The sequence below is a fragment of the Microbispora sp. ATCC PTA-5024 genome (assembly GCF_000511135.2).
Classification (GTDB): Bacteria; Actinomycetota; Actinomycetes; order Streptosporangiales; family Streptosporangiaceae; genus Microbispora; species Microbispora corallina.
Window position 1 is genome coordinate 1,880,667 of sequence record NZ_KI866522.1, and the last position, 55,481, is coordinate 1,936,147.

The following is a 55,481-nucleotide window of genomic DNA, read 5'->3' on the forward strand; positions in this document are numbered from 1 at the left end:
GGACGAGCCGCACCGGGAGCCGGCCGTACGGGTGCCGCGGCCGCGGCGAACCCCCGCGACGGCTCCCGCCTTCCCCTCGGCGGCCCGCGCGGGCGGCGCGGCGACAGTCGGCATGCTGCACGTGGCCGGGCCGCGGTTCGGCCGCGGGCTCGCCGAGGCCGACGAGCCCATCGACGCGGGCGAGCTGCAGGCGAGCATCTGGGCCGACCTGACCCGGCTGGCGGACGCCGGGGTGCCCCGGCCCGACCTGCTGGTCGTCACCGGCGACCTCACCGAGTCGGGCAGCATCCGGGAGTGCGAGCAGGCGCTGACGTTCCTGACGGGGCTGCGCGTGCTGCTGGGCCTGGAGCCGGGCCGCCTGGTCGTCGTCCCCGGGCCGCGCGACGTCACCAGGGCCGCCTGCCGCGCCTACTTCGCCACCTGCGAGGCCGACGACGTGGCCCCCCAGCCGCCGTACTGGCCGAAGTGGCGCCACTTCTCCACCCTCTTCAAGGAGATCTACCAGGGCCTCGACGGGCCGGCGTTCGACAGCGCGCAGCCGTGGACGCTGTTCGAGCTGCCCGAGCTGCGGACCGTGGTGGCCGGGCTCAACTCCACGATCGCGATGAGCCACCGCGAGGAGGACGACCACGGGTTCGTCGGCGAGGCCCAGGCGGCCTGGTTCGCCGAGCGGCTCCGGCAGTACGACGGCTGGCTGAAGGTGGGGGCCGTCGCGCACCCGCCGCCGGGCCTGCGCGACGCCGGCACGCTGGAGCGCCTGCTCGGCTCCCGCCTCGACCTCCTCCTGCACGGCCGCGACCCCCGCCGCGGCCCCGAGGACCTGTGGGAGCTCGACGGGCTGCCGTGCCTGCCCGCCCTGGCGCCGGGCCGCCACCAGATCGTCGAGCTCACCCCGGAGGGGCTGCGCCGGTGGCCGCGCGACCGGGCCGAGCTGGGCGAGCCCGAGGTCGTCCCGTACGTCTGGCGGCTGTGGCGGCCGCAGAGCCCGCCCGCCCCGGCCGAGCCCGGGCCGCCGGCCGAGCCCGACACCCAGGCCGGGCCGACCGACCTGCTGCTCGACCGGATCGTCGAGGTGTGCGAGACGCGGTTCGAACGGGCCAAGATCCGCCGGGTCGCGGGCGACCCGCCGCATCTGCTCGTCACCCACCCCGAGGACGGCTTCGTCCGGCAGTTCCTCATCGGCGCCCACGCCGGGCCGCTCACCCGCGACCGGGTCGAGGCGTTCCTCGCCCACGTGCACGCCGCGGGGCTGGAGCACGGCTCGGAGCTGGTGTACCAGGGGCCGACCCCGGCCCAGGCGCTGCGGGACGACGCGCTGCGGCGCGGGCTGCGGCTGCGCAGCTTCACCGAGTTCCAGGGGCTGCTCGACCTGTCCGACCACGTGGCCGGGCAGACGGCCCGGCTGCGGAGCGACCGGCGCTACCCGCCCGACCTGTACGTGCCGCAGCGGTTCCGGGAGCTCGACCGGGCCGGGGAGGGCGTCCGCGACGACCTGGCCGGGGAGCTGATGCGGCTGCTGGCCGCCGACCACGGCCGGTTCGTGCTCGTGCTCGGCGACTTCGGGCGGGGCAAGACCTTCGCCCTGCACGAGGTGGCCCGGCGCATCCCGTCCGAGCTGCCGCACCTCACGCCGATCCTGATCGAGCTGCGCGCCCTCGACAAGGCGCACTCGGTCGACGGGCTGGTCGCCGCCCACCTGGCCAACCACGGCGAGGAGCTGATCGACCTCAAGGCCTTCCACTACATGCTGCGCCAGGGCCGGATCGTGCTGCTGTTCGACGGCTTCGACGAGCTCGTCACCCGGGTCACGTACGAACGGGCGGCCGACCACCTCGACACCCTCCTGCAGGCCGCGGAGGACAAGGCGAAGATCGTGGTGGCCGGCCGCACCCAGCACTTCAAGTCGCGCAGCCAGGTGATGACCGCGCTCGGCGAGAAGGTCGGGCTGCTGCCCAACCGCCGGGTGCTGAGCATCGAGGAGTTCACCCAAGATCAGATCAGGGCGTACCTGGTCAACCGGTACGGCTCGCAGCGGGCGGCGGACGACCGCATGGACCTGCTGCGGGGCGTCGGCGACCTGCTCGGCCTCGCGCAGAACCCCCGCATGCTCAGCTTCATCGCCGACCTGCCCGAGGAGCGGCTGCGCGCCGTGGCGCAGGCGGGGGAGGCGATCAGCGCCGCCGGCCTGTACCAGGAGATCCTCGACACCTGGCTGGCGTTCGAGGAGAACCGTACCCGCGGCGTCGCCGGCTCGCCCGGCGGGCTGACCCGCGACGAGCTGTGGCGTGCCGCGACGACGCTCGCCCTGCGCCTGTGGGAGACCGGCGAGACCTACCTGCGCCCGTCGGAGCTCTCCGAGGTCGCCGACACGCTGACCGGCCTGACCGGTTCCGCTGACCGGCCGGGCGGGGACGAGACCGAGCAGGAGGGCGCCGGGCGCGCCGCGGCGTCCGGCGACCGGCTGTCGCCCGGCCAGGCGGCGCACGCGGTGGGGGCCGGGAGCCTGCTGGTCCGCACCGACGAGGGGCTGTTCGGCTTCATCCACGCGTCGGTCGTGGAGTGGCTGGTCGCGCGCCACCTGTCGGGCTCGCTCGACGACCTGGCGCTGCGCCCGCTGTCCGCTCTCACCGTCGACTTCCTGTGCGACCTGGCCGACGCCTCCCGCCTGCAGTCGTGGGCCGCCCGCACGCTCGCCTCCCCGGCCTCCGGCGACGCGGCCAGGGCCAACGCGATCAAGGTGACGACCCGGCTGCGCACACCGGCGCGGACCGACCTGCGGGGCGCCCGCCTCAGCGGGGAGGACCTGTCGTACCGGGAGCTGTCGGGGGTGGACCTCACCGGCGCGGACCTCACCGACGCCCGGCTGGTCGGCGCCAACCTGGCGCACGCCGTGCTGCGCGACGCCAGGCTCGCGGGCGCCCGGCTGGACGAGGCCGTGCTGGCGGGCGCCGACCTGCGCGGCGCCGACCTGTCGCGGGCCCGGCTCGCCCGGGCCGACCTGCGCGACGCGGCCGTCGAGGGCGGCACCTGGGACCGGGCCGCGCTGATCGACGCCGTGGGCGTCCCGGCCGACGCCCCCGAGCTTCGCGGCGCCGCCGTCGCGCCCGGCCGGCCCGTGACCGCCGAACTCGCGCCCGCCCTCGTCGGCGTGCCGTACGGCTACCACTTCGAGAGCAGCCGGCTGCCCGAGCCCGTCGCGTACAGCCCCGACGGCGGGATGCTCGCGGTGGGCAGCGAGGACGGCGGCGTGCTCGTGTGCGACAGCGTGACCGGCTCCGCCCTGCGGACGCTCCAGGGCCACCGCGGCCGGGTCTACAAGGCCGTGTACGGCGCGACGGGACTGGTGACCGGCGCCGCCGACGGGACCGTCCGCGTCTGGGACACGGCGACCGGCGCCGCTCTCCACGTCCTGCAGGGCCACCCCCAGGGCGTCTGGCCGGTCGTGACGTCCGGCGACCTGATCGCCGCGGGCGGAGCCGACGGGGTGGTGCGGGTGTGGTCGGGCGGCGAGCCGCTGCTGGAGCTGCCCGGGCACGCCGCGCCCGTCTACACGGCCGTCTTCCTGCCGGGCCTGCTCGTCACCGGCGACTCCGCGGGCGCGATCCGCGTGTGGGACCTCGCCACCGGCCGGGTCCGCCATCACCTCCACGGCCACAGCGGCGCCGTCTACCGGCTCGTCCTCAGCCCCGGCGGCACGCTGCTCGCCGCGGGCGACGGACAGGGCGTGCTGCGGATCTGGGACCCCCGCACGGGAGAGCCGATCCACGAGCTGACCGGCCACCCCGGCCGCATCTACGCGCTGGCGTTCCACCCGGGAGGCCGCCTGCTCGCGTCCGGCGACACGACGGGAGCCGTACGGCTATGGGACCCGGTCGCGGGTACCCCGGCGGGCGACGTCCCCGGCCACCGGGGCGCGGTGTACCAGGTGCTGTTCAGCCCGTCCGGGGAGCTGCTGGCCACCGGCGACAGCGACGGCGTCGTACGGACCTGGGACACGGCGACGGCCCGGCCCCGGGCCGAGCTGACCGGGCACCGCGGCTCGGTGTGGCCGTTCGCGTTCCGCCCGGACGGTCGGCAGCTCGTGACCAGCAGCAACGACGGCACCACCCGCCTGTGGGACCCGCTCACCGGGCAGTGCAGGCAGACGCTGCGCGGGCACGGCCGCCGGATCACCTCCGTGCGGTTCTCCGCCGACGGCAGCATGCTCGCCACCTGCGGCAACGACGGCTACGTGCGGCTGTGGGACCCCCGGACCGGCCGCCGGCTCCGGTCCCTCACCGGCGCGGCCGACCGGCTGGTCTCGGCCGTCTTCAGCCCTGCCGGTCCGCTGCTGGCGACCGCCAGCAACGACGGCGGCGTCTACCTGTGGAACCCGGCCGCCGGGACGTACGAGCGCGAGCTCAACGTCGAGACCGACCACGTCTGGGCCGAGGCGCTCAGCCCGGACGGCGAGCTCCTCGCGACCGCGAACGACGACGACAGCGTCCGGCTGTGGTTCCGCACCACCGGACGGCAGGTGGTCAACCTGGCCGGCCACCGGGGGCGGGTGCGCTCGATCGCGTTCAGCCCGGACGGCCGCCTGCTCGCCACCGGCTGCGACGACCGCAAGGTCCGGCTGTGGGAGGTGCCCTCCGGGGCGTACGTCGCCACCCTGGACGGCCACGAGGACCGCGTGTACTCCGTGGTGTTCCACCCGGACGGCCGGCTGCTGGCGAGCGCGAGCAACGACGGCACCGCCCGGCTGTGGGACGTCACGAGCGGACAATGCCGGCACGTGCTCGAACGCGGAGCCGGCCGGCTCTGGACCGCCGCGTTCAGCCCGTCCGGCGACCTGCTGGCCACGGCCGGCGACGACCTGACCGTGCGGCTGTGGGACCCGGTGTCGGGGGCGCACGTCCAGTCGCTGACCGGGCACACCCGCAGGGTCTGGTCGGTGGCGTTCCACCCCTCCGGCGACCTGCTCGCGAGCGCCGGGGACGACGGCGTGGTGATCCTCTGGGATGTGCCGGCCTGGACCCGGCGGGCCACCCTGCTCGGCCTGCCCGAGGGCTGGGCGGCGTTCGCGCCGGGCGGCCACTACAAGCTGGAGGGCGACGTGTCCGGCCAGTTCTGGTACGTCATCGGCATGTGCCGCTTCGAGCCGGGCGAGCTCGACGAGTACCTCCCCGAGGTGCGCCGCCTGGCCCTCGACGAACCCTTCTGAGCGCCTTTACGCTGTAGATCAGCGGCGGGTGGTCAGATCGAGCCAGACCTTGTCGGCCTGGGCGTCGAGCGACTCCAGCGTGCCGCCGTTGTCGATCACGATGTCGGCGACGGCCAGCCGGTCCTCCCGGGTGGCCTGCGCCGCGATCCTGGCCCGCGCGTCGGCCTCGGCCATCCCGCGGAACGTGCGCAGCCGCTCGATCCTGACGTCGTCGGGCGCGTCGACCACGATCACGACGTCGTACAGGGGGGCGAGGCCGTTCTCGGCCAGGAGAGGGACGTCGTAGACGACGACGGCGTCCTCGGGGGCGGCCCGCTGGAGCTCCTCGACGCGGGCGCCGACCTTCGGGTGGACGATGCCGTTGAGGATCTTCAGCCGGGCGGGGTCGGCGAACACGATCGACCCGAGTTTCTCGCGGTCGAGCGTCCCGTCGGGGCGGAGCACGCCCTCGCCGAACGCCTCGACCACTTCCGCCAGCCCCGGGGTTCCCGGTTCGACCACCTCTCGCGCGATCATGTCGGCGTCGATCACGACCGCGCCGTGGGCCGCGAGCCTGCGCGACACCTCGCTCTTGCCCGACCCGATGCCGCCCGTGAGCCCGACCTTCAGCACGCCCGAAGCCTACCGGCCGCGGGGCCGCGCGCGGGAGGCCGGCGTCGGGCGCCGGTCGCCGGTCGCCGGTCGCCTCAGCCGAGGGCGCGACGGAGGTGGATGAGGGTCAGATGGTCCTGGAGTCGTTCGCGGTGGGTCTCGCGGTAGCCGAGGCGGCGGTACAGACGCAGGTTCCCCTCGGACAGGTGCCCGGTGAACAGGTCGAACGCGGTCGCCTCGGGGACGGCCTCGTGCAGGGCGGCCAGCAGGGCGCCGCCGATCCCCTGGCCCTGCCGGTCGGGCGCCACCACGAGGCGGCCGACGAGGCAGGTCGTGCCGGACATCCGGCCGCGGACCGACCCGACGATCCGCCCGGCGTCGACGGCCTTGAGCACCACGCCGTTCTCGACCACGGCGCGGACCTGCTCGAAGGACTCGACGAGCGGGCCGATGAACGGGTCGCCGTACATCTGGGCCTCGGTGACATAGGCCGCCCGCTGGAGCGTGAGGATCTCCCCCGCGTCCCCGGGCCGCGCCCGCTCGATCTCCACCACGCGATCACCCTACCGGTGGCCGCCCCCGCCGCACGGCGAGGCCGGGACACGGGAGGCGCCACCGCCAGGAGTCGCCCGTCCGGCCGCTTGGCGAGGGCTGGGGACGCGGGAGGCGCCACGCGCCAGGAGTTGCCTGTCCGGCCGCATGGCGAGGGCTGGGGACGCGGAAAGGCCCCGCCCGGAAGGGGCGGGGCCTTTCGCTCGGTCTTACCGCCGGCTGGGCCGGTGGGCGATCAGCTCTGGCCGCCGGCCAGCTTCTCGCGCAGGGCCGCGAGGGCCTCGTCGGAGGCGAGGGCGCCGCCGGTCTGGGCGTTGCTCTCGCCGCCGCCGCTGTAGGACGAGGGAGCGGCCTCGCTAGCCGCCGCCTCCTCCTGGCGGGCCTTCTCGATCTGCGAGCGGTGCGCCTCGAAGCGGGCCTGGGCCTCGGCGTACTGCCGCTCCCACTCCTCGCGCTGCTTGTCGAAGCCCTCGAGCCACTCGCCGGTCTCGGCGTCGAAGCCCTCGGGGTAGATGTAGTTGCCGGCGTCGTCGTAGGTCGCCGCCATGCCGTACAGCGTGGGGTCGAACTCGACCTCGGTGCCGACGCCCTCGTTGGCCTGCTTCAGCGACAGCGAGATCCGGCGGCGGTCCAGGTCGATGTCGATGATCTTGACGAAGATCTCGTCGCCGACCTGCACGACCTGCTCCGGGATCTCCACGTGGCGCTCGGCCAGCTCGGAGATGTGGACCAGGCCCTCGATGCCCTCCTCGACCCGGACGAACGCGCCGAACGGCACCAGCTTGGTGACCCGGCCGGGGACGACCTGGCCGATCTGGTGGGTCCGGGCGAACTGCTGCCACGGGTCCTCCTGCGTCGCCTTCAGCGACAGCGAGACCCGCTCGCGCTCCATGTCGACGTCGAGGACCTCGACCGTGACCTCCTGGCCGACCTCGACGACCTCGGACGGGTGGTCGATGTGCTTCCAGGACAGCTCGGACACGTGGACCAGGCCGTCGACGCCGCCGAGGTCCACGAACGCGCCGAAGTTGACGATCGAGGAGACGACGCCCTTGCGGACCTGACCCTTCTGCAGGGTGTTGAGGAAGGTCTGGCGGACCTCCGACTGCGTCTGCTCGAGCCAGGCGCGGCGGGACAGAACCACGTTGTTGCGGTTCTTGTCCAGCTCTATGATCTTGGCCTCGAGCTCGCGGCCGACGTACGGCTGGAGGTCGCGGACGCGGCGCATCTCGACCAGGGACGCCGGGAGGAAGCCGCGCAGGCCGATGTCGAGGATCAGACCGCCCTTGACGACCTCGATGACGGTGCCCGTGACGATGCCGTCCTCGTCCTTGATCTTCTCGATCGTGCCCCAGGCGCGCTCGTACTGGGCGCGCTTCTTGGACAGGATCAGGCGGCCTTCCTTGTCCTCCTTCTGGAGGACCAGGGCCTCGACGTGCTCTCCGACCTCGACGACCTCGGCCGGGTCGACATCGTGCTTGATCGAGAGCTCGCGGGACGGGATGACGCCCTCGGTCTTGTAGCCAATGTCGAGCAAGACCTCGTCTCGATCGACCTTGACAACGGTGCCTTCAACGATGTCTCCGTCGTTGAAGTACTTGATGGTCTCGTCGATCGCGGCGAGGAAGGCCTCCTCGGAACCGATGTCGTTGACCGCTACCTGCGGGGTGCTCGAGGTGGCCTCAGTGCTGCTCGTCATGTGTGGAATTGCTCCGAACCGGACAGATGTCGTTGTGACAGAAGCGCGGCGGGCCTGTTTTCGTTCACCGAAGTCTGATCTTTCCTGAACCTACGGATGACCGAGCGCGAGCCCGCTCCGTCCGTGACGCGCGCGAGCCCACAGCGCAGCGATCAGCATATGAGACCTGACGGGCGGGGTCAATCCGGACCGGCCACAGAACCGCTCGCCCGCGCCTCTAGTACGCGATGACCGCTTTGGCATCACTTGACCGGACCTGACCCTTCAGTTTCCGAGGAACGGACACATGGCTGGGGTCCCCATCGGACGTATAGCGCTCCTGTGGGTGTTTGTCCAGCCAATCGAGCCAGTAGGTCGTGCACCAGCGGCTGCATTCACCGTGTTTTCCGTTGCTCTGGATCCTCGGTATCGCGTACCGCTGGAAACTTTTCGCGTTGGGCGAAACCGCGGGCTCGGCCCCCGCGAGGAACACGCCGTCGAAGTGGTACTTCGTCCCGTCCCAGGAGCCGTCGTGCGCCGTGCCCGCCTTCTTCGGCTGCGACCCGTACGGCAGGGCGAACGTGGTGGACGAGATCACCCCGAGCGTCCTGAGGAGCCGTTCCTGGCGGGCGATCTGCTCGCGCACCTTCGCGGTGGACAGGCGGTGCAGGTCGGGGTGGGAGTAGGTGTGGTTGGCCACCTCGAAGCCGTGGCCGAGCAGCCACGTCACCGCCTGCGCCTCGCTGGCCTTGTTCCGGACGCCGAACGGCTCCCGGTTGACGTAGAACGTGGCCACCGGCCGGAAGTCGGGGTGGCGGGCGGCGACCTCGTAGATGATCCCCACGGCCGTGTCGTTCCTCGGCATGCCGTTGGCGTCGACGGCGAAGTGCGAGGGGCTGCCGTCGTCGAACGTGAGGACGACCGGGTGCGACCCCGCGGGGATGTCGATCTTCCGGGAGACGAACTCGGCGGCGGTGACGGGGACGTAGTTGTCCTTGGCCAGCCGTTCGAGCTCGCCCCGCAGCTCGGCGGGTGTCCGGTCGATGGACGCGACGCGCCGGCGCAGCAGCCGGTGGTACATGATCACGGGCACCAGCCCGACCTCGTTCGCGCGCACCTTCTTCGCCGACTCCGCGGTCGCCTGGACGGGCTCCGCCGTCCTCGTGGGGGGCAGCGCGGCCTTCGGCGGCAGCGCCGCCCGTTCGGGCTCGGCACGCTCCAAGGGAGGCAGCAGCACGAGCACGGCCAGACCGACGACGACCACGACGACGTTGGCGATGGCGGTCATCTGGGCAAGGCTTCGCACAGTTATTTGACCTTAGTGCCCGTCCTCACCCGATTCACATGTGTTGTGATTTCCCTGTGGACTGGAGTCTTCGCGCCTGCGGCCGGCACGGCCACGTCACGTATTCGCCGGACGAGGAGGCGCTGCGCTCGCGGCTGAGGGCCGAGACCGTTCTCGGAGAGGCGTGGCGCTGCCTGCGCTGCGGCGACTTCACGCTCGGGCCGCCGCGCGGGTCGGGCCCGGCGCGCGACGCCCCCGTCGTGCTGCGCGGGAACGCGCTCCGCGACGCCACGGTCCTGCGGCTGATCGCGGTCTTCCGCTGGATGAAGGGCGTGCTGGTGCTCGCCGGCGCGTACGGCGTGTGGCGCTTCCGCGCGGAGCGGGACGCGGTGCAGCGGGCGTTCGACCAGGACCTGCCGCTGGTCAAGCCGATCACCGATCAGCTGGGCTGGAACCTCGAGGACTCGGGCGTGGTCCACACGCTGCGGTCGGTGCTGGCGGCCAAGACCACGACGCTGACCGGGATCTCCGTCGGCCTCGTGGCCCTGGCGACCCTCATGATCGTCGAGGGCGTCGGCCTGTGGCTGCTCAAGCGGTGGGGTGAGTACTTCTCGGTGGTGGTGACCTCGGCCTTCATCCCCGTGGAGATCTACGAGATCACCGAGAAGGTCACCGCGCTGCGGATCGTCGTCCTGCTGATCAACATCGCGGCGGCGCTCTACATCGCCCTGAGCAAGCGGCTGTTCGGTCTGCGCGGCGGCCGGGCCGCCTACGACGCCGAACGGCACGAGGCGAGCATCCTGGAGGTGGAGGCGGCCGGCCTGGCCCCCTCCCGCCGCCCCTGACACCGCCCCTCAAGCCGCCCGGGGTCAGTGGCCGGCGTCCTCCCAGGTGGGCCCGACGCCCACACTCACCTCGAGCGGGACGCGCAGCTCGTACGCGGCGCACATCTGCCGCCGCACGACGTCGGTGAGCTCCTCCAGCTCCCCGGGGGCCACCTCGAACACCAGCTCGTCGTGGACCTGCAGGAGCATCCGCGAGCGCATGCCCTCGACGGCCTTCTGGACGTCGAGCATGGCGACCTTGATGATGTCGGCGGCCGAGCCCTGGATCGGGGCGTTGAGCGCCATCCGCTCGGCCATCTCCCGCCGCTGCCGGTTGTCGCTGGTCAGGTCGGGCAGGTAACGCCGGCGGCCGAGGATCGTCTCGGTGTACCCGTCGGTGCGGGCCTGCGCGACGATGGCCTCCAGGTAGTCGCGGACGCCGCCGAACTCCTCGAAGTACTCCTCCTTGAGCGCCCGCGCCTCGGCGACCGGGATGTTGAGCTGCCCGGAGAGCCCGAAGTCGGACAGCCCGTAGGCCAGGCCGTAGTTCATGGCCTTGATCCGGGCCCGAAGGTCGCCGTCGACCTTCTCGGGCGGCAGGTCGAAGACGCGGGACGCGGTCGCCTGGTGGAAGTCGTGGCCGGACTCGAACGCCGCGATCAGCGACGCGTCCTGCGAGAGGTGGGCCATGATCCGCAGCTCGATCTGGCTGTAGTCGGCCGTGAGCAGGGTCTCGTAGCCCTTGCCCACGACGAAGCCCTTGCGGATGCGGCGGCCCTCGACCGTGCGGATCGGGATGTTCTGCAGGTTGGGCTTCTCGCTCGACAGCCGGCCGGTCGCGGCGACGATCTGGTTGAACGTGGTGTGGATCCGCCCGTCGTCGCCGATCTCCTTGATCAGCCCCTCGACGGTGGTGCGCAGCTTGGTCTGGTCGCGGTGGCGCAGCAGGATCGTCGGCAGCTCGTTGTCGGTCTGCAGGGCCAGCCAGGCGAGGGCGTCGGCGTCGGTCGTGTAGCCGGTCTTGATCCTCTTGGTCTTGGGCAGGCCGAGCTTGACGAACAGGATCTCCTGGAGCTGCTTGGGCGAGCCGAGGTTGAACTGCTCCCCCACGGCCTGGTGGGCGGCCTCCGTCGCCTGCTTCACGGCGGCGCCGAACTCCGCCTCCAGGGCCGCGAAGTACTGCCGGTCGGCGGCGATGCCGGCCCGCTCCATCTCGGCGAGCACCCGGACCAGCGGCAGCTCCACCTCGGTGACCAGGCGGGTGCCGCCCCGCTCGGACAGGTGCCCCTCCAGGGCGTCGGCCAGGTCGCGCACGGCCTGGGCCCGCAGCGCCAGGTCGCGGGCGGCGCTCACGTCGGCGTCGTCGAACAGCGAGCCCTGCCCGTCGGGCGCGGACTCGGCCCGCAGCTCGCGGTGCAGGTAGCGCAGGACCAGGTCGTCGAGCGGGAACGAGCGCTGCCCCGGCATGGCGAGGTAGGCCGCCAGGGCCGTGTCGCAGGTGAGGCCGCGCAGGTCGTGGCCGTGCGCCCACAGCGCCAGCAGCGCACCCTTGGCGTCGTGGACGGCCTTGGGCCGGGTCTCGTCGGCCAGCCAGGCACCCAGGGCCGCCTCGTCCTCCTCCGTGAGCCGGGAGGGGTCGAGGTAGGCCGCGCCGTCCGGCCCGGCCACGGCGACGCCGTCGAGCCTGCCGGTGCCGCTGCCGTACACGCCCTGGAACGCCAGGCCCGCCCTGCCCTCGGGGAGGGCGGCGAGCCAGGCGGCCACCTGGCCGGGCTCCAGCACGGCGACCTCCAGCTCGAAGCCCTCCTCGGCCTCAGGCTCTGTCGTGCCGAGGGTCTTGAACAGCCGCTCGCGCAGCTCGCCGCGGATCTGGAGGGCGTCGAGGAGCTTGTTGACCTCCTCGCGGTCCCACAGGCCCATCCGCAGGTCGGCCGTCTCGGCGTCGATCGCGACGTCGCGCTTCAGCTCGGTGAGCATGCGGTTGTGGATCACCTGGCCGAGGTGCTCGCGGAGCTTGTCGCCGACCTTGCCCTTCACCTCGTCGGCCCGGCGGACCAGCTCGTCGAGCGAGCCGAACTCGGCGATCCACTTCGTGGCGGTCTTCTCGCCCACGCTGGGGATGCTGGGCAGGTTGTCGCTCGGGTCGCCGCGCAGCGCCGCGAAGTCGGGGTACTGCGCCGGGGTGAGGCCGTACTTCTCGGCGACGGCCTCGGGCGTGAAGCGGGTCATGTCGCTGATGCCGCGCCGGGTCATGAGCACGGTGACGCTGTCGTCGACCAGCTGGAGCGCGTCGCGGTCGCCGGTGACGATGAGCACGTTCATCCCGTCGGCGGCCGCCCGGGTGGCGAGAGTGGCGATGAGGTCGTCGGCCTCGAACCCGGCCACCGACAGCCGGGGGACGCGCAGGGCGTCGAGCAGCTCGAAGATGAGCTGCATCTGGCCGCGGAAGTCCTCCGGGGTCTCCGCGCGGTTGGCCTTGTAGCCGTCGTAGGCCTCGTGCCGGAACGTGGGCTCGCTGCGGTCGAAGCAGACGGCGATGTGGCTCGGCTGCTCGTCCCGCAGGATGTTGGCCAGCATCGAGGTGAAGCCGTAGACCGCCTCCGTGTGCTGCCCGTCCGTCGTCATGAGGTTCGCGTCCTTCAGTGCGTAGAAGGCGCGATAGGCGAGGGAATGCCCGTCCAGCAGCAGCAGGCACGGACGGGTGGGGGTCGCTTCACTCTTCGGCACACCCGCAGCCTAGTCTCCCTCTACGACAGAAACCCCAGGCTCTTCCCACAGGAGGCGTCCCCTTGACCTTGACGAATCCGGAGGACCTCGTCGCGTCCATGAACGAGGCCGGGAAGGGCCACCTGCACGAGCGCATGGGCATCGAGATCCTCGAGGCGAGCGCCGAGAGGGTCGTGGCCCGCATGCCCGTGAAGGGCAACACCCAGCCGTACGGGCTGCTGCACGGCGGGGCGTCCTGCGTCCTGGCCGAGACGATCGGGTCGACCGGCGCCGCCCTGCACGCCGGCCCGGGGAAGATGGTGGTCGGCATCGAGATCAACGCCACCCACCACCGCTCCGCCACCTCCGGGGACGTGACCGCCGTCGCCACCCGGGTGCACGGCGGCCGCACGCTCGCGACGTACGTCATCGAGATCGCCGACGAGGTGGGGCGCGCGGTCTGCACGGCGCGGCTGACCTGCCTCATCAGGGACGCGTCCTGACGCCGCGGCGAACCCGCGGGGCGGTGAACACCGCATTCACGGCCATAACGGAAAGCCTTCCGACTCTCTTTGCACGGGAGCCCCAGGGGTCGCTACCGTTGTGGCTCCAGAGCCCGTGGGAGACCGAGTAGACAACGTGCGGAGCCGGGGAAGCTGTGTACGGTCCCAAAGGTCCACCGCGGGCTCGCCGCTGTCCGGAATCGGAAGTCACCGGACGCGCCGCCCGCAGCCGTCCTGACCTGGGAAGCTTGCTCACGCCAGTGACACACCCTGGTCACCGATTGGTGACGAACAGCCCTGAAACGGGCGACACGGGCTTATGCTCCGGCCACAACGTCGCAGACCCGTTGCGATGTTGCGCGTCCGAATGGGGGGACACCACCCCGCCATGACCTATAGAGGGAGCACCATTGCGCAGAGCCGTGATCGCGTTCACGGCCTTCCTGGGTGGACTCGTCTTTCTGCTCGCCTCCCCCGCCTGGGCGGACGGCGAGGCGCTGAAGGGCACACTCCAAAACCAAGGCCAGCCGGTGAACGGCGTCAAGATCAGCGTGGTGACGGAGGACGGACAACCCGTCAAGGAGGTCACCACGGGGGCCGACGGCAAGTGGGAGGTCCCGGTCCCGAAGGCCGGTAAGTACAAGGTCACTCTGGACCAGAAGACGCTCCCCAAGGGGGTGGCCCTCAAGTTCGCCAACCGCGCCACCCTCGACGTCCAGGTCTACGAGGAGAGCCAGCGCAACGTGCTGTTCGCCCTCGTCCCGGCCGGCGCTTCGGGCGCTCCCGCCCCCTCGTCCTCCTCGGAGTCCTCGTTCTGGGACCGGGTGGCGCAGCTCACGTTCGAGGGCTTCAACCTCGGCCTCATCATCGCGCTCGCGGCCATGGGCCTGTCCCTGGTGTTCGGGACGACGGGCCTGACCAACTTCGCGCACGGCGAGCTCCTCACGCTCGGCGCCATGTCCGCGTACTTCTTCAACGTCGTCGTCGGCATCCCGCTCATCTGGGCCGCGGTGGCCGCGGTGGTCGTCGGCGGCGCGTTCGGCTGGCTGCAGGACGCGTTCTTCTGGAACAAGCTCCGCCGCAGGGGCAGCAGCCTGATCGCCATGATGATCATCTCGATCGGCCTGGCGCTGCTGATGCGCTACATCTTCCTCTTCGTGTTCGGCGGCGAGAGCTCGGCCTACCTCGACTACAACGCCCAGCCGGGCATCCAGGTCGGCCCGATCTCCGCGGCCCCCAAGAACTTCATCGCGATGGGCATCGAGCTCGTCGTCCTGGTGATCGTCGGGCTCGCCCTGCTCCGGACCCGCGTCGGCAAGGCGGCCCGCGCCGTCGCCGACAACCCCGCGCTCGCCGCCTCGTCCGGCATCAACGTCGAGCAGGTCATCCGCATCATCTGGACCGTCGGCGGCGCCGTGGCGGCCCTGGCCGGCGTGATGCTCGGCCTCGCGCAGAACGTCAACTACCAGATGGGCTTCCAGATCCTGCTGCTCGTCTTCGCGGGCGTCACCCTCGGCGGCCTCGGCACCGCGTTCGGCGCCCTGGTCGGATCCATCGTCGTCGGCCTGTTCATCCAGCTCTCCACCCTCGTGGTGCCCACCGAGCTGAAGACCGTCGGCGCGCTGATGGTGCTCATCCTCGTCATGCTCTTCCGGCCGCAGGGCATCCTGGGCCGCCGCGAGCGCATCGGCTGATCGGAGACCCTCGTGGACTGGTACGCGATCTTCGTCACCACGGTCAAGGCGTCAATCGGCCTGGAGACCGTCGTCTACGCGCTCGCCGCCATCGGCGTCAACGTCCAGTTCGGCTACGCCGGGCTGCTCAACTTCGGCCAGGCGGCCTTCCTCGGCGTCGCGGCGTACGGCATGGCCGTCACCGTGGCCACCTTCCACCTGCCCTTCTGGCTCGGCATCGCGATCGGGCTGGTCGCCACGGTCATCCTGGCGTTCCTGCTCGGCATCCCGACACTGCGGCTGAGGGCCGACTACCTCGCGATCGTCACCATCGCCGCCGCCGAGATCGTCCGGCTGATCTTCCGATCGGTGAAGTTCAGCAGCGTCTTCGGCGGCTCGGACGGCCGGCAGAACTTCTCCGGCGACTTCTTCGCGATGAACCCCTACGCCCCAGGCACGTACGGCATCGGCCCGATCAGCTTCAACGAGCGGGTCAGCTGGGTGCTGACCGTCGGCTGGGTCCTCGTCGCGCTGTCCTGCGCGCTGGTGTACCTGCTCATGAAGAGCCCATGGGGCCGCGTCCTCAAGGCCATCCGTGAGGACGAGGACGCGGTGCGCAGCCTCGGCAAGAACGTCTTCTCCTACAAGATGCAGGCCCTCGTCCTCGGCGGCGTCATCGGCTGCCTCGGCGGCTTCGTCTTCGCGCTCGGGCAGGCGTCGGTGCAGCCCGACCTGTTCAGCACCGAGTTCACGTTCTACGCGTACACGATCGTGATCCTCGGCGGCGCCGCCCGGGTCTTCAGCCCCGTCGTCGGAGCCGCGATCTTCTGGGTTCTGCTGGTCTTCGTCGGGAACACCTTGAGCGAGGCCGTCGGCGCCGGAGTCATCCCCGCTTCGATCATGACCGTCAACCAGGTCGGCGCGGTGCGCTTCATGCTCGTCGGACTCGGGCTGATGCTCCTGCTCATCTTCCGTCCCCAGGGCATCTTCGGCGACAAGAGGGAGATCGCGCTCGATGCACGCTGACACCACCACGACGCGGAAGGCGGCCGCGGCGGCCGTCTTCGAAGGACTCCCCACCGAACCCGGCGTCCCCAAGCCCGACCCGATCCTCGTCGTCGACAAGGTCGTGCGCAGGTTCGGCGGCCTCACCGCCGTCGACGTCGACCACCTGGAGATCCAGCGCGGCTCGATCACCGCCCTGATCGGCCCGAACGGCGCCGGCAAGACCACGTTCTTCAACCAGCTCACCGGCTTCGACACCGCCGACGCCGGCTCCTGGACCTTCAACGGCAACCAGCTCAAGGGCGTGCCGGCGCACCGCGTGGCGCGGCAGGGCATGGTGCGGACCTTCCAGCTCACCAAGGCCCTGTCGAAGCTCACCGTCATGGAGAACATGCGGCTCGGCGCCCAGAACCAGCGCGGCGAGAACTTCTTCCGCGCCCTCATCCCGGGCAGCTGGCGCCGCCAGGAGGACGAGATCACCGAGCGCGCCGAGGAGCTCCTCGAGCGCTTCAAGCTGGACGCCAAGCGCGACGACTTCGCCGGCTCCCTGTCCGGCGGCCAGCGCAAGCTGCTGGAGATGGCCCGCGCGCTGATGGTCGGCCCCGAGCTCGTCATGCTCGACGAGCCGATGGCCGGCGTGAACCCCGCCCTCACCCAGTCGCTGCTCGGCCACGTCAAGGCCCTGCGCGAGGAGGGCATGACCGTCCTGTTCGTCGAGCACGACATGGACATGGTCCGCGACATCAGCGACTGGGTCGTCGTCATGGCACAGGGCAACGTCATCGCCGAGGGCCCGCCGGACACCATCATGTCCGACTCCCGGGTCGTCGACGCCTACCTCGGCGCCCACCACGACGCGCCGATGTCCGTCGAGGAGGCCGAGGAGCAGCTGCAGGAAGCCGAGGCCGAGCTGGAGATCGAGGAGAAGGCATGACCGCCGCCGAGCCGGACCCCACCCCGGCCGTGACCGACGAGGAGTCCGCGGAGACCGCGCCGGAGACCTCCGGCGCCGCCGTCACCGACCGGTCCGACCACCTCGCCGGCGCCGAGGACGCGCTGCTGCGGGCCGACGAGCTGTACGCCGGGTACATCCCGGGCGTCAACATCCTCAACGGCGCCGACCTGTACGTGAAGAAGGGCGAGCTGATCGGCATCATCGGCCCCAACGGCGCCGGCAAGTCGACCCTGCTCAAGAGCCTTTTCGGCCTGGTCACCATCCGCACCGGAACCGTGACCCTGAACGGCGAGGACATCACCAACCTCAAGGCCCACTCCCTCGTGGCCCGCGGGGTCGGCTACGTCCCCCAGACGAACAACGTCTTCCCCAGCCTCACCATCGAGGAGAACCTGGAGATGGGCGCCTTCCAGGTGCCCGGCAAGTTCAAGGAGCGGTTCGAGTTCGTCTGCGAGATCTTCCCCGCCCTCCGGGAGCGGCGCCGGCAGCGGGCCGGCTCGCTGTCGGGCGGCGAGCGGCAGATGGTCGCCATGGGCCGTGCCCTGATGACCGAGCCGTCCGTGCTGCTGCTGGACGAGCCGTCGGCCGGCCTGTCGCCCAAGCTGCAGGACCTGGTCTTCATCCAGGCCCAGCAGATCAACAAGGCGGGCGTGACCGTCATCATGGTCGAGCAGAACGCCCGGCGCTGCCTGCAGATCTGCCACCGCGGCTACGTCCTCGACCAGGGCCGCAACGCCTACATGGCGAGCGGGCGCGACCTGATCAACGACCCCAAGGTCATCGAGCTCTACCTGGGCACGCTCGCCCGGGCCTGAGAACGACCCTCTGAAGGCCCCGGCGGACCCCGCGTCCGCCGGGGCCTTCGGCGGTTGCGACCGTTCGCCGGCCACATCGACGACGAGACGACGACAGACGCCCACAGACGCGGCCACAATGGGCCGTATGACGCGAACCCCCCTCGCGGCGGCTCTGGCGGTCACAACGCTCGTCGCGGGCCTCACCGCCTGCCAGGGCCCCGCCGCCGGCCCGCCCTCCGCATCGGCGACCGGCCCCCGCTCCTCCGCCTCCTCCGGCTCCCCCGGCGCCGACGGCGCCGTGTACGTCACCGGCGCCAGGGCCGGCGACGACGCCTGCGCCCGCGTGCTGTCCGCCATCGGCTACCTCGGGCTCTCGCTGCTGCCGTCCGGCCAGGAGGACGCCCAGCACTGGGACGGCGACGTCCGCGGCCGCTTCGGCTACCTGCGCGGCACGCTCGCCATGTACGGCCCCCACCTGCCGGCGTCCACCGTCGCGGCCACCGAGACGATCGACCGGGTCGCCGAGGTCCTGTCCCGTGCCGACACCCCCGGCGCCGTCCGGCCGTCCCTGCTGCGCCGCTACCGCTCGGCCTCCGGCGTCGTCACGGGCGCCTGCCACGGCGGCACGTCCTGACAGGCCCGGCGCGGCGCCCGGACACGCGAGAGGGCCCGGTCCGTCGCGGACCGGGCCCTCAGGCGGCTTCAGGTCAGCCGGCGATCTTGCCGGTGTTGAAGGCGATGTTCTTGTTGGTGTTGTCGGCGCCGTACTGGTAGACGCCGATCGTGGCCTCGGCCGGGTCACCGGCGTCGTTGAACTCGATGGGGCCGGACGCACCGTCGAAGTCGATGTCCTTGCCCGCGTTCAGCAGGTCGGCGCAGGACTTGAAGTCCTTGCACTTCTCGCCGCCCGAGGAGACGTCCTTCAGCTTCGCCGCGATGTCCTTGCCGACGTCGCTCTTGGCCGCGATGGCCGCCAGCGCGGTGAGGATCGTCGCGTCGTACGACTCGGGGCCGTAGTTGAAGTCCTTCAGGTTCGGGTCGACCGACTTGAGCTTGGCCTTGAAGTCGTCCGACACCTGGGCGCCCGGCTGGGTGCCCTTCGCGCCGTCGAGCGTGCCCTTGGGGAAGCCGTCCTTGCCCGTGCCGTAGTTGGAGAGGTTGCCGTCGACGAAGTAGTACTTCACCTTGTCGGCGGTCAGGCCCTGCTTCACCAGCTCGGGAACGATCTTCTTGGTCTCGTCGAAGCCGATCAGGGCGACGGCCTTGGGGTTCGCCTCCTTGATCTTCGCGACGTCCGCGGAGTAGTCGGCCGCCTTCGGGTCGTAGATGACCTTCTCGACGACCTGGCCGCCGCCGCCCTCGACCGCCTTCTGGACGTTGTCGGCGAGACCCGTGCCGTACGCGTCCTGCAGGGCGAGGATGCCGACCGTGTCGTTGCCGTCCGCGAGGATCAGGTCACCGAGGACGCGGCCCTGGAGAACGTCCGGCGGAGCCGTGCGGAAGTACAGGCCGTGGTCGTTGTACGTGGTGAACTGGTCCGACGTGTTCGCCGGCGAGATCTGCACCACACCCGCACCAGTGATCTTGTCGATGACCGACAGCGACACCGACGAGGAGGCGGCGCCCACGATGACGTCGGCCTTCTGCTGCAGCAACTTGTCAACCGACTGGGAGGCAATGTTGGTCGAGGTGTCACCCGAGTCGGTGTCGATCTCGGTCACCGGCTTGCCGAGCACGCCACCCGCGTCGTTGATCTCCTTGACCGCCAGCTTCACGCCCGCGAACTCCGGCGGGCCGAGGAAGGCGAGCGAGCCGGTCTGCGGCAGCAGGGTGCCGATGGTGAGGGTGCCGTCGCCCTGGGCGGCAGCGGCAGGCGCAGAGGAGGCGGCCGGCGCCGAGGACGCCGGCGCGGCGCTATCCTCGCCACCGCCACAGGCCGTCAGGGCGAGACTGGCAGCCGCGGCGACGGCCAGCGCCCGCCCAAGGGGGGCAATGCGGATCATGAAGCATCTCCTTCATCCAGGCCCGGGAAACGTCAGCGCTGCCGACCCGTCCCGATCGAATGGGTGAAAGGTACATAGGTCAAGGGGCCTCCGACCAGGCATGCGTCAGAACTGTCCACACTTGGATGCGGAGTCGTAATAACTCCTCAACCAAGTGCGCACACCCGTCCTGACCAGCGGCCTCTTCCTTCACCGCCCTCCCGGGCGCCCGTGAGGCGGCCCTCCGGCCCCCTCCCCGCGGCCCCCGGACCCCGTCCCCGGGCCCCCGGCTGGGGTGGGGAGGCCGCCGGCGCCGGGGCGGACGGTTCGCGTCAGGCGGGGGGACGCTCCTCGCCGGCGTTCTCGCTGACCACGATCTGCGCCACCTGCCGCATGCTCATGCGGCGGTCCATGGACGCCTTCTGGATCCACCGGAACGCCTGCGGCTCGGTCCACCCGTGCTGGGCCATGAGCAGGCCCTTCGCCCGCTCCACGAGCTTCCTCGTCTCCAGCCGCTCGGAGAGGGTCGAGACCTCCTTCTCCAGCGCCGCGATCTCCTCGTGGCGGCTCACCGCCATCTCGATCGCCGGCACCAGGTCGCCCTTGGTGAACGGCTTGACGAGGTAGGCCATCGCCCCCGCGTCCCTGGCCCGCTCGACCAGGTCGCGCTGCGAGAACGCGGTGAGGATGAGGCAGGGGGCGATCCGTTCCGAGACGATGCGCTCGGCCGCCGAGATCCCGTCGAGCACGGGCATCTTGACGTCGAGGATCACGAGATCGGGCCGTAGTTCCGTGGCCAGCTTCACCGCGGTCTCGCCGTCGCCGGCCTCGCCCACCACGGCGTAGCCGTCCTCTTCGAGCATCTCCTTCAGGTCGAGGCGGATCAGGGCCTCGTCTTCCGCGATCACCACTCGCCGCTGCGTACTCACGCACAAGAGGTTACCGACGTCCGCTAGATTAGGACCACGCGAGGTGGGTCTTGATCAGCTTCGGTCAGGCTTCCCACACCGGGGTAAATCGGATATATCCGAGAAATGACGCCGGAATGATGGAATGGCAGACATAGACGCCTCAAAAGCGTCCGCCTGAAAGGGCGTGCGGGTTCGAATCCCGCTTCCGGCACCGATCGTGAGCGAGCGGAACTGTCAGTGACGACTGGCAGGGTCGGCGCATGCACCCCCGTGAAACCGTCGACCGCGCTCTCCGCCTGTCCGGGCTCGGCTACAGCGACCGTCAGGTGGCGGCCCTGTGCGGCGTCACCACCGGCGCCGTCCGGAAGTGGAGGACCGGCCTGCGCCGGGTGAAGGAGGACGAGGACAGAAGGCTCAACAGTTCGTGTCCCCGCTGTCACGGGCGGCCCCTCGACGAGAGGGCGTACGCCTACCTCCTGGGCCTCTACCTGGGAGACGGCCACATCGCCCTGGGCCCCAGGCAGGTCTACCGGCTGTCGCTCTACTGCGGCGACACGTGGCCGGGCCTGATCGAGGCCGCGGCGCAGGCGTTGTCCGGCGTCATGCCGACGTCCTCCGTCAGCAGGCGGCGGCACACCGGCTGCACCGAGGTCAAGAGCTACTCCAAGCACTGGCCGTGCCTGTTCCCGCAGCACGGGCCGGGAAAGAAGCACGAGCGGGCGATCGTGCTGGCGGACTGGCAGGAGGCGATCGCTGCGGAGCACCCGGGGCCGCTCGTGCGCGGGCTGATGCACTCGGACGGCTACCGGGGGGCGAACCGGGTCCGCAGGCCGGTGGGCGGCGAGGACAAGTGGTACGAGTATCCGCGTTACCTGTTCAAGAACGAGTCTGCGGACATCCTGCGGCTGTGCGGCGACGCGCTCGACCGGCTCGGGGTCGACTGGCGGCGCAACAAGCGCAACGAGATCTCGGTGGCCCGGCGGGCGGCCGTGGCCCGGCTGGACGAGTTCGTGGGGCCGAAGTACTGAGGCCTGGCGGACGGCCGGTCGTCTCGACGGTGCCCGGACGGGCCCCGGCAATGCCGGCCCCCGGGCCCGGGTCGCCTCCGCCGGCGCCTCCGCGCGGGGCCGGGGCGGTCGTCTCGACGGCCCCCCGGGGCGGGATCCGGCAGCGCCGGCCCCCGGGCCCGGGTCGCCTCCACGCCGAGCCGGGTCGCCTCCGCCGGCGGTCCCAGCGGGCGCGGGGCGGCGCGCCGCGTGTTCCGGGAGCTCAGGGCTCGGGGTGGAGGCGGACGGCGTCGAGGGCGAGGGACAGCTCGACCAGGTCGCGGGGGCGGGACAGGGACCGGCCGGTCATCTGCTCGATGCGGCGGACGCGGTTGAAGACGGTGTTGCGGTGGCAGTAGAGCTCCCCCGCGGCACGGACGGCCGAGCCCTCGCAGCGCAGCCAGGCCTCCAGCGTGGCCAGGAGCACGCCGCGGTCGGGTGAGGCGAGGACCGGACCGAGGACGTCGGAGGCCAGGTGCCGAGACAGCCCGGGCTGGCAGACGACGAGGGCGGCGGGCAGGCGGCGGTCGAGCCGGGCGATCTCGGGGCGGTCGCCGGAGCAGGTGCGCATGGCGAGCTCGGCCAGGCGGCGGGCGGTGGCGAGCTCGGCCAGGCCGTCCACGACGGGGCTGATGCCGGCGGTGCCGCAGATCACGGGCCGGACGGCCGCCACGAGGTCGTCCAGGTCGCGGTCGCCCATGAGGACGACGGCGATCTCGAAGTCGGCGCGCATCCGCCACAGCAGGCGCAGCCCGCCGAGCGTCTCCGGGCGGTGCGCCCGGTCGGGCCGTCCGGGGAGCCGGGTTGTGACGACGGCATAGCGGCCCTGTTCCGGGAGGTCGAGGGCGGCCGCGGCGAGCCCGGTGACGGCGGCGTCGGCCCGGCCTTCGAGCAGGGCGTCGAGCAGGGCGTGCACGTGTTCGTTGGTGCGGCCGAGCAGCTCGTTCTCCCGTCTGCGGTAGGCGTCGGCGGCCGCCACGGCCTGCCTGTCGATGGCGTGCCAGACGTGGGTGGCGCTGCGCAGCAGGGCGGGCAGCCGTTCGGGGGTCTGGTCGCCGACGATGTCGATGACGCCGTCCCAGGTGATCTGGGCCGCCAGGCGGTAGCTGCGCATGAGCGAGTCGAGCGGGAGCCCGTGCTCGGCCCGCCTGCGGCCCACGGTCTGGGCGTAGGCGACGTCGCGCCGTTCGTGGCGGGGCTGGAGGATCGCGGTGATGCCGACGCGCATCCCCTCGTGGGTGCTCTTCCAGTGGTCGTCGAAGGGGATGGCGATCCGGTACGCCTCGTCGCTCCGCCTGCCGCGCCGGACGAGCTCGTCGGTGAGCGTCGGGAGGCGCTCCAGCAGGCGCGCGGCGGAGGTCCGCAGCAGTTCCCGGACCTCGGAGTCCGTTCTGGACCTCATTCTCCCGAATCTGCCAGCGACCCGGCTCCGGAACAAGGTTCGGTTCTCGTTTCGTGACCGCACATTGTGCCCGTGCACAACGAGGACGGGGACGGCGTGGGCACGGGTCCCGTCTTGGCGGGGGAGCCTGGACGGCGCTCGACGCCCCTGGGTTTCGTGTGCCTTCATCGATGTCACAGGAGGCGCGGATGGCTGGTGAGGCGGGCGGCCTCGAGGTGTCGGGCCTGGAGGTGCGGTACGGCCCGGTGCGGGCGCTGCGGGGCGTGAGCCTGGCCGTGCCGGCGGGGTCGGTGGTGGCGGTCCTCGGGGCGAACGGCGCGGGGAAGTCGACGCTGCTGCGGGCGGTGTCCGGGACGCTCCGGTTCCATCGGGGGGCGGTCACGGCCGGGTCGGTGTCGTACGCAGGCGCCCCGCTCACCGGTCTTCCGGCGGCCGCGGTGGTCCGGCGGGGTGTGGTGCAGGTGCCGGAGGGGCGGCGGGTGTTCGCCCGGATGACGGTCGCGGAGAACCTGCGGGCGGGGGCGCTGGGCGCGCGGGACCGGACGGCGGCGGCGCGGGCCCGGGAGAGGGTGCTGGAGCTGTTCCCGGTGCTGGCCGAGCGGGCGCGGCAGCGGGCGGGCCTGCTGTCGGGGGGTGAGCAGCAGATGCTGGCCATCGGGCGTGCGCTGATGGCGCGGCCGTCGGCGTTGCTGCTGGACGAGCCGACGCTCGGGCTGGCCCCGCTGACGGCCGCCCGGGTGGCGGACGCGATCAGGGAGATCAACGCGGCGGGCACGTCGGTGCTGCTGGTCGAGCAGAACGCGGCGACGGCCCTGTCACTGGCGTCGCGGGCGTACGTGCTGGAGGTCGGGGAGGTGGCCGTGGAGGGACCGGCGGAGCGCCTCGCGGCGAGCGGCGAGGTGCGGCGGCGCTACCTGGGGATCGAGGAGCCGGACGGTCCGGGGAGGCCGCGCTCTGGGGACCCCGGCTCTTCCGGCGTGCCCGTCGCAGACCGACCGGTCGGTACCGTCGCGGGCCGGACGCTGGGCAGGTGGGTGCCGTGACCCCCGAGCTGGCCGTCCGGGACCTCACCGTGCGCTTCGCCGGGCTGACCGCGCTCGACGGCGTCGGCTTCACGGTCGCGCCCGGCAGCCTGCACGCGCTGATCGGCCCGAACGGCGCGGGGAAGTCCACGTGCTTCAACGTGTTGTCGGGCGTCTACCGGGCGACCTCGGGCAGCGTGCGGTTCGGGGACGCGGAGCTGACGGCGCTGCACCCGCACCGGGTGGCCCGGCTGGGCGTGGCCCGGACGTTCCAGAACATCGCGCTGTCCCCCCGCCTGACCGTCCGCGACACCCTCATGCTCGGCCGCCACCGGCTGACGGGCAGCGGCTTCGTCTCGGCCGGGCTGGGCCTGCCCTCGGCCCGCCGGGAGGCCGCGCGGCACGGGGCGCGCGTCGAGGAGATCGCCGCGTTCACCGGGGTCGAGGCCGAGCTGGGCACGCAGGTCGGGCTGCTCCCGTACGGCGTGCAGAAGCGGGTGGAGCTGGCGCGGGCGCTGTGCATGGAGCCGCGGCTGCTGCTGCTCGACGAGCCGGTGGCCGGGATGAACGGCGCGGAGCGGCGGGAGACGGCCCGGCTGATCGCGGCGGTCCGCGCGAGCCTCGGCATGTCGATTCTGCTGGTCGAGCACGACATGGGGATGGTCATGCGGATCGCGGACGCGGTGACCGTCCTCGACTTCGGCAGGCGGATCGCCGGCGGCCCGCCGGAGTCGGTCCAGCGGGACCCCGAGGTGATCCGCGCCTATCTGGGCGACGCCGGGGAGGGATCGGCGTGACGGTCCTCCTGGAGCTGGTGGTCAACGGGATCTCGGTGGGCGCGGTGTACGCGCTGATCGCGCTGGGCTTCGTGGTGATCTTCAAGGCGACCGAGGTGGTGAACTTCACCCACGCGTCGCTGCTGCTCGCGGGCGGGTACGCCGTCGCGCGGCTGCACCCGGCGATGGGTTTCTGGGCCGCGCTGGCGGCGGGCGTCGCGGCGGCGGCCCTGGTCGGGGCGCTGGTGGAGCTCCTGGTGATCCGGCGGGCGCACGTGGGGTCGCAGAGCGTGCTCGCGATCGTCACGATCGGCGTGGACATCGTGCTCACGACCGAGCTCACCCGGGAGATCGGCGCGGACGTGCTGCCGATGGGCGACCCGTGGGGCGACCGGGTGCTGCGGCTCGGCCCGGTCTCGCTGGCCGAGACCCGGCTCGTCGCGCTGGCGGCGGCGGCCGGGCTGATCGCGGCGTTCCTGCTGGCGTTCCGGTTCACCGGCTGGGGCGTGGCCATGCGGGCCACCGCGGAGGACGCGGAGACGGCCGCGCTGATGGGGGTGCGGCTGGGCCGGGTCTCGCTGAGCGCCTGGGCGGTCGCGGGGGCGCTGGCCGCGGTCGCCGCGCTGTTCCTGTGCGTGTTCCCCACGCCGGGGCTCGACCGGGGCACCGCGGCCGTGGCGCTGAAGGCGTTCCCGGCCGCGATCCTCGGCGGGCTCGACTCGACCACGGGGGCGCTCGCGGGCGGCCTGATCGTCGGGGTCACCGAGACGCTGATGAGCGGGTACCAGAGCGAGCTGGCCTTCCTCGGGCGGGGGGTGGGCGACGCCGCGCCGTACCTGGTGATGATCGTGATCCTGCTGGTCCGCCCGGCGGGGCTGTTCGGGACGAGGGAGCCGGCCCGTGTCTAGGCGGCCCGCGGTGCCGGCGGCGCCGCCGTCTCCCGCCGAGGGTGCGGCGGGCCGGAGGCCGGGGGCGGCCCTGAGCCGGGCGGCGCGGGTCCTCGTCTGGGCCGCGGCCGCGGCGGCGGCGGTCGCCGTGCCGTTCTACCTCGACGGCTTCTGGCTGCAGACCGGGCTGTTCGCGATGACCGCGGCGATCGGCGCGATCGGGATCAACCTGCTGACGGGCGCCACCGGGCAGCTGTCGCTCGGCCACGCGTTCTTCCTCGCGGTCGGGGCGTACGCCTACGTCTGGCTGTCGTCCGACGCCGGGCTGCCCACGCCGCTCGCGGCCGTCCTCGCGGTGGCGGCGGCGGGCGTGGCGGGCGGCCTGTTCAGCCCGATCGCGGGCCGCCTGAAGGGCGCCTACCTGGGCATCGCGACGCTCGCGCTGATCTTCGTCGGCCAGCACGTGCTGTTCAACGCGGAGGCCGTGACCGGCGGGTACGACGGCCGTGCGGTGCCGCCGATGGAGCTGTTCGGATTCGCGTTCGCCGACGCGCCGGGGCTGGTGGTGCTCGGCGTGCCGTTCGGCTCGCTGGAGCGCCTGTGGTTCCTCGGCCTCGTGCTCCTCGGGGGCGCGGCGGCGTTCGCGCGGGGCGTGCTGCGCGGCCGTCCCGGCCTGGCCATGAACACCATCAGGGACCACGAGATCGCCGCCGGCGTGATGGGCGTGCCGGTCGCCCGCTACCGGGCCGGGGTGTTCGTGCTGTCCTCGATGTACGGCGGGCTCGCGGGGGTGCTCGTCGCCCTGGTCTTCCAGCGGGTCGTGCCCGACTACTTCGGCATGCTGCTGTCCCTCGACTATCTGGCGATGATCGTGATCGGCGGCCTCGGTTCGGTCGCCGGGGCGGTGATCGGGGCCGCCTTCGTCTCGCTCCTCCCCCAGTTGCTGACGCGCTACGGCGACGCCCTGCCGCTGGTGGCCGAGCCGGGCTCGTCCGGGGTCTCCCCCGCCGAGGCCGCGCGCATCCTCTACGGCGCCGCCGTCGTGTCGGTGGTGCTGTTCCTGCCCGGGGGCCTGCTCGGGCTCGCCGCGCGGCTGCGCCGCGCACTCCCTCGAACCAAGGAGCTCAGATGAGCACGTTCCGTACCCGCGCCGGCGTCGCCGCGCTCGCCCTGCTCGCCACGGCGGCGGCCTCGTGCGCCAGCGGCAAGGCCACCGGAGGCGCGCCCGCGATCGGCGGGGACGGCGTGAAGACCGGCCCCGGGGTGTCCGCGACGACCATCACGGTGGGGGTCCTGACCGACCTGACCGGCCCGTACGCCTCCCTCGGCAAGAGCCTGACGCAGGCGCAGCGGCTCTACTTCGACCAGGTGAACGCCGCGGGCGGCGTGTGCGGGCGCAGATACGAGGTCGTGGTGCGCGACCACGGGTACGACACCCAGAAGGCCGTGGCGGCCTACGCCGAGATCGCGCCGAAAGCCGCGGCGATCCCGCAGTTCATCGGCTCCCCCATGGTGACCGCGCTCAGGCAGCGCATCGACGCCGACAAGCTGCTCACGATCCCGATGGCCTGGGCGACGTCGCTGCTGGGCAGCCGGGCCATCCAGGTGACCGGGACGACGTACGACATCGACATGATCAACGGGGTCGAGTTCCTGGTGAAGGAGAAGGGGATCAAGACCGGCGACAGGATCGGGCACCTGTACTTCGAGGGCGACTACGGCGAGAGCGCGCTCAACGGCTCGAAGTACGCCGCGGGCAAGCTCGGCCTGGAGGTGGTCGAGCAGAAGGTCAAGGCCACCGACCAGGACATGAGCGCGCAGGTCGCGGCCTTCAAGGCGGCCGGGGTGAAGGCGGTGCTGGTCTCGGTCGGGCCCCGGCAGGCCGCCTCGCTCGTCGGCGTCGCCCTCGCCCGGGGCATGGACGTGCCGTTCGTCGGCAGCAACTCGGCGTACGCCCCGCAGCTTCTCGCCACGCCGGCCGCGCCCGCGCTGCTGAAGGACTACTACGTGATGACGGCGGGGGCGCCGATCAGCGCGGACCTGCCCGCGATGCGGAAGCTGGCCGCGGACTACCAGGCGAAGTACCCGGGCGAGACGCTCGACAACGCCGTCCCCACCGGCTGGGGCGCCGCCATGATCGTCGACGACGCGGTGAAGAAGGCCTGCGCGGCGAAGGACCTGAGCCGCGACGGCATCCTGGCGGCGCACCGGTCGCAGTCGGGCTTCGAGGGCGGCCTCGGGACGCCCATGGACTTCACCGCCGTGGACAAGCCGTCGTCCCGCGCCTCGTACGTGGTCAAGCCCGACAAGACCGCGCTCGGCGGCTCGGTGATCTTCCGCCCGGCGGCGGTGTCCGACCTGGCCGAGGGCTACCCCGTCCCGGTGGGCTGAGGCGCGGATCCCCGCGGGCGAGGCGGATCAGGCGAGGCTGTCGAGCCAGGCCCGGTGCAGGCGGGCGAAGCGGCCGGAGCCCGCGATCAGCCGGGCCGGCGGGCCGTCCTCGACGACGCGGCCGCCCTCCATCACGAGCACCCGGTCGGCGATCTCCACCGTCGACAGCCGGTGGGCGATGATCAGCGCGGTCCGGTCCGCCAGGATCGTGCGCAGGGCCCGCTGGACGAGCCGCTCGCTCGGCACGTCGAGGCTGCTGGTGGCCTCGTCGAGGATGAGGACAGCCGGGTCGGCGAGGAACGCCCGGGCGAAGGCGACGAGCTGCCGCTGGCCCGCCGACATCCGGCCGCCCCGCTTGCCCACCTGCGTGCCGTACCCCTGCGGGAGCGACGCGATGTAGCCGTGCGCTCCGATGGCCTCGGCCGCCTCGGCGACCGCCGCCATCGGGGCGTCCGGCCTGCCGAACCGCACGTTGTCCTCGACGGTGCCGCTGAACAGGAAGTTCTCCTGCGTGACCATGACGACGTGGCGGCGCAGCGTGGCCTCGTCGACGTCGCGCAGGTCGACCCCGTCGAGGAGCACGCGGCCCGCGACGGGGTCGTAGAACCGGGCGATGAGCTTGGCCAGCGTCGTCTTGCCCGCCCCGGTCGTGCCGACGACGGCCACCGTCTGCCCGGCGGGGATCTCCAGGTCGAAGGCCGGCAGCACCGGCGGGCCCGCGCCGTAGGCGAACTCCACGCGTTCGAACCGCAGGCCGCCGGCGGCGCGGGGCAGCGGCACGGGACGCGCGGGCTCAGGGACGCCGGGCTGCTCCTCCAGCACGCCGGACAGCTTCTCCAGGGCCGCCCCGGCCGACTGCAGGGCGTTGTAGAACTGGGAGATCTCCTGCATGGGCTCGTAGAACTGCCGCAGGTAGAGCAGGAACGCGGCCAGCACGCCGACCGTCACCTCGCCGCGGAGGGCGAGCCATCCGCCGTACAGCAGGACGGCGGCGACCGTGACGTTGCCGATGAGCTTGATCCCGGGCATGAACACGGCGACCAGGCGGGAGCCGCGGGTGTTCGCGTCGCGGTAGTCGGCGTTGAGGCGCTGGAAGATCTCCTGGTTGCGCGGCTCCCTGCGGAACGCCTGCACGGCCCGGATGCCCGTCATCGATTCGACGAAGTGGACGATGACCAGCGCGACAGCCTCACGGGTGCGGCGGTAGGCGGCGCTCGACTCGCGCCGGAACCACCGGGTGAACAGCATCAGCACCGGCAGCGGGACCAGCGCGACCAGCCCCAGGTGCACGTCGAGCACGAGCAGCATCACGGCCGTGCCGCAGAGTGTGAGCACGGCCGTCACCAGGCCGTCGAAGCCCGAGTCGAGCAGCTCGGCGATGGCCTCGACGTCCGAGGTGAGCCGGGAGATCACCCGTCCCGAGGTGTACTTCTCGTGGAACGACAGCGACAGCCGCTGGAAGTGGTCGAAGACCCGGCGGCGCAGTTCCAGCAGCACGTCCTGGCCGATCCGCCCCGCCATGTACAGGAACGCCTGCCGGGTCAGGGCCTGGGTGAGCGCGGCGAGCAGGACGAGGCCCACGATCGTCAGCGCGAGTCCCGGCCCCTCGCCGCGCGCCATCGGCGGGATCCCGCTGTCGATGCCGGTCTTCACCAGGTACGGCATGGCCAGCCCGGCGGCGTTCGACACGACGATGACGGCGGTCAGCACCGCGATGGCCCGGCGGTGCGGCCGCAGCAGGCCGGCGAGCAGGCGGCGCGAGCGGGCCCGCAGCAGCAGGGAGACGCTCTCGGACAGGTCGTCGCGGTTCTCGGCGGCGACGCCGCGCCAGGAGTCGCTCATCGGAGGGCCTGCTCGGGGTCGAGGTCGGCGTCCTGGGCGAGCAGAGCGCGGTACTCGGGCACCTCCGACAGCAGGTCGGCGTGGCGGCCGACGTGGCTCACCGTGCCGTCCCGCAGCAGCGCGACCCGGTCGGCCAGCAGCACGGTCGAGGCGCGGTGGGCCACGACGAGGCCGGTGGCGTCGGCCAGCACCCGGCGCAGCGCCTCCTCCACGAGAGCCTCGGTCTCCACGTCGAGGGCCGACAGGGTGTCGTCCAGCACGAGGACGCGCGGCTTGCCGAGGATCGCGCGGGCCAGCGCGAGCCGCTGCCGCTGGCCGCCCGACAGCGACATGCCCTGCTCGCCGATCCGGGTGTCGAGCCCCCACGGCAGGTCGTACGCGAACGTCGCCTGGGCGATCTCCAGGGCCTCCCGGATCTCGGCGTCCCCGGCGTCGCGGTGGCCGAGCGCGAGGTTCTCCCGGACGCTCATCGAGAACAGCGTGGGCTCCTCGAACGCGGTGGCGACGACCGAGCGCAGCGACGTGAGCGACAGGTCGCGCACGTCGTGCCCGTCGATCGTGACGCGGCCGTCGGTGACGTCGCACAGCCGGGGCACCAGGGCGGTCAGCGTGGTCTTGCCCGAGCCTGTCGCGCCGACCACGGCGACGGTCTCCCCCGGGCGGACCTCCAGCCAGACGTCGCGCAGCACCGGCCGCTCGGCGCCGGGGAAGCGGAACCCGGCGCCCTCGAAGCGGACGTGGCCCCGTGGGCGCGGGATGACGGCGCTCCCGCCCACGATCTCCGGGACCGTGCCGAGCACCTCGGCCACCCGGTCGGCCGAGCTCATCGCCTCCTGGCCCATGGCGAGGATGTAGCCCAGCGACGCCACCGGCCAGACCAGCTGGAGGACCAGCGTGGTGAACGCCACCAGCGTGCCGAGCGTGAGCGCGCCGGCCCCGACGGCGACCGCGCCGAGCAGCAGCACCATGGCGAGCGTGACGTTGGGGACGACCTCCAGGAACGTGAAGAACCGGGAGGCCAGGCGCACCTTCTCCAATGATGAGCGGTGGATGTTCCTGGCGGTGCGGTCGAAGCCGTCGTACACGTGGGCCCGCCGGCCGAAGGCCTTGACGGTGCGGATGCCGACCGCGGCCTCCTCCGCCAGCGTCGCGAGGTCGCCCTGCTGGTCCTGCACCGTGCGGGAGATCCGGATGTAGCGCTTCTCGAACCGCAGGGACAGCGCGACCACGGGCGCCGCCGAGGCCGCGACGAGCAGCCCGAGCGGCCAGTACATCCGCAGCAGCACCACGGTCACCGCGGCGAGCTGCAGGATGTTCATGATCAGGAAGAGCACGCCGAAGCCGAGGAAACGGCGGATCGTCGACAGGTCGGTGGTGGCCCGCGACAGCAGCTGACCCGACTGCCACTCGCCGTGGAAGCTCATCGGCAGGCGCTGCAGGTGCCGGTACAGGTCGTCGCGGATGGCCGTCTCCAGGCCGAGGACGGGACCGGTCTGGGACCAGCGGCGCACGAAGATCAGCACTGCTTCGGAGACGCCCAGGCCGAGGGCGAGCAGGCCGAGCGGGAGCAGCGCCCCGCGGTCCCCGTGGGTCACCGGGCCGTCGACGATCTCCTTGCCGACCAGCGGGATCACGGTGCCCGCCGCGATGCCGAGCAGGGCGGCCACCCAGGAGACGACCAGCGCCGGGACGTACGGCCGCAGGTAGGAGCGCAGCCGCCACAGCGAGCGCCACGAGCCGCGGCCGGCGGGGGGACCTGACGGGTCTGCCATCGTCGGCGCAGCGCCTCCTCACCGGGCGGTCGGACAGGATCGGACGACTCGCACTGCCCATGCTCGGTCAGCGCGCCGCCTCCATCAACCGGTTTTCCGGCGGCTCCCGGTGTTCCAGCCGTTCGAGCCGACCCCCGGAACGCACGAAGGCCCGCACGCCCGGCGCGGAGCCGGGCCGTACGGGCCGTGACGGGCGGGCCTAGCGGGGGTGGGCCACCGCGGAGCCGATGGTGTGCACGCGCAGGGCGTTGGTGGAGCCCATGTTCCCGGGCGGGGAACCGGCCACGATGACGACCTTGTCGCCCTTCTCGCACACGCCGAGGGACAGCAGCGAGGCCTCGACCTGGCGGACCATGTCGTCGGTGTGGTGCACGAACGGCACCTCGAACGTCTCGACGCCCCAGGTGAGCGCGAGCTGGCCGCGCACCTTGGGGTTGGACGTGAACGCCAGCAGCGGGATCGGCGAGCGGTAGCGCGCCAGCCGCCGCGCGGTCTCGCCGGACATGGTGAACGCCACCAGGGCCTTGGCCTTGACGATCGCGCCGACCTCGGCGGCCGCGCGGGCGATGGCGCCGCCCGTGGTCTCCGGCAGGCGGTCCAGCGTGTGCTTGGCCTGCAGGGTCGTGCCCTCGGCGGCGACCGCGATGCGGGCCATGGTGGACACGGACTCGATCGGGTACGTGCCGACCGAGGTCTCGCCGGACAGCATCACGGCGTCGGCGCCGTCCATCACGGCGTAGGCCACGTCGGACGCCTCGGCGCGGGTGGGCCGGGGGGCGCTCATCATCGAGTCGAGCATCTGGGTGGCCACGATGACCGGGTGCGCCTTCTCGCGGCACAGCTCGATGATGCGGCGCTGGACGATCGGCACTTGCTCCAGCGGGAGCTCCACACCGAGGTCGCCGCGGGCGACCATCACGCCGTCGAAGGCGTCGACGATCTCCTCGAGGCACTCCACCGCCTGCGGCTTCTCGATCTTGGCGAGGAGCGGCAGGTGGACGCCCTCCTCCTCCATGATCCCCCGGACGAGCGCGGCGTCGCCGGGCGAGCGGACGAACGACAGGGCGATCATGTCGAAGCCGCTCCGCAGCGCCCAGCGCAGGTCGGCCTCGTCCTTGTCGGTGAGGGCGGGGGCGGTGACGGCGACGCCCGGCAGGTTCAGGCCCTTGTTGTCGGAGATCATGCCGCCGATGACCACGCGGGTCACGACGCGGGGGCCCTCGACCGCGGTCACCTCGAGGTTGAGGCGGCCGTCGTCGACGAGGATCGTGTCGCCCGGGCTGACGTCGCCCGGCAGGCCCTCGTACGTGGTGGAGACCAGGTCGCGGTCTCCCGGCACGTCCTCCGTGGTGATCGTGAACACGTCCCCGTAGCCGAGCCGCACCGGCCCGGAGGCGAAGCGGCCGACCCGGATCTTGGGACCCTGCAGGTCGGCGAGGACGCCGACGGCGCACCCCAGCTCGTCGGCCGCGGCCCTGACCCGGTCGAGGATCTCCTTGTGCAGCTCGTGGCTGCCGTGGGACAGGTTGAAACGCGCCACGTTCATGCCGGCCGTGATGAGCTCGCGGAGGCGCTCCGGAGAGGAGGTGGCGGGTCCCAGGGTACAGACGATCTTTGCTCGACGACTCACATGCCCTACCCTAATTGGTACAGACCACTTGATGTGACGGCGCCCACAGCTGTCGCCTAATGTTCAGACTCTTCACGCGATCACGCCCATGGCCTAGCCTTGCCAGCCATGGGACGTACCCGCACATTGGGCGCGATAACAGCGCTGCTCACCGTGGCCGCCTGCGGTGGACAGGCTACCCAGTCCGAAGCGCCCCCGAAGGGCGTTTCCGTGACGCTCAACCAGTGGCGCAACGACGACCCCGCGCACGCCGTGGAGATCTCCGTCCGCAACGACACCGCCACCCCGGTCCGGTTCGTGGACGTCCAGCTCGTCACCGATTCCCTGAAGACCCTGCCGCCCGAGCGGGTGGACAGCACGCTCGGCCGGACGCCGCGCACCGACCTGCGGATCCCGTACGGCGCGGCGCGCTGCGACCCCGTGAAGATCCCTCCGGTCAAGCCGGCGACGGTGGTCGCCCACGTCCAGGTCGGGAACGGCCCGGTGCGCCTGGCCCGGTTCCCGGTGCCGCACCCCGACCCCACCCTCGCCATGCTCGTCGCCAACGAGTGCGGGGCGTACATCCTGCGCCAGTCGGTGGACGTGACGTTCGAGGACGCCTGGGCCCACGTCGGCAAGACCCTGCACGGCACGCTCCTGGTCAGCAGGAAGGGCGGCGAGGACAGCCTGTCCGTGGACGACCTCGGCAACACCACGCACTTCAACCTCAGGCCGCTGTCGGGCCGGCGCCGGCCCGTGGTCGTGCTGCCGCCCGGGACGACCCGCCTGGAGATCCCGGTCGAGGTCACCCCGGCCCGCTGCGACCCGCACGCGTTCGCCGAGGCGAAGAAGGCCTACCTGTTCCCCGTCTGGGCCACGGTCGGCAGCGGGCAGGAGCACTGGCTCATCGCGACGCCCCCGCCGCCGGTCCAGGCGACGTTCCTGTCGTACGCGGAGAAGACCTGCGGCGTCGGGTGACCACGGCGACGCCCGCCCACGACAGCAGGATGAGGACGACCACGCCGGCGCGCGCCTGCGTGAGGTACTCCCTCGGGTAGACCACGCCGGTGATGTAGGTGTCGATGAAGCCGCCCGGCGCCAGGCCGCGCTCCCCCGCGGCGCGGCGCCCCCAGTTCTCCAGGGCCGTCAGCGGGCACTCCACGAGGCCGGTGAGCTGCACGAGCGCCCACGCGCACGCCGCGAGGTGCGGCCAGACGAGCCGCGGCCACCGCCACGCGAGGAAGCCGCCCAGGCCGATGTACGCGATGACGAGGAAGTGCGACGCCATCGTGGCCTGCCACACGAGCTGATAGATCATGATCTGCCCTCCGCGACCCCGAAGGTAGATCGGCTCCCGGCCCGCGGGCATCCGCTCGCGTACTCAGTGTGCTACTCAGGCGGCGCGTTCAGGGGGTGAGCGAGGCCGCCTTCGAGGCGCTGGCCACGCCGTGGCCGAAGAAGCCGTTGTTCGCCGTGCCGCCCTCGCAGAGCTGGCCGCCGTCGGCGCCGCCGTACTGGTAGAGGCGGGGGGACGGGCAGACCTTCGGGACGGCCGTGGCGTACAGCAGCTTCTCGACCCGGCGGGGGTCCATGTAGAGCCCGCCCTTGCCGGGCTTGCCGAAACGGCTGATGATGATCGCCACGACGCCGGTGACGTGCGGGGCGGCCATCGAGGTGCCCTCCATGTACTGGTAGTAGGCGCACCTGCCGCCGTGGCAGTCGCGCACGACGGCGGAGGTCTTGGGCCGGCCCGACGTGTCGATCAGGCCCTGGGCGCGCAGCGCCGTCTCCGGCGCGGCGGCCAGGATCTGCCTGCGCTCCCCCCGCAGGGCGGTGCCGCCGTCGAAGACGTCCCCGCCGGGCGCCGCGATGTCGGTCTGCTCGGTCCCGTAGTCGGAGTAGCCGGCCTTGCGCCCGCTCGGCCCGACGGACGACACCGAGATCACGCCGGGGAGCTCGGCCGGGACGTCGATGCAGGAGTTGTCGATGGTCCGCGTCCGCTCGGAGCCGGGCGGATAGTCGGGGCTGGCCGTGTCCTTCGTCGGCTTGCCGAGGTCGTGGCCGCTGTTGCCGATCGCGCTGATCAGCGTGACCCCCCGCGCCCGGGCGTAGTTCACGGCCCGGCGCATGCCCTCGAGGATGGCCCGCTGCTCCAGCCGGGCCGCCCGCGAGTCCTGCGGGTTGTTCGGGCAGTTGTACGTCCAGGGGTCGACGTAGAAGCTCATGTTGACCACGTCCACGCCCACGTCGGCGGCGTACGTCAGGGCGTCCATGGTCGGCTTGAGGAAGAAGAAGCCGGAGTCGGTGCCGGCCCGGAGGTTGACCAGCGACACACCGGGGGCGACCCCGCTCACGCCGATCCCGTTGATCGGGGAGCCGATCGTGCTGGCGACGTGGGTGCCGTGGCCGTCGTCGTCCTCGTCGGCCGGGTCCTTGCAGCCGGCGTGCTCACAGGGGCCGTCGAGCTTCTTGCCGTTGGGGTCCTTCGGGGTGTCGGTGACGAAGTTGCGGCTGAGCGCGCGGTTGAAGTTGGGCGCGATGTCGGGGTGGCGCCCGTCCACGCCGGTGTCGATGATGCCGACCAGGACCTTGTGGCTCCCCTTGGCCGTGGCGTACGAGCCGGACGGGGTGGCGCCGATCATCCGCATGTCCCACTGCCGGTCCGACAGCGGGTCCCCGGCCCTGGCCCGGCCAGCCGTGCTCGCCGCACTCGACGCGCCGCCCGCCGGCGCCGCGACCCCGGCGGCCGCGGTGTCGTCCGCGGCCCTGCCGATAGCGCGGTCGGCGGTGACGCCCACGACCGAGGAGGAGGCGCCGAGGCGGTCGGGCGAGCCGGCCCTGACGATGAGGTAGCCGAGACGGTCGTCCCGGCCCTCCACCACGCCTCCGGCGGCCGTCACGTCGCGCGTGGCGGCGGCGCGGGCGCCGTCGGCGTAGAAGACCAGGTAGTCGTGCAGAGGTCCGGCCGGGCTGCGTGACCCGGCCCCCGTGGCGGCCACGCCGCCGACTCCGGCCAGCAGCGCGAGCGCCGCGGCCGCCCCCGTGAGCCGCCCCCGTACGTTCAACGATCCTCCTCGATCCGGGATCAGCATCTTTCAGGGGGCCGGGTCGCGCGCGCAACCCAACCACCCAAATTCGGATATTCCCGATTTATGCCACTATCGCCGCGGCGGGGTCCCCTTCCGCCGCGGCGACCGGCGTTCAGATCACGCGCCCGTCACACCAGCGGGCGGGCGGTCGGGGGGATGGCGACGGGCAGGGCCGTGCGGCCGGACAGGTACCGGTCCACGGCGGCCGCGGCCGAGCGCCCCTCGGCGATGGCCCACACGATCAGCGACTGCCCGCGGCCCATGTCGCCGGCGGCGAAGACGCCCTCGACCGCCGTCTCGTAGGACTTCCCGCGGGCCACGTTGCCCCGCGGGTCGAAGAACGCGGCCGGGTCGTCGGCCAGCGCAGCCAGGCCGTCGAGCAGCGGGCCCCTCTCCGGGCCGAGGAAGCCCATGGCGAGCGTGACGAGACCGGCGGGGATCTCCCGCTCGGTGCCCGGGATCGGCCGGAAACCGCTCGCCGGGCCCTCGACCTCGACCAGGCGCAGCGCCCGGACGTTGCCCTCCTCGTCGCCGACGAACTCGGTGGTGGAGACCGCGTAGACCCGGTCGCCTCCCCCGGCCTCCAGCTCCTCGTGGGCGCTCTCCATCTTGAACAGCATCGGGTACGTCGGCCACGGCTGGGCGTCCGGGCGGGCCTCCGGCGGCCTCGGCATGATCTCCAGCTGGGTCACGGTCAGCGCGCCCTGGCGGATCGCCGTGCCGATGCAGTCGGCGCCGGTGTCGCCGCCGCCGATCACGACGACGTGCTTGCCCTCGGCCGAGATCGCGGGTTCGGCCATGTCGCCCTGCTGCACCCGGTTGGCCGGCGGGAGGTACTCCATGGCCTGGTGGACGCCCTTGAGCTCGCGGCCGGGCACCGGCAGGTCGCGCCAGGCCGTGGCGCCGCCCGCGAGCACGACGGCGTCGAACTCCTCGCGGAGCTGCGCCACGGTGACGTCCACCCCGACGTTGACGGAGGTGCGGAACTCGGTGCCCTCGGCCTCCATCTGGGCCAGGCGCCGGTCGACGTGCCGCTTCTCCATCTTGAACTCGGGGATGCCGTACCGCAGCAGGCCGCCGATCCGGTCGGCCCGCTCGAACACGACGACGTCGTGACCGGCCCGGGTGAGCTGCTGGGCGGCGGCCAGACCGGCCGGGCCCGAGCCCACCACGGCGACGCGGCGGCCCGTCCTGACGGCGGGCGGCTGCGGGGCCACCCAGCCCTCGGCGAAGGCGCGGTCGATGATCTCGACCTCGACCCGCTTGATCGCGACGGGGTCGGCGTTGATCCCGAGGACGCAGGCCGACTCGCACGGAGCCGGGCACAGGCGGCCGGTAAACTCGGGGAAGTTGTTGGTGGCGTGCAGCCGCTCGATCGCCTCGCGCCAGTCGTCGCGGTAGACGAGGTCGTTCCACTCGGGGATGAGGTTTCCAAGCGGGCAGCCGTTGTGGCAGAACGGGATGCCGCAGTCCATGCAGCGGGCCGCCTGCTTGGTGAGCGCAGGCGTGGGGAAGTCCTCGTAGACCTCCCGCCAGTCGCGGATGCGCACGTCGACGGGACGGCGTGCCGGCAGCTCGCGCCCGTGTGCCAGGAACCCCTTCGGGTCGGCCATCGGTGTACCCCCCTCTTATCCGTGCGCGGCGGCCATGACCGCCTCGTCGATGTCCCGGCCCTCGGCCTCGGCGGCGGCCCGCGCCAGCAGAACCCGCTTGTAGTCCGACGGCATGACCTTGGCGAACCTGGCGAGCGCGGCGTCCCACTCGGCGAGCAGCGCCTTGGCGACCGTCGAGCCCGTCTCGGTGAGGTGCCGGTCCACGATCTCGTGGAGGAACTCGGCGTCGTCCTCGGTGAGCGCCTCGATCTCGACCATCTCGCGGTTGACCCGCTCGGGCCGCAGGTCGAGCACGTACGCGACGCCGCCCGACATGCCGGCCGCGAAGTTGCGGCCGGTGGGGCCGAGCACGACCGCGCGGCCGCCCGTCATGTACTCGCAGCCGTGGTCGCCCACGCCCTCCACGACGGCGGTGGCGCCCGAGTTGCGGACGCAGAACCGTTCGCCCACGACGCCGCGGACGAACACCTCCCCGGAGGTCGCGCCGTACAGGCCGACGTTGCCGGAGATCACCTGCGTCTCCGCGGCGAACGGGGCGTCGGGGTGCGGCCGCACGACCAGGCGGCCGCCCGACAGACCCTTGCCGAGGTAGTCGTTGGCGTCGCCGGTCAGCCGCAGCGTGACCCCGCGCGGCACGAACGCGCCGAACGAGTTGCCGGCCGAGCCGGTGAACGACACGTCGATCGTGTCGTCGGGCAGGCCCGCGCCGCCGTACCGCCGGGTCACCTCGTGGCCGAGCATGGTGCCGACCGTGCGGTTGACGTTGCGGATGGGCAGCTCCAGGGTGACCTGGTCGCCGAACTGCAGGGCGCCCTCGGCGAGCTGGATGAGGGTGTTGTCCAGGGCCCTGTCGAGGCCGTGGTCCTGCTCGACCACCTTGTGGCGGGGCGTGCCCTCGGGCAGCTCCGGCTGGTGGAGGATCGGCGTGAGGTCGAGGCCGGCGGCCTTCCAGTGCTCGACCGCCCGGTCGGTGTCGAGCAGGTCGGCGCGGCCGATGACCTCCTCCAGGGAGCGGTAGCCGAGCTCGGCCAGGTACTCCCTGACCTCCTGCGCGATGAACTCGAAGAAGTTGACCACGAACTCGGGCCGGCCGCTGAACCGCTTGCGCAGCTCGGGGTTCTGCGTGGCGACGCCCACGGGGCAGGTGTCGAGGTGGCAGACGCGCATCATGACGCAGCCGGACACCACCAGCGGAGCGGTGGCGAAGCCGTACTCCTCGGCGCCGAGCAGCGCCGCGATGACGACGTCGCGGCCGGTCTTGAGCTGGCCGTCGGCCTGCACGACGATCCGGTCCCGCAGGCCGTTGAGCAGCAGCGTCTGCTGGGTCTCGGCCAGGCCGAGCTCCCAGGGGGCGCCCGCGTGCTTGACCGAGGTCAGCGGGGAGGCGCCGGTGCCGCCGTCGTGCCCGGAGATCAGCACGACGTCGGCGTGGGCCTTGCTGACGCCCGCGGCCACGGTCCCGACCCCGACCTCGGCGACCAGCTTCACGTGGACGCGGGCGCGCGGGTTGGAGTTCTTCAGGTCGTGGATGAGCTGGGCCAGGTCCTCGATCGAGTAGATGTCGTGGTGCGGCGGCGGCGAGATGAGGCCGACGCCGGGCGTGGAGTGCCGGGTCTTGGCGATCCACGGGTACACCTTGTGGCCGGGCAGCTGGCCGCCCTCGCCGGGCTTGGCGCCCTGGGCCATCTTGATCTGCAGGTCGTCGGCGTTGACGAGGTACTCGCTGGTCACGCCGAACCGGCCGGAGGCCACCTGCTTGATCGCGCTGCGCCGCTCCGGGTCGTAGAGCCGCTCGGGGTCCTCGCCGCCCTCGCCGGTGTTCGACTTGCCGCCGAGGCGGTTCATCGCGATGGCCAGCGTCTCGTGCGCCTCCATCGAGATCGACCCGTACGACATGGCGCCGGTGGAGAACCGCTTCACGATCGACTCGACCGGCTCGACCTCCTCGATCGGGACCGGCGGGCCGCCCGGGCGCAGCCGGAACAGGCCGCGCAGCGTCATCAGCCGCTCCGACTGCCCGTCGACGAGGGAGGTGTACTCCTTGAAGATCTCGTACCGGCGGGTGCGGGTCGAGTGCTGCAGCTTGAAGACCGTCACCGGGTTGAACAGGTGCGGCTCGCCCTCGCGGCGCCACTGGTACTCGCCGCCGACCTCCAGCCGGCGGTGCGGGTTCTCGGCGCGCGGGTAGGCCCGCTGGTGCCGCTCGATCGCCTCACGGGCCAGCACGTCGAAGCCGACGCCGCTGAGCCGGGAGGTCGTGCCGGTGAAGCACTGGTCCACGACCTCGGCACCCAGCCCGAGCGCCTCGAAGATCTGCGCGCCCGTGTACGAGGCGACCGTGGACACGCCCATCTTGGACATGACCTTCAGGACGCCCTTGCCGTACGCCTTGATGAGGTTGCGGACGGCCTTGCGCGGCTCCAGGTCGAGCGCGCCGGTCGCGATCATGTCCTCGGCCGTCTCCAGGGCGAGGTACGGGTTGATCGCGCTGGCGCCGTACCCGATGAGCAGGGCCATGTGGTGGCACTCGCGGGCCTCGCCGGTCTCGATCACGAGGCCGACCCTGGTGCGCGACTTCTCCCGGATGAGGTGGTGGTGCACCGCGCCCGTGAGCAGCAGCGACGGGATCGGCGCCCGGTCGCGCGAGGAGCCGCGGTCGGACAGCACGATGATCCGCGCGCCGTCCCTGATCGCGCGGGACACCTCCTGGCGGATCTCCTCCAGGCGGGCGACCAGCGCCTCGCCGCCGCCGGCCACGTCGAACAGGCCGGACACGACGTACGGCTGGAAGCCGGGCAGCGCGCCCTCGTCGTTGATGTGGACGATCTTGGCCAGCTCGTCGTTGTCGATCACCGGGTAGGGCAGCACGAGCCGGCGGCACGAGGCCGGTCCGGGCTCGAGCAGGTTGCCCTCGGGGCCGATCGTCGACTGCAGGGAGGTGACGAGCTCTTCGCGGATGGCGTCCAGCGGCGGGTTGGTGACCTGCGCGAACAGCTGGCTGAAGTAGTCGAACAGCAGCCGGGGCCGCTCGCTCAGCACGGCCACGGGCGTGTCGGTGCCCATCGAGCCGATCGGCTCGGCCGCGTTCTTCGCCATCGGCGCGAGGATGACCCGCAGCTCCTCCTCGGTGTAGCCGAAGGTCTGCTGCCGCTTGACCAGCGCCTCGTGCGTCGGGTGCTCGTGCTCGCGCTCGGGCAGCTCCTCGAAGCGGACCAGGCCCGCGTGCAGCCACTCGCCGTACGGCAGGGCCGCGGCGAGCTCGGCCTTGATCTCGTCGTCCTCGATGATCTTGCCGCGGGAGGTGTCGACCAGGAACATCCGGCCCGGCTGGAGGCGGCCCTTGCGGACGACCTTCTCCTGCGGGATGTCGGACAGCACGCCCGCCTCGGAGGCGAGCACGACCAGGCCGTCGTCGGTCACCCAGAACCGGCCGGGCCGCAGCCCGTTGCGGTCGAGGACGGCGCCGACCAGGGTGCCGTCGGAGAACGTGATCGACGCCGGGCCGTCCCAGGCCTCCATCAGCGTCGAGTGGAACTCGTAGAACGCCCGGCGGGCGGGGTCCATCTCGGTGTGGTTCTCCCACGCCTCCGGGATCATCATCAGCACGGCGTGCGGGAGCGACCGGCCGCCGAGGTGGAGCAGCTCCAGCGTCTCGTCGAACGACGCGGTGTCCGACCCGTCCGGGTCGCAGATCGGGAACAGGCGCTCCAGGTCGCCGGGGATCAGGCCGGTGGCCAGCATGGCCTCGCGGGCCCGCATCCAGTTGCGGTTGCCGCGGACGGTGTTGATCTCGCCGTTGTGCGCGACGTACCGGTACGGGTGGGCCAGCGGCCACGAGGGGAACGTGTTGGTGGAGAACCGGGAGTGCACCAGCGCGATCGCGGTGACGTAGCGCTCGTCGGTCAGGTCGGGGAAGAACGGCTCGACCTGCAGCGAGGTCAGCATGCCCTTGTAGACGATCGTCCGCGACGACAGCGAGGCGAAGTAGACGTCGGCCTCGTGCTCGGCGCGCTTGCGGAAGCCGAAGATGATCCGGTCGAGGTCGACCCCGGTCTCGCCGCCGGGCGAGGAGACGAACAGCTGCCGGAAGAACGGCATGACGGCCCGCGCGCTCGCGCCGGGCAGGCCGGCGTCGACCGGGAGGTCGCGCCAGCCGAGGACCGTGACGTTCTCCTCGGCCGCGATCTCCTCGATCAGGCGGACGGCGGCCTCCCTGGCCTCCTCGTCGAGCGGGAGGAACGCGGTGCCCGCGGCGTACGAGCCCTCGGGCGGCAGGGGGAAGTCGACGACCGCGCGGAAGAAGTCGTCGGGGATCTGGGTGAGGATGCCCGCGCCGTCGCCGGTGTCGGGCTCGCTCCCGCTCGCGCCGCGGTGGTCGAGGTTACGCAGCGCCGTCAGCGCCTTGGCGATGATGTCGTAGCTCCGGCGGCCGGCGACATCGGCCACCATGGCCACGCCGCAGGCGTCGTGCTCGTTGGCGGGGTCGTAGAGTCCCTGGGGCCGCGGCAGGCCCCTGTGAAGGCCAAGGCGGGCAGCAGGCATGTAGTCACTCCCGTCGTCATCGTCTGCGCGTAACAGAGGGACGACGTTGGCCCTGCTGCGGTTGTGGTGAGTAGAGATTACCGCACCCTGCCGGAATAGTGCCCCCCCGGTCCACTTCGCGAACCTTCACTGGTTAACACCATGGATACAGTTGCCGCATGGCGGTTGGTGAGGTGATCGACGACGTGTTGGCCAAGGCCGGGGTTGACGGCCTCCGCCTCCGGGAAGCTCTGGCGCTTCTCGGCGACGGCCGCTGGTGGACCCTGCCCGACCTGGTGCGGGAGACCGCGACGTCGCGGCGATCGGTCGAGGCGCTGCTGCGTGCGCTCCCCCTTGAGCACAGCGGCGACCGCGTCCGAATCCCTACCGATCAGGCTAAACGCTATAACACCCCCCTCCAAGAGGATATTTCGGATCTAGGTAATCCGGTGGCCGGCCTGGTCCCCCGATACGCCGACGTCCTCGACCGGCTGGAGTCCCTGATCGCCCGGGCCCCGCGCGGGCGGTCGGCGCTCGACCACGTCTCCGCCACGGCCGAGACCGTCCTGCGGCGGGCCCTGCTGCTCGGCCGGCGCTTCTGGCTGCCCGGCGCCCGGCTGCTGTGCGTGGGCGACCACGACCTCACCTCGCTGGCCGTCCGCATGGTCCACCCCGAGGTCGAGGTGGCCGTGGCCGACATCGACGACCGGATCCTCGCCTACATCGACGAGCAGGACCTCGGCGTCCGCACCCGCTGGGCCGACCTGCGGCTCGGCCTCCCGGTGTCGCTGCGCGGCTGGGCCGACCTCGCGGTGACCGACCCGCCGTACACGCCGGAGGGGGTCGGGCTGTTCGCCGCCCGCGCCGCCGAAGGGCTGCGCGACCGGGACGAGGGCCGCATCCTGCTGGCGTACGGCGCCTCCGAGCGCACGCCGATGCTCGCGCTCAAGGTGCAGAAGGCGCTGTCCGACCTCAACCTGCTGAACGAGGCGATCTTCCCGAACTTCAACCGGTACCACGGGGCGGAGGCGATCGGGAGCGCGGCCGACCTCTACGTGCTGCGGCCCACCACGAAGACCTGGCCGTCCGTGGCCGCCCGCCTCGACAGGCTCGCCACCGCCATCTACACGCAGGGGCCGCAGGCCGTGGAGGCCGCCCCGGCGCCCTCGGCCCCGTCGGCGCAGGAGCCGGGCGACCTGGCGGCGTTCGGTCCGGGCCTGCTCGTGGGCGACTGGCCGCGTGAGGTGCTGCCCTCGGTTCCCCGTGTCCGCCTCGCCACCTGGCTCGCCAAGCCGTACGCCGCCGACCCCGAGCGGGTGGCGGTCGCCGTCCCGGCCGGGCTGGAGGCCGCGCTGCCGCGCCTGCTGCTCGCCACGCGGGCGCGCCGCGTGCGGGTCGTGCTGTCCGCTCCGGTCGAGCCGCCCGCGCCGCTGACGCCCGTGTACGACCTCACCGCGGAGGGCCCGGTGATCGACGCCGTACGGCTCCCGCTCCCGGACGGCCCGGCGGAGCGCGTCGTCCGGCGGATCCTGGACAGCGCCCACGGAAAGGTCGCCAACGCCTGGCGGGAGGGGCTGACCGAGGCCGCCGGGCTCACGAAGAGGCAGGCCAGGGCCGCCGTCGAGGAGGTCGCGCCGTGGGCCGGCGACGTCTCCCCGCTGGAGCTCCCCCTGCACCGCCTCGCCGGGCTCCCCGCCGCCGTCGCCCGCAGCCTGCGCCCCCCGGCCTGACGCCGCGGCGGTCGTGCCGACGCCTGCCGCGCCGGCTCACGTCCACCGGGCGGGAGGCGCGCGAAGCACATGGCGCACCGGCCGTCAGCGGGCGGGAGGGTGTCAGCCGATGGCGGGGCGGCCGCCGGCCACCTCCAGGACGACCCCGGTGATGTAGCTCGCGCGAGGGGAGGCGAGGAAGACGACGGCCTCCGCCACCTCCTCGGGTTCGGCGACCCGGCGCAGGGCGGTCGTCGCCGCGATCGCGTCGAGCATGGCCGCGTCCATGTCGCCGGTCCCCGGTGTGCGCGTCGGGCCGGGGGCGACCGCGTTGACCCGGATGCCCTCCTCGGCGTACTCGGCGGCCCACACCCGGGTCAGCTGTTCGAGCGCGGCCTTGGAGGCGGCGTACATCCCGGCGCCCTTCGTGGGCACGGTGGCCGCCATCGTGCTGATGTTCACGATGGAGCCGCCTCCGCGCTCCGCCATGCCCGGCGCCAGCGCCCGGACCAGCAGGTACGGGGCCCGGGTGTTGAGGTCCATGTGCAGGGCGAACACCTCGTCCGTCATCTGCGAGGTCGGCAGGAACCGGTAGACGCCGGCGTTGTTGATCAGCAGGTCGACGTCGCCCGCCTCCTCCGCCAGGCGCAGCACGTCGGCGCTGTCGGTGAGGTCGGCCCCGGCGAAGCGCCCCCTTCTCCCCGCCTCCTCGGTCTCCCCGACCACGGCGGCGCCGCGCTCGGCGTCGCGTCCGTGGACGACGACCTCGGCGCCTTCCCCGGCGAGTCGGACGGCGACCGCCCTGCCGATCCCGGCCGTCGCGCCGGTGACGAGAGCGGTGAGCCCTGACATCTCCATGGCGATCCCCCTTCGCGCGAGACAGGCGGTCGTCTCACCGGAACGCCCCCCCGGCCGCACGTCGATCGCCTGCTCGGCCCGCCGGCCCCTGGGCCCTGCCGGCGGATCGCGGCGCAGGGCCGGGCGGTTCGGCGCCGACCGGCGAGGACGGGCCCAGCGCCGGCTCAGCCGTCGCCCGACGTCCTCCCCACATCGCGCCGGCTCACACGACGAATCCGGCGACCGCGTCCTTTCTCGGCGACCGGCCCGCCGTCCGGGGACGTCATTGCGGGGCGAGGCTCCGGGACGGGACGGCGCCCGACGGGGACGGGCTCGGCCCGGCGCCGGGCTCGCTGGGGGCGGCCTCGGACGGCTGGGCGGTGTCGTCCCCGGACCCGGGCTTCACGGGGGCGGTGGGTACCCCGGCGACGGCCACCACCCGGCGGTAGAGGGCCTTCTCCACCTCGCGGGCGGCCAGGCCGAGCATGACGAAGTCGTCCTTCTCCCCCGGCTCCGCGCCGTCGGACCTGCCGATCCACACCACCCCGGCGTAGTGGCCCATCGCCTGGCCGCTGCCCTCGGTGTACGCGCCGAAGGCGGCCTTCGGGGACTCCAGGGGGAGCGTCCAGCCGCCGCGGTAGAGCGTCCCGAGGGACTGCACGAGGGTGTTGGCCGACTTCTCGTCGGCGAGGTTGAACATCGTGTACTCCGCGACGTACGCCCCGTCCTGGGTGGCGTACAGGCCGCGCAGCGCCTGGGTGCACCCCGCCCCGTTGAGCGCGTCGACCACGTCGGCCCCCCAGACCGCCCCGGCGCAGCCGGAGTCCAGGTGGGCGGCGACCCTGCGCAGCGTGATCTTGCCGGCCGTCAGCGTCCGGGCGCCGAACACCTCCTGAGCGGTCAGCGGCCGCGCGTCGGCCCTGCGGTCGGCGATCGGCGCGAACTCCTTGACCGACGGCCAGGCCTGGTACGCCGAGGGGCGGCCCTGGCCGATGACGCCGCCCCCGGACTCAGGGACCGGCGCCGCCTGGCCGCCCGCGAACACGTTGACCAGCAGCGTGAGCACGAGCGCCACGGCCAGGACGGCCACGACGGACCCGGTCCACACGAGGATCCGCTGATTCCCCTCGGACAGCCCCCATTCGGACAGCGCCGAGCCGGTCCAGCGCGGCGCCGGTGCGGAGGACCGGCGCTTGCGCTTGGTCATAGGCCGCCGGCCCCGATCAGCGAGCCGAGTCCCCAGGTGAGGGCGGCCGCGAGCGCGCCCACCAGCAGCTGCCGCAGTCCGCCGAACCACCAGCTGCGGGCGGTCACGCGCGAGACGACGGCCCCGGCGGCGAACAGCGCCACCATGGACACGATCGCCGAGATCCACAGCCCGCGGACGCCGAACAGGTAGGGCGCCAGCGGAACCACCGCGCCGACGCTGAAGGACAGGAACGAGGAGACCGCGGCCAGGACCGGCGACGGCAGGTCGTGCGGATCGACGCCCAGCTCGGCACGGGCGTGCACGACGAGCGCCTGCTCGGGGTTGCGGGAGATCTGCCGGGCGACCTCCCGCGCCGTGGCCGGGTCGACGCCGCGCTGGACGTAGAGCTGGGCGAGCTCCTCCTCCTCGGCCTCGGGATTCCGCTCCAGCTCGCGCCGCTCGATGTCGATCTCGGCCTGGGCCAGCTCGCTCTGGCTGGCGACCGAGACGTACTCGCCGCCCGCCATCGAGAAGGCCCCCGCCGCCAGACCGGCCACGCCCGCCAGAGCGATGATCTTCGTATCCGCCGTGCCTCCCGCCACGCCCGCGATCAGGGCGAAGTTGGACACCAGGCCGTCCATGGCACCGAAAACCGCGGGTCGTAACCAGCCTCCGTTGACGTCGCGGTGCTGGTGGTGGATCTCGGCCCGCTCCCCCGAGTCCGCCTGGGTCATCGCCGGCCGGCCTCCCGGTCGGAGGCGGCCCCCACCTCCGCGGCGGGCGCGGAGGCGGCGTCAGCGGCAGTGTCAGCGGCGGTGCCGGCAGGCGTGTCGGCAGGGGTGCCGGCGGAGAGGGCGGCCTCGTCCCGAGCGGTCCCGTCCGCGCCCTCCAGGGCGGCGGCCGCCCCGCCGGGATCGTCGCCGGAGGTGCGGTCTCCCCCTGGCGACGCCTCGTCGTGGTCGCGCAGGTCGGACTCGTCGGCCTGGTCCCTCTGGTGGGCCGGGTCGGCGTCGCCGTCGGCCGGGCCGCCCGCGGGCTCGGCGGTCACGCCCAGCGGCTCGTCCCCGGACTTGTCGCGGGTCACCCAGAAGTACGCCAGCGCGAGCAGGAAGATGACGATCGAGGTCCACTGGTTGAGCCGCAGGCCGAGGACGTGGTGGGCCGGGTCGACCCGCAGGCCCTCGACCCAGAACCGGCCAAGGGTGTAGCCCGCGACGTACAGGGCGAACAGCCGGCCGTACCGCAGCCCGAACCTGCGGCCGGCCAGCACGAGAACGCCGGCGAGGGCGAGGTCCCACAGCGACTCGTACAGGAAGGTGGGGTGGTAGGTCTCCACCCCCGGCACCGTGCCGGGACGGCCCGGATCGATGCGCAGCCCCCACGGCAGGTCGGTCGGCCCGCCGAACAGCTCCTGGTTGAAGTAGTTTCCCCAGCGCCCGATGGCCTGGGCGACGGCGATGCCGGGGGCCAGGGTGTCGGCCACCGCGGTGAACGAGATCCCCCGGCGGCGGCAGCCGATGTAGACGCCGAGGGCGCCGAGGGCGATGGCGCCCCAGATGCCGAGGCCGCCCTCCCAGATGAAGAGCGCGTCGACCGGCCGCTTCGGGGCGTCGGCGCCGAAGTAGAGCTGCCAGTCGGTGATGACGTGGTAGAGGCGGCCGCCGACGAGGCCGAACGGCACGGCCCATACGGCCAGGTCGGTGACGGTCCCGGGCGCGCCGCCGCGGGCGCGCCAGCGGCGCTCGCCGATCCAGACGGCGACGATGACGCCGAGCACGATGCACAGCGCGTAAGCCCGGATCGGGATCGGTCCGAGATTCCAGACCCCCTGGGACGGGCTGGGAATCGAGGCGAGGAGGGGCATGTCACGTGACGTTACCGCAAGAGGGGGTGCCCCCGGTGCGCGCCGTGGACGAACGTGCCCAGTCCGTCATCCGCCGTTCCGCCCGGCCTCCCCCCGCCTCCGCGGACCGTACCCGGACGCACCGATCCCGGCCCTCCAACGGCGTTTCGCCCACCCTCCCGGAGCTCCGGCGGGGCGGGCGGGCGTGGCGGCGGACCGGCGTGCGGCGGGCAGGCGTGGGGGCGCGTTAACGTTACGCGGCCGATCTGGGAAGGATCGTGAGGCGCGGGCCCTGTGATCGCTCCGATCCGTCCTCCCGGCGTCGATCGGGAGGACGGATCGGAGCGGGCGGGCCCGGGAGGGCCGGTCGGAGGACCGGCGTCCCCGGCCCGTCGTGTCCCACGGACCCGGACCCGTGGGACTGGGACGGTGGGGCGGCGCCGGCGCGTCCTGCCTGTTGGGCCGTGTCCCGGCGTCTCGTTCCCGTCCGCGTCCAGCGTCCCGCGCGGCACACCGGCCCGGGCAGGGCACAAGGTCCCCCGCCCTGCCTCCGGAGGTCCCTCCGGGCATCGCCCGGGCGAGTTCAGAACGTCTAGCGGGGCTCCTGGGTGCGGCTGTCGAACTCGGTGTGGCCGTTCGGGCACTTCGGGATCGTGTCGCCCTTCTGGACCGACACCTTCTCCCCGCAGACGGCGCAGTGGAAGACACCCGTCTCGCGGGCCTTCTCTCCGGTGTGGGCGGGCATGGCGGCTCCTCTCATCGAGCCGATACCCGAACCGATACCCGCTCCTCCCACGCCCACCCGCCATGAACCCCCACAGACCCGCCGCGAACCCCCACGGATGCACCGCTGGTGCGCCCCGCCTCCGGCGGACGCGCGCCCCCTCCGGCATGCCGCGCACGACCGCCGGGAGGGCGCGGACCGGGGGCCCGGGCGCGCCGGTCGCGGGCAGCGGAAGAGCCGGGGACCGGTCCCCGGCTCTTCACATCCCGTCGATTCAGCCCTTGGAGGGGGCCTTGACCACGGCGTCGCGCAGGGCGCTCGGCACGAACGCGGTGCCCGTGTCGAGGCTCTGGCCGTTGAGCATGACCGTGGGCGTCCCGCTCAGCTTGAGGGACGACATGATCGTGCTGGTGTACTGGTCGTGGGCGGAGACGTTGCGCTGCTGCCGCACGCACGTCTCGAAGTCCGGCGCGGTGACACCGGCCTCCTTGCCCCACTTCACGAGGTCGTCGGGACTGAACCCGGTCTCGGTCTCGCTCGGCTGCCTCTGGTAGAGCAGGTCGTGGAACTTCATGTACTGGGAGCCGTCGGTGACGCACCGGGCGGCGTTGGCGGCGCGCAGCGAGTTGGAGTGGGCCGGCTCGTCACTGAAGATCGTGATCATGTGGTAGACGACCTTCGCCTTGCCCTCGGCAGCGAGGTTCTTCAGCGTCGAGCCGCTGGTCTCCTCAAGCTGCTTGCAGGCGGGGCACTGGTAGTCCTCGTACACGTCGACCACGGGCGCGGTGACGCCCGGCTTGGCCATGACGACCGAGCCGTCCTGCTGGATCGTGACGGGGGCGAGGCCGCCGGTGACCTTCTCCGACTCTCCCTGCCGCATGGACCACCAGCCGATCGCGACCGCGACCACGGCGATCACCACGACGGCGATGATCGTCGTCGTGCGCTTGCGCTGCTCCTGCTTGCGCAGGGCCTCCCGCTGCGCCGCAATGCGCGCCCTGGCCGCCTCGCTCGTTCGCTTGCTCACCGAGCCTCCCCCCTGGCCGCGCCGACCGGCGCTCCCCCGCCTGCCTGTGGTGGCGTCACCGCCTCACGTCCTCGCCCCCGGACCGACTCCCGGACGGGCCCACGGACGGACCCACGGACGGGCCCTCCGGCCGGGCCTCTGACGCGGCCTCGGCTCGGGCCTCGTGCAGGCCCTCGGACGGGGGGTCGCCGTCCTCCGCCTCCGGCGGCCCGGTGAGGCCGAGCGCGGAGTCGAGGGCCAGGCGGCCGGGCGGCTTGATCACTGTCCAGGCGGCGCACGCGAACAGCCCGATGTCCCGCAGCAGTTCCCAGAAGTAATTGGGATCCTGGCCCGCCGCGAGGCTGCCGTCGCCTCCGAAGCACCCGCAGTCGATGCGCAGGCCCCTGGCCCACGCCGACGCGATGCCGACGATGAACATCGCCATGAGGACGCCGCCCACCGCAGCCACCGGACGGGTCAGCAGGCCGACGACCAGCAGCAGGCCCAGGATGATCTCCAGTACCGGCAGCCCGTACCCGAAGGCCGTGGCGAGACCGTCCGGCAGCAGCTGGTAGGCCCGAACCGCCTGCACCGACAGGGCCGGGGCGCCGATCTTCATCGCCCCCGCGACGATGAGCACGCCGGCGAGCACCAGCCGCGCCGCCGTCGTCACCCAGGAGAGCGCCGGCTTCGCGGTTTGTAACCTCTCCGACACCGAGGTGCCGGACGCCAACTGAACCATAGTCTCCTCGCCCGGTAGGCAACTCCGACTGAACAGTACCGGGATCCAACCTCACCATGTGTTGGATAAGAGCATGGTAAGCCGTGCCGTACGGACCGGCGACGGCCGCATGGCCTGGTCAAACGTCCCGAAGGGGTCAGCGACGGACACCCCGGGCGAGCTCCGCGGCGAGATCCCTGACCGAGGCGAGTCCGGACGCCTCGTCGGGCGCGTCGAGCAGGCGCCGGATGAACGCCGAGCCGACGATCACGCCGTCGGCGTACGCGGCCACCTCGGCGGCCTGCGGGCCGGTGCCGACGCCGAGGCCGACGCAGACGGGCAGCGGCGTGTGCTCCCGCGTCCGCTTGACCAACCCCTCGGCGGCCGCGCCGACGGTCGCCCTGGCGCCGGTGACGCCCATGAGCGAGGCGGCGTACACGAAGCCGGTGCAGCACCCGGCGACCCGGGCGATGCGCTCGTCGGGCGAGCTCGGCGCGACCAGGAAGACCGTGTCGATCCCGGCCTCCTTGCTCGCGGCGAGCCACGGCTCGGCCTCCTCCGGCGTCAGGTCGGGCGTGATCGTGCCCACGCCGCCGGCCGAGGCGAGGTCGCGCGCGAACCGCTCGGCGCCGTACCGGTCGATCGGGTTCCAGTACGTCATGACGAGCGTGGCCGCCCCGGACCTCGCGACGCCCTCCACCGTGCGCAGCACGTCGGCGATGCGGGTGCCGTTGGTCAGCGACCGGTGCACCGCGTCCTGGATGGTCGGGCCGTCCATGAGCGGATCGGAGTACGGCAGGCCGATCTCGATCACGTCGCAGCCGGCCTCGACCATGGCGGTCGCCGCGGCGACCGCGCCGTCCTTGGTCGGGAAGCCGGCGGGCAGGTAGCCGACGAGCGCGGCCCTGTCCTCGGCCCGGGCCTTGTCGAACACCGCTTGGAGAGTCGTCATCGGGATGCCCTATCGGTGCCGGTTCAGAGGTTGAAGTACTTCATCGCGGTGCCCATGTCCTTGTCGCCGCGGCCCGACAGGTTCACCAGGATGGTCGCGTCCGGGCCGAGCTCGCGGCCGAGACGGAGGGCGCCCGCGAGCGCGTGCGAGGACTCGATGGCCGGGATGATGCCCTCGGTCCTGGCGAGCAGGGCGAACGCCTCCATGGCCTCCTCGTCGGTGACGCCGTGGTACGCGGCGCGGCCGGAGTCCTTCAGCCAGGCGTGCTCCGGGCCGACCCCGGGATAGTCGAGGCCGGCCGAGATCGAGTGGGACTCGATCGTCTGGCCCTCCTCGTCCTGCAGGACGTAGGTGCGGGCGCCGTGCAGGACGCCCACGCTGCCCTCGGTCAGGGTGAGCGCGTGCTCGCCGGTCCCGACGCCGCGGCCCCCGGCCTCGTAGCCGTGGAGCTGGACGCCCGGGTCGTTGATGAACGCGTGGAAGATCCCGATCGCGTTGGACCCGCCGCCGACGGCGGCGGCGACCGCGTCGGGCAGCCGGCCGGTCAGCTCCAGCGTCTGGCGGCGGGCCTCCACCCCGATGATCCGCGCGAAGTCGCGCACGATCTCCGGGAACGGGTGCGGGCCGGCCACCGTGCCGAACAGGTAGTGGGTGTGGTCGACGTTGGTGACCCAGTCGCGGAACGCCTCGTTGATGGCGTCCTTGAGCGTCTGGCTGCCGTTGGTGACCGGGACGACGGTGGCGCCGAGCAGCTTCATGCGGGCCACGTTGAGCGCCTGGCGCTCGCAGTCGACGGCGCCCATGTAGATGACGCACTCCAGGCCCATGAGCGCGGCGGCGGTCGCGGTGGCGACGCCGTGCTGGCCCGCGCCCGTCTCGGCGATGACCCGGTTCTTGCCGAGCCGCTTGGTCAGCAGGGCCTGCCCGAGCACATTGTTGATCTTGTGGGCGCCGGTGTGGGTGAGGTCCTCGCGCTTGAGCAGGATGCGGGCGCCGCCCGCGTGCCCGGCGAAGCGCGGCACCTCGGTCAGCGTCGTGGGCCGCCCCGCGTAGGTCCGCAGCAGGTGGTCGAACTCCCGCAGGAACTCCGGGTCGCTCTTGGCCTTCTCGTACTCCGCGGCCACCTCGTCGAGCGCCGGGATGAGCGCCTCGGGCACGTACCGGCCACCGAAGATCCCGAACTTGCCGCGCACGTCGGGGTCGTCGCCGTACACGCCGTTGCCGGCCAGGTCGGCGGGGGTGAGCAGGGTGTCATCCGTCGCGGTCACACCGCCTCCTTCGTTGGCTCCGCGGTTCACGACTGCTTCTCGGACCCGCTGTCCTGCCGGGAGGCAGGGTGGGCCCCCGCGGTCACCAGGTCGTTGACCGCGGCCTTGGGGTCGCGGCCCGTCACCAGGCTCTCCCCGACGAGGACGGCGTCCGCCCCGGCCCGCGCGTACGCGAGCAGGTCGTGCGGCCCGCGCACCCCCGACTCCGCGATCTTCAGGACGCCGTCCGGCACCTTGGGCGCGAGCTTGGCGAACACCTCGCGGTCCACCTCGAGGGTCTTGAGGTTGCGGGCGTTCACCCCGACGATCCGGGCGCCGGCGTCGACCGCGCGGTCGAGCTCCTCCTCGGTGTGCACCTCGACGAGCGGGGCGAGGCCGATCGACTCGGCCCGCTCGATCAGGGACACGAGCGCCTGCTGGTCCAGGGCCGCCACGATCAGCAGCGCGAGGTCGGCGCCGTACGCGCGGGCCTCCCACAGCTGGTACGACGTGACGATGAAGTCCTTGCGCAGGATGGGGATGTCGACCGCGGCGCGGACGGCCGCCAGGTCGGCCAGCGTCCCGCCGAACCTGCGCCGCTCGGTCAGCACGCTGATGACGTGGGCCCCGCCCGCCTCGTAGTCGGCGGCCAGGGACGCGGGGTCGGCGATGGCGGCGAGCGCGCCCTTCGAGGGGCTCGACCGCTTCACCTCGGCGATCACCGAGACGCGGTCGCCGCCCAGCGCGGCGTACGCGTCGCGCGGCTCGGGGGCGCGGGAGGCCTTGCGCTTGAGCTCATCGATCGACACGGTGCGCTGCCGGTCTTCGAGATCCTCCCGTACGCCCAGGATGATGTCGTCGAGAACACTCACGCGACCTCCTCGCCTTCGGCTCGGAGCTCGCGCGAAGTACCTGTCCGCTCGCTCACGCGTAGGGATCCCTCCGGTCGGCTGGTCTCGCTGTCCTGCCCTGCGATGGTATCGGCCCGTCTCGCGTCGAGCCGCCACCGGGTGGTGTCAGGGTGCGAGGAAATGTCCGTAAGACGTATTACGCGCCACCCAAAAAACGATCACGATCGCGAGGAGTCCCCAGAGGTACGCGGGGTGCGCGAGGCTCGTGCGCGCAGGCCGTCCCTGCCATGATCGCAGCGCCCAGCGGCCCCACCAGAACAGGAGGAACGGGACGGTCGCCACGGCGAGCGGGTTGAATCCGAGCGCTCCGGCGACGTCGGCGTGTCCCAGGGCGTGCATGGCGCGAAGGGTGCCGCAACCCGGGCAGTACAGCCCCGTCAGGAACAGGAAGGGGCAGGTGGGGTAGTGCCCGGGCCGGTTGGGGTCGACGACCCCGACGTACACGAAGGCCGCGGCGGTCGCGGCCGCCACACCGAGCGGCGCGAGGACCGACCGGAGCCGGTCCGCCCCGCGCCGCCCGGGGACGATCGCCGCCATGGCCTCAGTATGACGAACTCGAGGTGCTGAAGCTGAACACGCCGGCCACCACGACCAGGACGATGTACAGCACCAGGACCACGAGGCCGGCCGCCAGGGAGGCGATCCACCACTTCTTCGCCGACTCGGAGGCCGCCACGGCGCCCTGGTAGTCGCCGGCGGTCCACTTCGAGTTGACCTGGCTGGCGAAGACGATCGAGACGATGCCCAGGGGCAGGCAGCAGAAGATCGTGGTGAGGATGGCCATCACCAGGTGGTTGTTGGGCGGCGTGGGGCCGGCCCCGTATCCCCCGGGAGGACCGTAGCCGCCGGGCGGCGGGTAGCCTCCGGGCGGTCCGTATCCCCCTCCGGGCGGCTGGGCCCCGTAGCCCCCCGTGTCGCCCGGCTGATTTCCGTAGCTCATTGGATACTCCTGTGAGATCACTGATTGCGGCGAGAGCTTAGCGACGGGCCCGCCATAAGGTCGGGATAAGTCCAGTTTGTGGACAAGTTGTGATCTGAGCCCGGCGACGATCGGCGTCAGGCCTCCGGCCCGGGGCCCTCACAGGGTGTCACGAGGAACGGTCCCGCGGAGGCTCGATCGTGGGATCCGCCCCCTCGTCGAGGGCGTCCCACATCGCGCGCTCGCTCCGCGGCGCCCGCTCACGCCCCGGGGCGCGGGCGGGACCGCCTCCCGCCGGCCGGTCGTACCGGCTGGACATGCCGGGCCAGCGCCCTCCGGCCACGGCCGCGACGACGCCCGCCGCGACCAGGACCAGCCCGCCCGTCGCGGCGGCCAGCGGCCACGCCCACGTCACGGAGTGCGCGACGGCCCCGCCCGAGGGCACCATCGCGGTCGAGGCGTGCTCCCGGGCCGTCCCGACGATGGTCTCCGCCCGGGTGCCGCTCCAGGCCCCGGCCGCGGCCGCGAGCCCGCACAGGGAGATCACCGCCCCGATCACGCGGCGCGCGATCCCCCGCGTGGCCAGCACGGCGACCGCCGCGGCGAGCGCGGCCAGCACGGAGGGGGTCAGGGAGGCGACGAGCTCACCCCCTGACAGGGAGACGCGGCCGGCCGACAGGGGGCCTGCCTGCGCGGAGAAGGTCACGGCCGCCCAGGTCCGGCCGGCGGCCAGCAGCGCGAGACCGCCTCCGGCGGCGCAGGCGGCGAGCCAGACGAGCAGCGACCGG

General features: G+C 72.6%; 44 protein-coding genes and 1 tRNA gene. 17 read left to right on the top strand and 28 right to left on the bottom strand.

Going from position 1 to position 55,481, the window contains the following annotated elements; all coding sequences use genetic code 11:
- Positions 1 to 5,203, top strand: a 5,203-nt coding sequence (locus MPTA5024_RS08315) for a pentapeptide repeat-containing protein (protein WP_063794636.1), incomplete at its 5' end; no start/stop codon positions are given.
- Between the two features lie 18 nt (positions 5,204 to 5,221).
- Here the strand turns inward: MPTA5024_RS08315 and coaE are convergent.
- The 4 genes from coaE to MPTA5024_RS08335 form a co-directional block, all read right to left on the bottom strand.
- Entirely contained in the window at positions 5,222 to 5,815 is a 594-nt protein-coding gene (coaE, locus tag MPTA5024_RS08320) for a dephospho-CoA kinase (RefSeq protein ID WP_036321243.1), read from the bottom strand.
- 74 nt (positions 5,816 to 5,889) lie between these two features.
- A complete protein-coding gene (locus MPTA5024_RS08325) occupies positions 5,890 to 6,348 on the bottom strand; it encodes a GNAT family N-acetyltransferase (protein ID WP_036321245.1) in 459 nt (152 codons plus the stop codon).
- 233 nt (positions 6,349 to 6,581) lie between these two features.
- Positions 6,582 to 8,045 carry a 30S ribosomal protein S1 gene (gene rpsA, locus MPTA5024_RS08330; RefSeq protein ID WP_036321247.1) on the bottom strand — a complete coding sequence of 488 codons (1,464 nt, stop codon included), beginning with the start codon at positions 8,043 to 8,045 and terminating at the stop codon, positions 6,582 to 6,584.
- A 217-nt stretch (positions 8,046 to 8,262) separates the two neighbouring features.
- Complete coding sequence (locus MPTA5024_RS08335; RefSeq protein ID WP_084369505.1) at positions 8,263 to 9,312, bottom strand: polysaccharide deacetylase family protein; 1,050 nt, start codon at positions 9,310 to 9,312, stop codon at positions 8,263 to 8,265.
- Between the two features lie 74 nt (positions 9,313 to 9,386).
- On the opposite strand from MPTA5024_RS08335, the gene MPTA5024_RS08340 reads away from it, so the two are divergent.
- On the top strand, positions 9,387 to 10,154 hold the full coding sequence (locus MPTA5024_RS08340; protein ID WP_198167013.1) for a DUF2127 domain-containing protein: 768 nt from the start codon (positions 9,387 to 9,389) through the stop codon (positions 10,152 to 10,154).
- A gap of 24 nt (positions 10,155 to 10,178) precedes the next feature.
- Here the strand turns inward: MPTA5024_RS08340 and polA are convergent, their stop codons facing one another.
- A complete protein-coding gene (gene polA, locus MPTA5024_RS08345) occupies positions 10,179 to 12,860 on the bottom strand; it encodes a DNA polymerase I (RefSeq protein ID WP_036321254.1) in 2,682 nt (893 codons plus the stop codon).
- A gap of 98 nt (positions 12,861 to 12,958) precedes the next feature.
- On the opposite strand from polA, the gene MPTA5024_RS08350 reads away from it, so the two are divergent.
- The 6 genes from MPTA5024_RS08350 (at position 12,959) to MPTA5024_RS08375 (ending at position 18,406) form a co-directional block, all read left to right on the top strand.
- Positions 12,959 to 13,342 carry a hotdog fold thioesterase gene (locus tag MPTA5024_RS08350; protein WP_051458067.1) on the top strand — a complete coding sequence of 128 codons (384 nt, stop codon included), beginning with the start codon at positions 12,959 to 12,961 and terminating at the stop codon, positions 13,340 to 13,342.
- 410 nt (positions 13,343 to 13,752) lie between these two features.
- Positions 13,753 to 15,036 (top strand): branched-chain amino acid ABC transporter permease, encoded by a 1,284-nt coding sequence (locus tag MPTA5024_RS08355; RefSeq protein ID WP_232326302.1) that lies wholly within the window; start codon positions 13,753 to 13,755, stop codon positions 15,034 to 15,036.
- Between the two features lie 12 nt (positions 15,037 to 15,048).
- On the top strand, positions 15,049 to 16,041 hold the full coding sequence (locus MPTA5024_RS08360) for a branched-chain amino acid ABC transporter permease (protein ID WP_036321259.1): 993 nt from the start codon (positions 15,049 to 15,051) through the stop codon (positions 16,039 to 16,041).
- A complete protein-coding gene (locus tag MPTA5024_RS08365) occupies positions 16,031 to 16,954 on the top strand; it encodes an ABC transporter ATP-binding protein (RefSeq protein ID WP_036321261.1) in 924 nt (307 codons plus the stop codon). Before MPTA5024_RS08360 ends, MPTA5024_RS08365 begins: the two co-directional genes overlap by 11 nt.
- Positions 16,951 to 17,790, top strand: a complete 840-nt coding sequence (locus tag MPTA5024_RS08370; protein ID WP_084369506.1) for an ABC transporter ATP-binding protein — start codon at positions 16,951 to 16,953, stop codon at positions 17,788 to 17,790. The genes MPTA5024_RS08365 and MPTA5024_RS08370 overlap by 4 nt, the downstream gene beginning before the upstream one ends.
- 127 nt (positions 17,791 to 17,917) lie before the next feature.
- Complete coding sequence (locus MPTA5024_RS08375; RefSeq protein WP_036321263.1) at positions 17,918 to 18,406, top strand: hypothetical protein; 489 nt, start codon at positions 17,918 to 17,920, stop codon at positions 18,404 to 18,406.
- A 73-nt stretch (positions 18,407 to 18,479) separates the two neighbouring features.
- On the opposite strand, the gene MPTA5024_RS08380 is transcribed toward MPTA5024_RS08375, so the two are convergent.
- The gene (locus MPTA5024_RS08380) at positions 18,480 to 19,775 is read right to left on the bottom strand and encodes an ABC transporter substrate-binding protein (RefSeq protein ID WP_036321265.1); all 1,296 of its coding nucleotides are present in this window, start codon (positions 19,773 to 19,775) and stop codon (positions 18,480 to 18,482) included.
- A gap of 311 nt (positions 19,776 to 20,086) precedes the next feature.
- Positions 20,087 to 20,683 carry an ANTAR domain-containing response regulator gene (locus MPTA5024_RS08385; RefSeq protein ID WP_269750553.1) on the bottom strand — a complete coding sequence of 199 codons (597 nt, stop codon included), beginning with the start codon at positions 20,681 to 20,683 and terminating at the stop codon, positions 20,087 to 20,089.
- A gap of 110 nt (positions 20,684 to 20,793) precedes the next feature.
- Here MPTA5024_RS08385 and MPTA5024_RS08390 point away from each other — a divergent pair.
- Together MPTA5024_RS08390 and MPTA5024_RS08395 are read left to right on the top strand one after the other, a co-directional pair.
- A tRNA-Leu gene (locus tag MPTA5024_RS08390) sits at positions 20,794 to 20,876 on the top strand.
- A gap of 49 nt (positions 20,877 to 20,925) precedes the next feature.
- The gene (locus MPTA5024_RS08395; protein WP_036321269.1) at positions 20,926 to 21,693 is read left to right on the top strand and encodes a hypothetical protein; all 768 of its coding nucleotides are present in this window, start codon (positions 20,926 to 20,928) and stop codon (positions 21,691 to 21,693) included.
- A 241-nt stretch (positions 21,694 to 21,934) separates the two neighbouring features.
- On the opposite strand, the gene MPTA5024_RS08400 is transcribed toward MPTA5024_RS08395, so the two are convergent.
- A complete protein-coding gene (locus tag MPTA5024_RS08400) occupies positions 21,935 to 23,113 on the bottom strand; it encodes a PucR family transcriptional regulator (RefSeq protein WP_036321271.1) in 1,179 nt (392 codons plus the stop codon).
- A 188-nt stretch (positions 23,114 to 23,301) separates the two neighbouring features.
- Between MPTA5024_RS08400 and MPTA5024_RS08405 the strand changes: the two genes are divergently transcribed.
- From MPTA5024_RS08405 to MPTA5024_RS08425, 5 genes are all read left to right on the top strand, one after another.
- A complete protein-coding gene (locus MPTA5024_RS08405; protein ID WP_036321273.1) occupies positions 23,302 to 24,156 on the top strand; it encodes an ABC transporter ATP-binding protein in 855 nt (284 codons plus the stop codon).
- On the top strand, positions 24,153 to 24,932 hold the full coding sequence (locus tag MPTA5024_RS08410) for an ABC transporter ATP-binding protein (RefSeq protein ID WP_036321275.1): 780 nt from the start codon (positions 24,153 to 24,155) through the stop codon (positions 24,930 to 24,932). The genes MPTA5024_RS08405 and MPTA5024_RS08410 overlap by 4 nt, the downstream gene beginning before the upstream one ends.
- Positions 24,929 to 25,819 (top strand): branched-chain amino acid ABC transporter permease, encoded by an 891-nt coding sequence (locus MPTA5024_RS08415; protein WP_036321277.1) that lies wholly within the window; start codon positions 24,929 to 24,931, stop codon positions 25,817 to 25,819. The genes MPTA5024_RS08410 and MPTA5024_RS08415 overlap by 4 nt, the downstream gene beginning before the upstream one ends.
- A gap of 70 nt (positions 25,820 to 25,889) precedes the next feature.
- On the top strand, positions 25,890 to 26,930 hold the full coding sequence (locus tag MPTA5024_RS08420) for a branched-chain amino acid ABC transporter permease (protein ID WP_036323682.1): 1,041 nt from the start codon (positions 25,890 to 25,892) through the stop codon (positions 26,928 to 26,930).
- Positions 26,927 to 28,189 (top strand): ABC transporter substrate-binding protein, encoded by a 1,263-nt coding sequence (locus tag MPTA5024_RS08425; protein WP_036321279.1) that lies wholly within the window; start codon positions 26,927 to 26,929, stop codon positions 28,187 to 28,189. Before MPTA5024_RS08420 ends, MPTA5024_RS08425 begins: the two co-directional genes overlap by 4 nt.
- A 27-nt stretch (positions 28,190 to 28,216) precedes the next feature.
- On the opposite strand, the gene MPTA5024_RS08430 is transcribed toward MPTA5024_RS08425, so the two are convergent.
- The 3 genes from MPTA5024_RS08430 to pyk form a co-directional block, all read right to left on the bottom strand.
- Positions 28,217 to 30,031, bottom strand: coding sequence for an ABC transporter ATP-binding protein (locus MPTA5024_RS08430; RefSeq protein ID WP_036321281.1), 1,815 nt, complete (start codon positions 30,029 to 30,031; stop codon positions 28,217 to 28,219).
- Positions 30,028 to 31,803 (bottom strand): ABC transporter ATP-binding protein, encoded by a 1,776-nt coding sequence (locus tag MPTA5024_RS08435; protein WP_036321282.1) that lies wholly within the window; start codon positions 31,801 to 31,803, stop codon positions 30,028 to 30,030. The genes MPTA5024_RS08430 and MPTA5024_RS08435 overlap by 4 nt, the downstream gene beginning before the upstream one ends.
- A gap of 199 nt (positions 31,804 to 32,002) precedes the next feature.
- Positions 32,003 to 33,433 carry a pyruvate kinase gene (gene pyk / locus MPTA5024_RS08440; protein ID WP_036321283.1) on the bottom strand — a complete coding sequence of 477 codons (1,431 nt, stop codon included), beginning with the start codon at positions 33,431 to 33,433 and terminating at the stop codon, positions 32,003 to 32,005.
- 210 nt (positions 33,434 to 33,643) lie between these two features.
- Between pyk and MPTA5024_RS08445 the strand changes: the two genes are divergently transcribed.
- Positions 33,644 to 34,390 carry a hypothetical protein gene (locus MPTA5024_RS08445; RefSeq protein WP_036321284.1) on the top strand — a complete coding sequence of 249 codons (747 nt, stop codon included), beginning with the start codon at positions 33,644 to 33,646 and terminating at the stop codon, positions 34,388 to 34,390.
- On the opposite strand, the gene MPTA5024_RS08450 is transcribed toward MPTA5024_RS08445, so the two are convergent.
- From MPTA5024_RS08450 to gltB, 4 genes are all read right to left on the bottom strand, one after another.
- On the bottom strand, positions 34,317 to 34,730 hold the full coding sequence (locus MPTA5024_RS08450) for a DUF2784 domain-containing protein (protein ID WP_036323685.1): 414 nt from the start codon (positions 34,728 to 34,730) through the stop codon (positions 34,317 to 34,319). The genes MPTA5024_RS08445 and MPTA5024_RS08450 overlap by 74 nt on opposite strands.
- A gap of 88 nt (positions 34,731 to 34,818) precedes the next feature.
- A complete protein-coding gene (locus MPTA5024_RS08455; RefSeq protein WP_051457848.1) occupies positions 34,819 to 36,477 on the bottom strand; it encodes a S8 family peptidase in 1,659 nt (552 codons plus the stop codon).
- A 152-nt stretch (positions 36,478 to 36,629) separates the two neighbouring features.
- Positions 36,630 to 38,114 carry a glutamate synthase subunit beta gene (locus tag MPTA5024_RS08460; RefSeq protein ID WP_036321288.1) on the bottom strand — a complete coding sequence of 495 codons (1,485 nt, stop codon included), beginning with the start codon at positions 38,112 to 38,114 and terminating at the stop codon, positions 36,630 to 36,632.
- 15 nt (positions 38,115 to 38,129) lie between these two features.
- Entirely contained in the window at positions 38,130 to 42,656 is a 4,527-nt protein-coding gene (gltB, locus tag MPTA5024_RS08465; protein WP_084369509.1) for a glutamate synthase large subunit, read from the bottom strand.
- Between the two features lie 158 nt (positions 42,657 to 42,814).
- On the opposite strand from gltB, the gene MPTA5024_RS08470 reads away from it, so the two are divergent.
- Positions 42,815 to 44,365: a bis-aminopropyl spermidine synthase family protein gene (locus tag MPTA5024_RS08470; protein WP_051457849.1), complete on the top strand. Its 1,551-nt coding sequence runs from the start codon at positions 42,815 to 42,817 to the stop codon at positions 44,363 to 44,365.
- Between the two features lie 102 nt (positions 44,366 to 44,467).
- Here the strand turns inward: MPTA5024_RS08470 and MPTA5024_RS08475 are convergent, their stop codons facing one another.
- From MPTA5024_RS08475 to MPTA5024_RS08535, 13 genes are all read right to left on the bottom strand, one after another.
- Complete coding sequence (locus tag MPTA5024_RS08475) at positions 44,468 to 45,202, bottom strand: SDR family NAD(P)-dependent oxidoreductase (protein WP_036321291.1); 735 nt, start codon at positions 45,200 to 45,202, stop codon at positions 44,468 to 44,470.
- A 262-nt stretch (positions 45,203 to 45,464) separates the two neighbouring features.
- Positions 45,465 to 46,388: a hypothetical protein gene (locus MPTA5024_RS08480; protein WP_036321292.1), complete on the bottom strand. Its 924-nt coding sequence runs from the start codon at positions 46,386 to 46,388 to the stop codon at positions 45,465 to 45,467.
- On the bottom strand, positions 46,385 to 47,104 hold the full coding sequence (locus MPTA5024_RS08485; RefSeq protein ID WP_036321294.1) for a VIT1/CCC1 transporter family protein: 720 nt from the start codon (positions 47,102 to 47,104) through the stop codon (positions 46,385 to 46,387). The genes MPTA5024_RS08480 and MPTA5024_RS08485 overlap by 4 nt, the downstream gene beginning before the upstream one ends.
- A complete protein-coding gene (gene lgt, locus MPTA5024_RS08490) occupies positions 47,101 to 48,234 on the bottom strand; it encodes a prolipoprotein diacylglyceryl transferase (protein WP_084369510.1) in 1,134 nt (377 codons plus the stop codon). The genes MPTA5024_RS08485 and lgt overlap by 4 nt, the downstream gene beginning before the upstream one ends.
- 571 nt (positions 48,235 to 48,805) lie before the next feature.
- On the bottom strand, positions 48,806 to 48,958 hold the full coding sequence (locus tag MPTA5024_RS08495; protein WP_036321296.1) for a zinc ribbon-containing protein: 153 nt from the start codon (positions 48,956 to 48,958) through the stop codon (positions 48,806 to 48,808).
- 253 nt (positions 48,959 to 49,211) lie between these two features.
- On the bottom strand, positions 49,212 to 49,964 hold the full coding sequence (locus MPTA5024_RS08500; protein WP_036321297.1) for a DsbA family protein: 753 nt from the start codon (positions 49,962 to 49,964) through the stop codon (positions 49,212 to 49,214).
- Between the two features lie 55 nt (positions 49,965 to 50,019).
- Entirely contained in the window at positions 50,020 to 50,685 is a 666-nt protein-coding gene (locus MPTA5024_RS08505; RefSeq protein WP_084369511.1) for a MauE/DoxX family redox-associated membrane protein, read from the bottom strand.
- A 136-nt stretch (positions 50,686 to 50,821) separates the two neighbouring features.
- Complete coding sequence (gene trpA / locus MPTA5024_RS08510; protein WP_036321298.1) at positions 50,822 to 51,616, bottom strand: tryptophan synthase subunit alpha; 795 nt, start codon at positions 51,614 to 51,616, stop codon at positions 50,822 to 50,824.
- 23 nt (positions 51,617 to 51,639) lie between these two features.
- On the bottom strand, positions 51,640 to 52,845 hold the full coding sequence (trpB, locus tag MPTA5024_RS08515) for a tryptophan synthase subunit beta (RefSeq protein ID WP_442922044.1): 1,206 nt from the start codon (positions 52,843 to 52,845) through the stop codon (positions 51,640 to 51,642).
- Positions 52,846 to 52,910: 65 nt separating this feature from the next.
- Complete coding sequence (gene trpC, locus MPTA5024_RS08520; protein ID WP_036321302.1) at positions 52,911 to 53,735, bottom strand: indole-3-glycerol phosphate synthase TrpC; 825 nt, start codon at positions 53,733 to 53,735, stop codon at positions 52,911 to 52,913.
- A 144-nt stretch (positions 53,736 to 53,879) separates the two neighbouring features.
- Entirely contained in the window at positions 53,880 to 54,311 is a 432-nt protein-coding gene (locus MPTA5024_RS08525) for a DUF2752 domain-containing protein (protein WP_036321303.1), read from the bottom strand.
- A gap of 4 nt (positions 54,312 to 54,315) precedes the next feature.
- A complete protein-coding gene (locus tag MPTA5024_RS08530; RefSeq protein WP_036321305.1) occupies positions 54,316 to 54,714 on the bottom strand; it encodes a CD225/dispanin family protein in 399 nt (132 codons plus the stop codon).
- Between the two features lie 148 nt (positions 54,715 to 54,862).
- A partial coding sequence (locus MPTA5024_RS08535; protein WP_036321307.1) for a Trp biosynthesis-associated membrane protein occupies positions 54,863 to 55,481 on the bottom strand: 619 nt, incomplete at its 5' end.

Coding starts and splice junctions, on each gene's coding strand:
- rpsA (WP_036321247.1), bottom strand. CDS start 8,045: ATGACGAGCAGCACTGAGGCCACCTCGAGCACCCCGCAGGTAGCGGTC.
- MPTA5024_RS08460 (WP_036321288.1), bottom strand. CDS start 38,114: ATGGCCGACCCGAAGGGGTTCCTGGCACACGGGCGCGAGCTGCCGGCA.
- gltB (WP_084369509.1), bottom strand. CDS start 42,656: ATGCCTGCTGCCCGCCTTGGCCTTCACAGGGGCCTGCCGCGGCCCCAG.
- MPTA5024_RS08365 (WP_036321261.1), top strand. CDS start 16,031: ATGCACGCTGACACCACCACGACGCGGAAGGCGGCCGCGGCGGCCGTC.
- MPTA5024_RS08350 (WP_051458067.1), top strand. CDS start 12,959: ATGAACGAGGCCGGGAAGGGCCACCTGCACGAGCGCATGGGCATCGAG.
- MPTA5024_RS08530 (WP_036321305.1), bottom strand. CDS start 54,714: ATGAGCTACGGAAATCAGCCGGGCGACACGGGGGGCTACGGGGCCCAG.
- MPTA5024_RS08470 (WP_051457849.1), top strand. CDS start 42,815: ATGGCGGTTGGTGAGGTGATCGACGACGTGTTGGCCAAGGCCGGGGTT.
- MPTA5024_RS08425 (WP_036321279.1), top strand. CDS start 26,927: ATGAGCACGTTCCGTACCCGCGCCGGCGTCGCCGCGCTCGCCCTGCTC.
- trpA (WP_036321298.1), bottom strand. CDS start 51,616: ATGACGACTCTCCAAGCGGTGTTCGACAAGGCCCGGGCCGAGGACAGG.
- MPTA5024_RS08450 (WP_036323685.1), bottom strand. CDS start 34,730: ATGATCTATCAGCTCGTGTGGCAGGCCACGATGGCGTCGCACTTCCTC.
- MPTA5024_RS08480 (WP_036321292.1), bottom strand. CDS start 46,388: ATGACCAAGCGCAAGCGCCGGTCCTCCGCACCGGCGCCGCGCTGGACC.
- MPTA5024_RS08475 (WP_036321291.1), bottom strand. CDS start 45,202: ATGGAGATGTCAGGGCTCACCGCTCTCGTCACCGGCGCGACGGCCGGG.
- lgt (WP_084369510.1), bottom strand. CDS start 48,234: ATGCCCCTCCTCGCCTCGATTCCCAGCCCGTCCCAGGGGGTCTGGAAT.
- MPTA5024_RS08525 (WP_036321303.1), bottom strand. CDS start 54,311: ATGGCGGCGATCGTCCCCGGGCGGCGCGGGGCGGACCGGCTCCGGTCG.
- MPTA5024_RS08505 (WP_084369511.1), bottom strand. CDS start 50,685: ATGGTTCAGTTGGCGTCCGGCACCTCGGTGTCGGAGAGGTTACAAACC.
- MPTA5024_RS08430 (WP_036321281.1), bottom strand. CDS start 30,031: ATGAGCGACTCCTGGCGCGGCGTCGCCGCCGAGAACCGCGACGACCTG.
- MPTA5024_RS08400 (WP_036321271.1), bottom strand. CDS start 23,113: ATGAGGTCCAGAACGGACTCCGAGGTCCGGGAACTGCTGCGGACCTCC.
- MPTA5024_RS08380 (WP_036321265.1), bottom strand. CDS start 19,775: ATGATCCGCATTGCCCCCCTTGGGCGGGCGCTGGCCGTCGCCGCGGCT.
- MPTA5024_RS08485 (WP_036321294.1), bottom strand. CDS start 47,104: ATGACCCAGGCGGACTCGGGGGAGCGGGCCGAGATCCACCACCAGCAC.
- MPTA5024_RS08435 (WP_036321282.1), bottom strand. CDS start 31,803: ATGGCAGACCCGTCAGGTCCCCCCGCCGGCCGCGGCTCGTGGCGCTCG.
- MPTA5024_RS08495 (WP_036321296.1), bottom strand. CDS start 48,958: ATGCCCGCCCACACCGGAGAGAAGGCCCGCGAGACGGGTGTCTTCCAC.
- MPTA5024_RS08370 (WP_084369506.1), top strand. CDS start 16,951: ATGACCGCCGCCGAGCCGGACCCCACCCCGGCCGTGACCGACGAGGAG.
- MPTA5024_RS08375 (WP_036321263.1), top strand. CDS start 17,918: ATGACGCGAACCCCCCTCGCGGCGGCTCTGGCGGTCACAACGCTCGTC.
- MPTA5024_RS08335 (WP_084369505.1), bottom strand. CDS start 9,312: ATGACCGCCATCGCCAACGTCGTCGTGGTCGTCGTCGGTCTGGCCGTG.
- MPTA5024_RS08405 (WP_036321273.1), top strand. CDS start 23,302: ATGGCTGGTGAGGCGGGCGGCCTCGAGGTGTCGGGCCTGGAGGTGCGG.
- MPTA5024_RS08395 (WP_036321269.1), top strand. CDS start 20,926: ATGCACCCCCGTGAAACCGTCGACCGCGCTCTCCGCCTGTCCGGGCTC.